The organism is Parabacteroides sp. CH2-D42-20, assembly GCF_003670185.1.
Classification (GTDB): domain Bacteria; phylum Bacteroidota; class Bacteroidia; order Bacteroidales; family Tannerellaceae; genus Parabacteroides; species Parabacteroides distasonis.
The window spans coordinates 57672-110578 of sequence record NZ_RAYG01000027.1 but is presented as its reverse complement, the minus strand read 5'-3'; the positions used below and the strand labels follow the sequence as shown (position 1 = coordinate 110578).

Sequence of the window (52907 nt, the reverse complement as noted above, 5' to 3'; positions counted from 1 at the left end):
GACAATGGCCAAACAGACGGCAGGCTGGCGCTACTTTCATCTTGCGAAGCCTGACCAGTTCCGTTACTATTTGGCCCTAGTTTTTTTTCTGATGGGAATGTTAAAATAAGTCTTACCTGATTTCCTTTCACATTTTTTTGTCTTCATCAGACGATTTGGTTTTCGAGGATATGGACCGGTTCATAGAAGCCACAGTGGTCATAAGCCATGGAAAAAATGAAGTATGTCTTTCAAACTTTGTAAGGAAAATGTACGGAATCGTCCGATATGTACCTTACAAAGGTGCAAAAAACGAATCCGGAGTCTTTTCGAACGAAATTGAACTTGAGGATAAGGGGTTGGATTATAGTTTTGTGGCAGGTAAAACTTTTAACGAAAAATAAATATATGGATAAGATGCAATTTCAACAAAGACTGGTCGGTTTACAGGGACACATGATGAACTTTGCCATCAAACTCACTGCCAACCGAGATGATGCCTTGGACTTGTTGCAAGATACGACTCTAAAGGTTTTGGATAATCAGGAAAAGTTCGTAGATAATGTCAATTTTGCTGGTTGGGTCATGACTATAATGCGTAATATCTTTATAAATAACTACCATAAAGTTGTTCGTATACAGAGTATCGTTGACCAAAATGAGGATTTATACAATTTGAACGTTACCAATGATTCTATTTCGGGTTCTCCGGATAAGATTTACCAGATTCAGGAAGTCACAAAAGCGGTTGCTGGACTCAATAGTGAATTTAAAATTCCGTTTTCATTGTATCTGAATGGTTATAAATACCATGAGATAGCAGAAAAACTGGATCTACCGTTGGGAACGGTAAAGAGCCGTATCTTTTTTGCGCGAAGGGAATTACAAAATGCACTGAAAGATTATCAATATGTCTGACTATGATCAAACACTTTTCCTGGGGAAATCATGAACCAAGAAAAGTGTTTTGTATAAGAATCTGTATTGTCTCGTGATAAATGAATTATGAATCTGAATAAACTTAGGGTATGGATTTTACTTTAATCAGAGGAAAACAAAATAGAAAATATTGTTGTTATTCTATAAAAAACAGTATAGTCTTTATTGCAATAATAGATTTATTTATGAGTAACTTTATAAAAAAGGAGGAAGATATTTGAAATAAAAATGTTGATAATTATTTGTAAATAATGAGCTGAATATGCTTGTGTTTTACGAGAGTAATGTTAGAAATGATATTGAAATGTGATTTTGATATTATTCTAAATGTTCAAAGAAGTGTGTAACTAAAAATTATTCAAATGAAAAAGATTCTTTTTATAGCATTTTTGCTGATAACATCCATTGGTGTATTTGCCCAGAAAGGAGATTTCTCGCTGTTGGGAAATTTTGGTTATCAGACAGATTTTAAGCGTGTGATGTTAGGTGTTCAAGGTCGGTACAATTTGACTGATCATGTACGTTTGGCACCGGATTTGATGTTTTTTTTCCCGAAAGATAAAACAACAGGTTTGGATGTAGATGTCAACGCGCATTATGTGTTTGATTTGAGTGAAGATCATTTGTCACTTTATCCTTTAGCAGGGTTTAACCTGCAAAATAATTTCCAAGGTAAACGGACCGTAAAAGGAGAAGAAGGAGAGGTTACGTTGGATTCGCACAGTTCTACAAATTTCGGTTTTAACGTGGGAGGAGGATTGACCTATAATCTCAACTTGCGTAATTTTCTTAATGTCGAATATAAATATGTCTTTGGTAAAGACAATTCTTCCGTAATTGCATTCGGCTGGGGGTATCGTTTCTGATCCTGGCTGTTATCATCACAAAAAAATTTCAATCATGAAGAAGTATTTGTTTATTATGGTGCTTTGTAGCATCATACAGACCTCTTTTGCCCAATCGAAAGAAGGTCAGAGTTCGGAACCTGCCCGTAAGGCAACATTTATCAATAATGGTTTCTGGGATCATTGGTTTATTGGAGCAGGTGCAGGCGCTAATATTTATTTTGGCGACAGAAATAGTGATGCCGACTTTTTCAATCGGTTTACCGTAGCGCCAGAAATCCAATTTGGTAAATGGATCAATCCTTATTTGGGGACTCGTATCAAGGGAGCGGGGTTGACGAACCTGCATACGTTCAATGATAATGCGTCCGTCATGTCACGTAATAGGTTTGCGACTGTGCAAGCGGATCTGATGTGGAGCATGACTGACTATTTCATGAAATATAGTTCTAACCGCGTATATAGCCTTGTGCCTTATGTCGGCTTCGGATGGGCTTTCGGATGGGACTATACGAACCAACCGATTTATGCGAGCGGGTATAGCCGTATGAATGGCATGACACTCAATGCTGGTATTATCAATAATTTCAAACTGTCCGACCGTGTTACTCTTTCTATCGAGTTTGCCGCAACGGCTGTTAGAAGCGAGTTCAATCAAGTCAAGAGCAGTGGTAATTATGACATTTTGGGAACCGCTTCGGCTGGCCTGATATTTAATATAGGCAAGACGGCTACATTTTCGGAAGCGGAGTTGAGAAATCCTCAGGAAATCGATGCGTTGAACAGTCGGATTAATGAATTATATGCTCAGAATCAGGAATTGGCACAACGTCCCGTGGATTGTCCGGACTGTCCGGAGCCTGAGGTGATAACCGAAAAGGTCGTTGAGTTTGAGGAAAATCCGTTGATCAACAATGTGGTCCTCTTTAAGATCAACCAGACGAAAGTTGATCCTTATCAAGGGGTTAACATTTACAATATTGCGCAATACCTGAAAGACAACCCGCAGTTCAAGGTGCGTGTGATAGGTTATACGGACCGCAAGACCGGAACAAGTCAGATCAACGAGAAGCTTTCTGCTGAAAGAGCACAAAATGTAGCTCGCATTTTAATCAGCGACTATGGTATCAGCCGTGACAGGGTAATTGTGGAATGGGTCGGCGACAAGGAACCTCCTTTTGATAAACCGGAGTGGAACCGCGCTGTAATTCTTTATGTAGAATAATAACAGAAAAGAAGAGACCATTTCTGGATTATTCCGGGATGGTCTCTCCGTTTTGTAAGAATATAAATTATTAATGATTAAAATGAATGTATTATGACACGTTTGGATAATTGGAATGAATTGAAAAAAAGAGTTTCTTGGGGTAGTGTTTTTGGCGGTGTTGTGACGGTACTGGCTGTCTCTATCTTGCTGTCGGTATTAGGTTCCAGCATCGGTCTGTTTATGTTTGACCCGTTTGCCGATAATCCCGTTTCCGGTATTGGGACGACGGTCGGTATAGGTACGGCACTTGCTTTGATTGTCAGTATGGTTGCCGGTGGTTTTGTTGCCGGAAAGTTGGCAGGAGTGGATGGTTTGATACATGGTTTTTTGGTTTGGGGCACGACACTTATTGTAGGGGCATTTTTCTGTGTTTTACTTACTGTCGGGGCTGCAAAACTTACGATGAATGCATTAGGTGCTGCATCGTCGGTGGCAGGAGGTGTTATTTCCGGAACCGGTTCGATTGTGGGTGGCGGAGTTTCCGCACTTTCGGATCAAGCGAAAGAATTGTTTGGTGGAATCGATTTTAAAGTGGACTTGAAAGACGGAGAGTTACCGAAGGATATTCGTGCGGTTCTTGTGAAAAGTAAAGTAAAAGAGTTGCAACCCGATTATTTGCAGAAGCAGTTAGAGGGCGTAAAGGCCGACTTTGGCAAATCGGTGAAGAAAGCTGTTGCGTCTCCGGAAGATGCAGATGAGATTTTTAAAGATTTTCTTGCTCATTTGAAAAAACAGGCGAATAATCTGGCAAAAAGCATAGACCGGAATGACCTTGCCAAAGCATTGTCAAATAACACTAATATGTCGAAAGCAGAAGCGGACAAGGCGATCAAGCAATATATGGAAATTATGCATAAGGCAACAGCAGAAGCTGATAAGCAAATCCGTAATCTGGAACAAAATCTAGATAAAGCGATCCAAGAATGGCAGGAAGTGAAGCAAAATGCATTGGAAACGGCCGATAAAGCAGCAGATACTGCGGCTCGTTCGGCTCTCATATCTTTCTTTGCGATCTTGATCGGTGCCGTCTTGTGTAGCTTGGCCGGTGCTTATGGCAGCCGAAAAACGCAGGAAAGAATAGATATATGATTGATATGAAATTTCTTGTTAAATAGATTCTTTCATTAGCATGGCGGGGATGCATTTTTAGATATGCATCCCCGTTCGTTATGTACTATATATCTTAACACTGTGGATGGAATAAAAAATCCCGGTGAAGAAAAATATCTTCACCGGGATAGAGGTTAATTACTTACAAGTGATGTCACGGTTACTTTTTAGCCGATTTCTTTTCAGAAGTTGAACACTTGCATTCTTTAGCTTGGGTTTCTTTTTTCGTACCCTTTGCTTCTACCTGTTTTTTTTCATTCTTCTTGTTCATAATACGGTAAATTTTAAAATGAATATATACGAGGCAACAGTTTACCTGTTACCTTTTTTATCTTGATAATTGCACCAGCTCATGACTCCGCCGGGTAAAGATGAAAGGACTTCTTTACTGCGCTCTTTGGCGAGTTCGTTGTCCATTTTATGTACCTCTTTCTCTGTGCGGTGCGTACCTGCCGGTTTACGGTCGACGAGTCCGTTTGTACTTCTTACTTCTTGCAGGGAGTCGTCGATGTATTGCCATTCTTCCTTCAAGCGTGTACTTTCGCCTTCATTCCACGATCCGCGGGCGTCTTTGCCTTTCGATAGATTGAAATATAGGTTGCTATATTTGGGGGAGGTTTGAAACACTCCGGGAGGAAAGTTGGGCTGGATTGTCTCCAATGCTGCTTCGAATTGTTGAAAATGGGTTACCTCGCGTGTCATGAGAAATGTGAGAGTCTCTTTCACGTATGGGTCGTCTGTCAGCGGAATGAGATTTTCATATCCGATTTTTGCCCGGCATTCTCCTGCCATATTTGAGCGAAGATCCACGGTCAAGTCCGCATTGGCAGATACATAGGTGGCACACCAGGGATTACCGTTACTGTCTGTCAGCATAGGACTTCCGGGAGAGGTTACCAGGAATTGCGGATTAGTGAACGCTTGGTGGATGAAATCTTCTTTGGCTGCTTTGCCATTCATCATCGTATTGATTTCCATGTTTTCCACCACGTCCTTCATTTTCCCGTTTACGGGTCCGAGGAGCATTTGGATGGTTGCCCCGACGATTTCGAGGTGTCCCAGTTCTTCTGTTGCGATATCCATCAGCATGTCATATTTGTCCGGATGGGGATTGTGGCAACTGAAAGCTTGTACGAAATATTGCAAAGCTGATTTTAACTCTCCGTTGGCACCGCCGAAAGCCTCAAGAAGGACACGTGCGAAACGTGGATCCGGGGCGGAAACGCGAGTGTTGTATTGCAAATCTTTTACATGATAAAACATAATTCAAAAGTTTTAATTAAACATTTAAATGGTGTGCATCCAATTATTTTTTTGCGTTATCGGCAAAATTGTGTACTTTGTTTTTTACGTCATCGGCTTTTTCTGCGATGTTGAAAGTCTCGTGGGCAACTTTGTCTGCCACTTTCGTTCCGGCGTCCACTACTTTATCTTTTGCAGAATCAATCATGTCTTCCGCTTTGCCACCCATCCGATGAAGGGCATGGCATGCTTTTTCTTTTAACATTTTGCCTTTAGAAGAACAGCTAAAACGATAAGCTACTACACCGATGATCGAGCCTAAACCCAGGCCCAGCCAAAATTTTGAACAACTTGTTTCCATAAATTCAACAGTTTTAAAAGATGAATAAATAATTGATTATATATCTGTTTTATGTGGAGTTTTGAACAGTGAAACGATCCACAATAACAAGATAGCCCCAATAACGGAGGTGACCAGACTACCCAGGATACCGGCAGTAGCAATGCCTAACAGACTGAAGACCCAGCCGCCCAACAGGCCGCCGATTATACCTACCAGCAAATTGATGAAGATACCGAATCCTCCTCCACGCATGATCTTACCGGCTACAAAACCAGACAAGATTCCGATAAGAATATACCATATAAAATACATGTGAATAAATTTTTTGTGTATTAATGTACAAAGATCGATAATGTGAAAATTAGGTGTTGGTACCATACCTTGTTCACGTTAAAAAAACAGTGATAAATAGAAATTGGTTCGTGGTAAAAAAAGATATTTAACATCTATTTTCGTGACACTATAATGAGTATGTATATGTGTTAAATTGAAAGATGGATTTCATCTTTTATTAAAACTATTTTCATTTATATGCTGTTTAATTTAAAAATAAGATCCTGTAAACAACTATTTTAAAGAACTATGAAATGGGAAGAAACTTTAAAAAACGAATTGCTGAATTCTCTTCAATTGGATTATGAGCATTTTTATCGTATTTGTCGGGATGCATATAAAGAAGGGTGCAGATATGAGAAATCTTTGGCTGTTGAAGCATACAGGCTTAGGTGCTCTCATTTATTCGGAAACAGATGTATGGTCGTCTCTGATACGATTCCCCGACATATAAAAGTCTGTGATGGGAATTGCAGTTATCTGCATAAATATGAATTCGAGTTGTATAAGCTGGAGGATTAAATCAATAATCAGGGAGGTTCTACCCCGCATCAAGTGCGGGAACAAGGCAGTTTTTTACAACGCTTTACGTATTTGTCCGAAACCGAATAATCTAAATAAAATGATCTTGATATGAGAAAGATATCGGTGTTTATATTTTGTTTGTTTATTTATTCTCACTTCTTAATAGGGCAAGAGGAGATACGGCAATATATGAGCAAGAGTTCCGCTCTGATCGGTCGAATGTTGCCGGTAGCGATTGCTTATATTGGGTGTATCCGACCAACTCTTTTCTGCAATAGGTACTAAATGTTCGAATATTTGCTTTTTATCCTCATCGGAATTCTGGATATTGGATTCTCGTATAATATGTTCTACATGAAAAGGAAGATCGAAAGCAATACTTCCCGGGGTATAATTCCACTTGAGATTGTGACCTTTTTGACTTGGGCGTATAAGATCATATTCTCTGTTCCTTGCTGTGATTTCGGGATGATGTTATAAAGCTCTTGCATAAAATGAAGCTTGTTTGTCTTGTATGACTATTTTCGGTGTGAATCCGGCTGCAAGATTAAACAAGCCTGTTAACTCACGGGCAATCATGGCCTGTTTCTCATTTTCTACACTGATGAGAGTCGTCTCGTTGAATATAAAATCACCTTTGTCTGATACACTCTGTTGAGGGAAAGGGATGATTTCTGATTTCGTGTTCGGCAAGATGTACTTTGTTAGTATCCCGACTAAAAAATAGAAAATATGCCAATTCTGAGTAACATATAATCGAATAACATCAGATTTTCGTATATTTATGACAAATATAGAAAATCATGGATACTAAGAAGATTTCAAGGGCATTCTTAGGCTTATGCTTCATCACATTTTTGATCTCATGTGAGGATTCGGATGTTGTTTCTTATCCAGAATATGATCTATCCTACGAAATGGATACTACCCGGTTTCTCAATACGGGTGAAGAACGTACGATTTCCCTCAAATTTGTAAGACGCAAGGCTATTGATAATATTAAGACTGATATCTGGGAAAAAGTGCCTTCTTCCACAATCTCGATATCCTCACTAAATGATTCTTTCCGCACTCAATTTTATCCCGAAGAACAAACCATCAAAGTCTCTATCGGAGAGAATCGAACGGACGAGGTACAAACCGGCTCTTTATCGATCACGATAAATGAAGATCAGTTCAATCAGACAATTGCTGTCCCTTTGAGACAGGACGCCGCCCAAATTATTTATGACTATAAGATTATCTCGGAACAAAATCCATTTATCATCCCGAAAACAGGCGGCGAATTCTTTATACCGTTCACTTGTATGTGCCAAAAGACAATTAACGGGGAAAAGGGCGATTGGAAATATTCGGATATGAAGAAACTTCGGTATCAGGTAGTTCATACCCGTATCAATGGTGAAGTACATATCGAGACCAACGGAGAAATAGGACATTACAAATTTCATATCACTGCCACCGATCCATTCGAGATCGTAGAAGGAAAGCAACCTTTATGGTACTATGTAATCCGGACCCAATTGTTTGAAGAAACACATGTGGAATATCTCAAGCAATTATTCGTTCCGGAGAATTTCAATCCCGAAGGGGATTATGACACGGGATTTATCATGGGAGGATCTGGGCCTATAGAAATCTAATTTTCTTTGCAAATCATATTAAAGATAAAGCCATGAGTATTACAAGAATTTTCAAACCTCTTATTTGTGCATGCATGGTAAGTTTAAGCTATTGTGTAACCACACAAGAGAGCCTGTACAAGTCATCACGAAGACTTCAAATATACTCATAGGACTCCGAGAAGCTCGACTGAGAGCTAAAAGAAGCCAATTCCTCAGAGACCAATTGAAGCAGATTGCCATTCTGATCATAGTACTTCGTGATCCTACGAAGCTCTATAGGTTTCTTCTCTGTCGGGAGAGAAGTATAAACCATGATCTCCATGTTCAATCCGTTCTCATTACGGTACTCGCTATATCGGAGAACCTCGGACGTTTCGGGATCACGAATCGTTTCTTTTGTCAACAACCCTGTCTCATCGTACTCATAGTCCGTATAAGTAAGCTTCCGGCCGAGTTCGTCGTACTCAACTTTCCGTTCCAGAAGATTATTCTTATAAGAAAAGACTGTCACCTTGCTCTTGCCAATAACCGGATATTCAGTAATCTCCTTTATTTTCCGGCCTTGTTCATCATACTTATAATGAAGCGTAGACAAATTATGATACGTCTGATCTAGGTTTCTGTTGAAGCAGACTTCTTTAGACAAGAATCCCCACTCGTCATAAACATATTCAACGTAGCCAATCAAGTATCCTTCTCCATCCTCCGTATTCAATGGATGTAATACCTTGGAGATACGTCCCGACTCATCGTACACATATTCCTTCGCCAGACTCTGAGGAGAGGAAATACCCGCACCGTACCAAACTCGTGCCAATTTAGCTCCCTCCGGATAAACAACACTAGGACAAATCACCGGCTTAGCCTCATCTTGAAATGAGTCCTCGCTACACCCCAGAGTGCCCAGCAAGACAAAAAGCAGGATGATCCCACCTATCGGATTGATGATTCTCATAATATCTTATTTATTTAAGTTTCTATAAGTTATAGATGATCAAACAATCTCAAAAGCTGCGTATCTATTAAAAAAAGACACCGAATATTCGTCAGATTCGTATCCTATGAGTGATTTGCCGTTAAAGCTTGAACTTATACCCAACCGTCAGACTCATCGTATTGTAATTGGCACCGACACTTCTTACCTCATACAGAGAGAAATTATCGCCATCGATCTTATAGTTACCGCCCTCATCACCTAGAGAGAGATCATACCCCAGATTCATCACCCAGTTATTCACCTCTATACCAAAAGAAGTTGTCAATCCCCAATCAAAAGAATTCACGTCTCGAAATGGATGATCGGCGTTTTCAGCCTCATCATATCCCGAATGGCCATAACCATAACTATACCCTAGGCCAGTAGATTTGACATATTTACCAAGCGCCTGCGGCTCCTTCGAATACCCCATCGTAAACGAAGATCCCCAATTCGTATCATTCTTGACAGATACACCGGCATACATACCGACCGCTAAATGCATACGTACCTCTTTCGACACTTTCCATGAGAAATCAGCCATCACGGGCAATTGCAAAAAATGTTGCGTGATACCACCGGTCATCATCTCTTTCAAGACATACGTAGCAGACTCCGTCGTTCTCGGATAATCTCCCAACGAATACCCTCTATTCGCATAATATAAACCGGATTTCAATCCAATCCATCCCGGTTCAAACTGGTAAGATACACCAACGCCTACCTTAACCCCCGCACGCCAGCTAGAGCCCATTCCAACACGATTAATCGCGGCGAATCCACCCTCCGGAATAATCCCCCAGCGTGATTGAGCGCTCACCATCAAGCCGCTCAAAGCGAATAACACAAATAAAATCAGCTTCTTCATATCATATTCTTTTATATGTAAATATCAATTGTTATTGATAAGACAAAAGATTCTGAAAAACCCCTACCGCCTAAATATTTATTTTATAAAATCTCTTTATTTAACGCAAACTCACTCTCGTAAAAGCCTCATTCTTATAAAAACTGCCGAATATTTGCTATATTTACACCCTGTTAGCAATTTGGCGTAATAGCGTTGTGTAGAAAGAACTGGATTTTATGAGACCGGAAGATAAAGAAGACGATTATATCGAGGATAAGGAAAACGAGGAAATTGAGGATATAAATAGTGATACCCAAGATAACGAGGCTACGGAGGAAGAGGCGAATACCCATTCCGACTATAAAGTCCCGGGGAAAGGGGATGCGCGTGTCACGACCTATCATTTGTCTGGGATGTACCAAAACTGGTTCCTAGACTATGCCTCTTATGTGATCTTGGAACGGGCCGTTCCACATATCAACGATGGACTGAAACCCGTACAACGACGTATCCTGCACTCCATGAGAAGGTTGGATGACGGGCGGTATAACAAGGTTGCGAATATCGTAGGTCATACGATGCAGTTCCACCCTCACGGAGACGCCTCTATCGGAGATGCCTTGGTGCAATTGGGACAAAAGGATCTGTTGATCGATTGCCAAGGAAACTGGGGTAATATCCTGACGGGAGACGGAGCCGCCGCTCCTCGTTATATAGAGGCTCGCCTTTCCAAGTTTGCCTTGGAGACCGTATTCAATCCCAAGACAACCCTTTGGCAGCTTTCTTACGACGGGCGTAATAAGGAACCGGTTACCTTACCGGTAAAATTCCCTTTATTGCTGGCACAGGGCGTGGAAGGTATCGCCGTAGGCCTGTCTTCCAAGATACTCCCTCATAATTTCAATGAGTTATTAGATGCTTCCATCGCCTATCTACGGGGAGAGGAATTTGCGTTATATCCGGATTTCCAGACAGGAGGCTCTATCGACATAGCCAAATATAATGATGGAGAACGGGGTGGATCGGTGAAAGTCCGTGCAAAAATCGGCAAGCTCGATAATAAGACATTGGTGATCTCGGAGATCCCGTATGGAAAAACAACCTCTACCGTGATCGAGTCCATCCTAAAAGCGAACGATAAAGGAAAGATCAAGATCAAGAAGGTAGACGATAATACCGCCAAGGATGTAGAGATCTTGGTGCATCTCGCTCCGGGGGTCTCTTCAGACAAGACCATCGATGCCTTATACGCCTTTACGGATTGTGAGATCAGTATCTCCCCGAACTGTTGCGTGATCAAGGAGGACAAGCCGCATTTCCTTACGGTCAGCGATGTGCTCCACCACTCTACGGATCGTACGCTGGAGCTGTTACGGGAAGAACTCAAGATTCAGAAACAAGAACAAGAGGAGGCCCTGTTCTTCGCCTCCCTTGAAAAGATATTTATCGAGGAGCGCATCTATAAAGATCCGGAGTTCGAGAACGCCAAGAACATGGACGAGGCGATATCCCATATCGACCTTCGTTTAGAGCCGTTCAAGCCCCGATTTATCCGTGAGGTTACCCGGGACGATATCCTGAAACTCATGGAGATCAAGATGGGACGTATCTTAAAGTTCAACTCCGACAAGAGTAACGAGTTCATCGCCCAGACCTTGGAACAAATCGCCAAGATCAACGATAAGCTGGAACATATCGTCGACTATACCATCGATTGGTTTACCATGCTGAAAGAGAAATACGGCAAGGCTTACCCCCGCCATACCGTGATACGCAATTTCGACACGATCGAGGCGACCAAGGTCGTAGAGGCGAACGAGAAATTGTATATCAACCGTCAAGAAGGTTTCATCGGCATGGGACTGAAAAAGGACGAGTTCATATGTAACTGCTCGGATATAGACGATGTCATTATCTTCTATCGCAACGGTACTTATAAGATCGTCAAGGTAGCGGATAAGATCTTTATCGGTAAGGATATTCTATATGTCAACGTATTTAAGCGTAACGACAACCGGACGATTTACAACGTCATATACCGGGACGGTAAGTTCGGATATAATTACATCAAACGCTTCGCCGTCACAGGCGCTACACGCGACCGGGAATACGACCTGACCAAAGGTACGGAAAACTCCCGTGTCCTTTACTTCAGCGCAAACCCGAACGGAGAGGCGGAGACCGTCAAGGTAATCCTGAAACCCAAACCCCGGCAGAAACTACTCGTCTTCGAGAAGAACTTCAGCGAGATAGCCATTAAGGGACGGGGCTCTCAAGGTAATATCCTGACGAAAGCGGAAGTGCACAAGATCAGCCTCAAGCAGAAAGGCTCTTCCACCTTGGGAGGCCGGGAAGTATGGTTCGACTGGGACGTACTCCGGTTAAATTACGATGGACGGGGAGAAGAGCTAGGCGAGTTCCATAGCAACGATCAGATATTGGTGATCCTGCCGAACGGCGATTTCTACGTCACGAATTTTGACCTTAGCAATCACTACGAGTCCAATATCATGGTCATCGAGAAATACCAGCCGAGCAAGATATGGACTGCCGTATTATACGACGCAGATCAGAAATATTATTATATCAAACGATTCCTGCTGGAGGTAAACACCCGGAAGCAGAATTTCCTAGGAGAGAATCCGAAGAACCGCTTGATGTTGCTTACGGATGAGGTCTATCCTCGTATCGAGGTGATCTTCGGAGGCCATGACGCCTTCCGGGAGGCTCTCGTCCTCGATGCCGACGAATTTATCGCGGTGAAAGGCTTCAAAGCCAAAGGTAAACGAATCTCTACATTTGAGGTCGAGACAATCAATGAGCTGGAACCGAATCGCTTCGTCCCTTCCGAAAACGCATCGGAATCAGACGATACCGAAGGCAATGAGGAGGGAAACGACACTGACGACGGGCAGAGTACCACGGATATTATCGATGAAATTACGGGACAGATGAAATTGTTTGACGAATAACCTATGAAAGCTATCACCTGTTTGATTGGTTTGTTCCTGCTGTTTCTCGCGTCATCGGCCAAGGCCCAGTCCGATGGAGACGAGATCCCTTGGTCTATCAACAGCGGGACCATGGTCGGTATAGGAAGCTACAACCTAATGGACACCTATTTATCTCCCAGCATGGAAGATAAGAAATATACAGGCCCCGGATTACGGGTAATGAATGAACGGATGAAGAGGGTCCGACTGGCAAACTATCGGGTATCCAGACAGCAAATCATAAGCGTCGATCTGGCTAGCACGGATAATGCTGCCTCTACCGCTACGGATTTCGCGGGCTTTATCGATTATACGTTGGGTTACTATTATCATTTGCCCACGCTATTGCCGGATCTAAAGCTTCTGGCGGGTGGTGCCGTGCATGGCATGGGTGGTTTTATATACAATACCCGTAACGGAAATAACCCGGCCTCGGCGAAAGCGGATATCGATTTGAACATCTCTGCCATGGCGATCTATAAGTTACGCATCAAGGAATATCCCATGACGCTACGCTACCAGTTCACGATCCCCTTCGCCGGTGTTTTATTCTCCCCCCATTACGGGCAATCGTATTACGAGATCTTCAACCTAGGGAATGCCTCGGGAGTGGTGCAATTCAATTCCTTCCATAATAAATTCGCCATGAAGAACTTTTTCACGGTAGATTTCCCGGTTTGTAATTTTACGATACGGGCAGGTTACCTAAACAGCTCTTACCGTACAGATGTCAATGGGATACAGTCTCATATAATCTCTCACTCTTTTATGATCGGCCTCGTGAAAGAATTTATCTCTTTCGGAGGAAAACGCCTAAAGAATACCCAGCGGTTCAGAAGCGCTTATTATTAAAAGGAAATCAAATGAAACGATACCTTATATATATATGTATATCTCTCGGATTCCTGTTTACCGGATGTGAGAAATCGGACGAATACGTGGCCTCCCCACAGGAGAACTTTGAGGCGCTTTGGAAAATATTGGATGAGAATTACTGCTTCTTCGAATACAAGGACATTGATTGGAACGAGGTTCACGACCGTTATAAGACGCAGATAAGCGATACGATGAACCAATACGTCCTATTTGACGTATTAGGCGATATGCTAAACGAGCTGAAAGACGGGCATACCAATTTGATATCCACCTTCAATATGTCCCGCTATTGGGATTGGTATCTCGATTATCCGGATAATTTCGACTCGGACATACAAGAGAATTATCTCGGAAGGAACTACTCGATCGCCGGAGGACTTAAATACACGACATTGAGTGACGGGCAGATCGGGTATATTTACTACGGTAGCTTTTCCAGTTCGGCCGGCGAAAGCGGTTTGGATCACATATTCTATCAATTCAAGGATTGCAAAGGTTTGATCTTCGATATCCGGGATAATGGCGGTGGCATGTTATCAAACGCCGATCGCATCGCTTCCCGTTTCTTGGAGGAAAAGATACTGACCGGCTATATCCAACATAAGACGGGTAAAGGGCACGATGACTTTTCCGAACCTTATCCCCTTTATCTCTCACCTTCCGAGCGTATCCGCTGGTTACGCCCTGTTGTGGTCTTAACGAATCGTCATTGCTACAGCGCCGCCAACGATTTCGTGCAGAAAGTACGCATGATGCCTTATGTAACGACGATGGGAGATCGCACCGGAGGCGGTAGTGGCTTCCCCTTTAACTCCGAGTTGCCCAACGGCTGGGGTGTCCGTTTCTCCGCGTCTCCCATGCTAGATGTAAACAAACAGCATACGGAATTCGGTATCGATCCTACATATAAGGTTTCTATGACCCAAGAAGATATCGAGAAAGGTAAAGATACGATTATCGAGGCGGCGATCACCCACCTCTTGTCCGAGACCGAGAAGAAATAAGGTTTCGCTAAAAAAACAACGCAAATATTTGCAAGTTTATAAAAAAGCATTACCTTTGCACACGATTCCAATGCGGCTGTGGTGTAATTGGTAGCCACGTCAGACTTAGGATCTGATGCTTCACGGCGTGGGGGTTCGAGTCCCTTCAGCCGCACAAATCCAGAAATCCTTGTAAGTTCGCTTACAAGGATTTTTTAGTATGGATAAACCTCCTCCATATATACAAGCACTGTGCAGATCAAGGATTACAAACAATATCCAAATTGTTAATTTTAGAAGATTTTGCGCATATTCTGTATAGTTTCAAATTCAAAAACATTTTTTACACCGGACTGGCATGTTGTTTAACACAAGTTATACTCAAAACCCTTGACAAAGGGGCTTTACAAGCTTATCTTTGCATTGTGGTTTTTTCATAATAGTATTAGATTTAAGGTTAACAAAGTTTGGTTAGGGCTTGTCGTGAGACAGGCTTTAATTATTTATAGGGGTTTCATTCGTTTATAGATGCTTCCCGGCATCGATTTTATCTTTCCATCCAATTCCAACTCAAAGAGCAGAGAAGATAATTGATGTATCGGAAGATTCAAGGCTACGGACAATTCATTGATATGAGATTCCTTTTGCGTCTCCAAGAACGACAAGATCCGTTCACTCTCCTCGTTCTCCGGAAACAATAATTGGGTTTGGACCGGTAACGCGTCTGTCTTTTGAGCGACATCCCAACGCATCGCCATGATTAAATCGTCAGCGCAAGTGATCAAGCCTCCTTTATTCTGCCGGATTAAGCTATTACATCCCTTAGAGTTGATATCCGTTACCCGGCCCGGAAAGGCATAGACATCCCGGCCATACGAGAAAGCGATATCCGCCGTGATCAAAGAGCCTCCTTTCTCCGCTGATTCAATAACGATCGTGGCATCCGCCAGACCGGCTACGATCCGGTTTCGCCGGATAAAGTTCTGCCGATCCGGATTCGTCCCGCTAGGAAAGTCGGTCAACAAACCTCCCCGATCCAACATTTCGATCGCCGTAGAGCGATGCACGGGAGGATAGATACGATCCAAACCATGCGCCAATACGCCCACCGTGGGCAATTGGTTCTTCAACGCATTCCGATGGGCACAAATATCGATGCCATACGCGAGTCCGCTAACGACCAATAGATCCGGGAAACTCACGGACAAATCCCGCAATAAACGCTCGGTCACTTCCTGCCCATAAGCGGAGGCCCTACGAGTACCCACAACGCTGATGATATGGGCGGCGTTTAAATCTGCGTTCCCCTTGAAATAAAATAAAACCGGAGCGTCCGGGCATTCCCGCAGACGTTCCGGATAATTCATATCTTTCAAGAAATAGATAGAGATACCGTTCTTTTGGGCAAAAGCCAATTCTTTCTCTGCCCGTAAGAGCACATCCGCCCGCTTAATCTCGGCGATAATCGAATCGCCGATACCCGGTATCTTCTCTAGCGACTGGCGCTTTTCCGTAAACACGGCCTCCGCATCCCCCAACGCTTCCAGAAGATGGCGGGCTAGGATATCTCCCACCCCATTAATCATAGTAAGGCCAATTTGGTAAATCTGTTTGTCTGTCATTTATGCTTGTTTTGATTCTATTCGCTTTAGCATCTCATCGAAATATTCTCCTCTGGTTAATTTGCCATTCTCTACGACAACGGATTCCACGACTCCTTTAGTAGCCAGCGCCCCATCGGATTCCCGGTAAATATCTTGCTCGAACACCAGTTTCACCCCTTTCTTATATACATTCAGGCAAGAAGTATACCGATCGCCGCTCCGCAAGGAGTTCTTGAACTGGATATCCACACGGGCCACAAAAGCATCGATGCCCTTCTCATGCATGGCGCCAAAGTTCTCACCCAACGACTCCAGAAACTCATGCCGGGTATGCTCCATATAATGTTGGTAATTGGAGTTATTCACCACGCCTTGCAAATCGCACTCATAATCGCGAACCTTGTCTGTCAGTTTAAAAATATATTCCTTCATTATCGTAGTTCTTTTTCGATTTGTACTTTCTCCATTTTATAAAGACGATCGGACGGGCGGATCTTCTCGGACATCTTTATCGAGAAGCGTTCCCCTTTCACGGTCTCCTCCACCGGTTTCAGGTCTACCCGGATCTCATCGACGGTCTGCATAACGGCTCCGGTCGTGGGACCTGTTACCAAGATCTCATCGCCTACTCTCAAGGAACCGGACTCCATCTCAAACTCGGCGACACCGATTCCGCTGAAGTATTTGATACCCCGTGCCACGTACACTTTCTTACGGGTAGCACCGGAGCCATATTTACTGCTCCATTCACCCAATCGTTGTCCCAGATAGTAGCCATCCCAGAAACCGCGATTAAAGACCCTGCGCAGACGCTCGTCCCAAACCGCTACCTTCTCCTCATCGAAGGTACCTTCGCAATAGGCCTTGACCGCCTCTTTATAACATTCGGTCACGAGACGCACATACTCCGGCCCGCGGGCACGCCCCTCCAGCTTGAACACACGTACGCCGGCATCCATCATCTTATTCATGAAATGAATCGTCTTCAAGTCCTTCGGCGACATGATATACTGATTCTCCACATCCAGCTCGATCTGGCTATCCTTGTCATGCACCGTATAGGCACGACGACAAATTTGCATGCAAGCCCCCCGGTTGGCGGAAGCGTTCATCTCATGCAAACTCAAATAGCATTTACCGGACACGGCCATGCACAAAGCCCCGTGAGCGAACATCTCTATGCGGATCAATTCCCCTTTCGGGCCTTTGATCTGCTGCTTCACGATCTCCTGATAAATCTCATGCACCTGCTTTAAGTTCAACTCGCGAGCCAATACGACCACATCGGCGAAGCGGGCGTAAAACTTCAACGCCTCCACGTTCGAGATATTCAACTGCGTGGATAAGTGCACCTCTTGCCCGATGCTATTCGCGTAACTCATAGCGGCCACATCGGCGGCGATAATGGCGGAGACACCCGCATCCTTAGCGGCGTCTATGATCTCCCTCATCAACGGAAGATCCTCACCATAAATAACCGTATTAACCGTGAGATAACTCTCGATACCATGTTCCCCGCAAATAGCGACGATCTTACGCAAATCCTCCGTCGTGAAATTATTCGACGAGCGAGAACGCATATTCAATCCCTCGATACCGAAATAAATGGAGTCGGCCCCTCCTTGTATAGCAGCCATCAACGATTCATAGGAACCGACAGGCGCCATTATTTCAAAATCCTTCTCTTTCAAGGTTATATATTTTAATATTACGGTAGCAAAGGTACGAATAATATTTGAGAAGATTTCTTATAAGCACAAACCCTCCATCCCATCATGAAAGAATAGTTCCAGTTGGAGAAGCACAAGATCCTAAATAAAGCGGGGCAATCCGAGCTCTATCAATATATCATAAATGATCCGGATTATTAAAAACACCTGTTCCATCCACCGATCATCTTACGAGATGTAAAAATTATTCCCCAAAAAGAAGTACTTTTGTAATCTCTATTTAGTTAGCAAACAGAAGGTATGAAGATTGGTTCAATAGATTTAGGGGAGCGTCCGGTATTCTTGGCGCCTATGGAGGACGTGACGGATATCTCGTTTCGTTTGATGTGCAAACGCTTCGGGGCGGACATGGTATATACGGAGTTCGTATCGAGCGACGCGTTGATCCGCAGTGTGAACAAAACACAGCAAAAACTAAATGTCTCCGATGATGAACGTCCGGTCGCTATCCAGATTTACGGCAAGGACGTAGCCTCGATGGTAGAGGCCGCACGTATTTGCGAGGAAGCTCGTCTGGATATTTTAGATATAAACTTTGGTTGCCCCGTAAAGAAAGTAGCGGGCAAGGGAGCCGGGGCCGGTATGCTACGCAATATCCCGTTGATGCTGGAAATCACGAAAGAAGTAGTGAAAGCCGTGAACATCCCCGTCACCGTGAAAACCCGTTTAGGATGGGATGCCGACAACCGTGTTATCGTGGATCTGGCCGAGCAACTACAGGATTGCGGTATCGCCGCCCTCTCCATCCACGGACGTACACGGGCGCAAATGTACACGGGCGAGGCGGATTGGACCTTGATCGGTGCCGTAAAAAATAACCCTCGCATGCAAATCCCTATCATCGGGAATGGCGACGTGACTTCCGCCGAGATATGCAAGCAGCGTTTCGAGGACTATGGCGTAGACGCCGTAATGATCGGTAGGGCTAGCATAGGCCGCCCTTGGATCTTCCGGGAGGTAAAACACTATCTTACGACCGGGGAATTATTGCCGCAAGAGCCTTTCTCTTGGTATCTGGATATCCTAAAAAAACAAGTGGAGCAAAGCGTGGAACGATTGGACGAACGTAGGGGAATCTTACATATTCGTCGTCATCTGGCAGCTACTCCGCTCTTCAAAGGTATTACCGATTTCAAGCAAACACGGATCGCCATGCTACGTGCGGAGACTGTTAACGAATTATTCGAAATTATGAATAATATTCCTAAAAAGTACGGAATTCTAGAATAACAAGCTTGATATATATCAAATTGAAACCTATTTGCGATATTTTTACAATAAAATGTTACAAATACTATTGACGCATATTATAAAACCCCTTATATTTGCATCGAGTTTTTTTCATAGTATTTTAGATCTAAGGTTAACAAGTCTTTGCAAGGGGGGAATCGTGAGATTGTTTCATTGAGGAGCAAAAAAAGCCGCATCCATATTGGGACTAGCGGCTTTTTTGTTTTTCCGGACTCTATATCCTAAATCAAGAAACTTATCGTATCTTTGTCAATAGGTCACATTAAATACTTGGCACTATGAACCAGACTATTTATCCCATCGGTATACAGAACTTCGAGAAGATTCGTAAGGACGGCTATCTCTACGTCGACAAGACCGCTTTGGTTTATCAATTGGCGAATACCGGAAGTTACTACTTCCTCAGCCGTCCCCGACGCTTCGGGAAAAGCCTGTTACTCTCTACTCTGGAAGCCTATTTCCAAGGGAAGAAAGAGCTATTCGAAGGATTGGCGATCGCGAATCTGGAGAAAGAGTGGATGGAGTATCCCATCCTGCATCTGGATTTGAATGCCGAGAAATACTCAGACGCAGGCGCCTTGGAAAGCATACTACGGCGTTTCTTGAATCTTTGGGAAGACCGGTGGGGGAAGGATGACAGGGAGACCACACCTTCCGATCGTTTCACCGGTGTGATACGCCGAGCTTATGAGAAAACAGGACGAAGAGTTGTCGTGCTGGTAGACGAGTACGACAAGCCTTTACTCCAAGCCCTAGAGAACGCAGAGCTTCAAGAGGCATATCGTGCGATATTAAAGGCGTTCTACGGTGTGTTGAAAACCATGGACGGATATATCCGGCTGGCATTTCTAACTGGTGTCACGAAGTTCGGGAAAGTGAGCGTATTCAGCGACCTAAATAACTTGGACGATATATCTATGCGAGAGCCATACGCCGCGATTTGCGGGATTACGGAAGCAGAGTTACTAACTTATTTCGACGGAGATATCCATAAACTGGCCTCCTCCCTCGAACTGACCTATGATGAAACACGCTCCTTGCTGAAAAAGCGTTACGACGGCTATCATTTCGTAGCCAACGTACCGGGTATCTATAACCCTTTCAGCCTGCTGAATACCTTTAAATATATGCGGCCTGAGGATTATTGGTTCGAGACCGGAACACCTTCTTATTTAGTAGAGTTACTCAAGCACACCCATTACGACCTCTATGAGCTGGCAAATACCGAAACCGATGCCGATGTGCTGAATAGTATCGACTCAACCTCTAGCAATCCTGTCCCTGTCATTTACCAAAGCGGCTACCTTACGATCAAGGATTATGATTCTCGCTTTGGTATCTATAAACTAGGATTTCCCAATTTAGAGGTAGAAGAAGGCTTTGTCAAATACCTGCTTCCTTTCTACACCAGTGTTAGCGCCCCAAAGACTCCTTTCGAAATCGGGCGTTTTGTCCGGGAGGTGGAGAATGGTGATTACGACGCTTTCTTCCGTCGCTTGCAAAGCTTCTTCGCCGACACCCCTTACGAGGTGATCGCCGGCCAAAAGCCGGAACGAGACACGGAGTTGCATTACCAAAATGTACTTTTCATTGTCTTCCGACTGATCGGGCTTTACGCCAAGGTGGAATACCACACCTCAAACGGTCGTATCGACCTCGTCGTACAGACCGATCGTTACATATACATCATGGAGTTTAAGTTGAATGGCTCCGCGGAAGATGCCCTGCGGCAAATCGACGAGAAACGATACGCCCTGCCTTTCGCCAACGATGGACGCAAGGTTTTCAAGATCGGTGTAAACTTTTCTTCCGAGACACGAAACATTGAGCGGTGGGTGGTGGAATAAAAAAGCCTATGTTTTCGCACACACGCTATACATTATTCGAAATAAACCCTTACATTTGCGAAAAACATAATACTATACCACCATGAATAAGAAAGTCATAACTTTCGGAGAGATCATGCTTAGGCTGGCTACTCCGGACTATTTACGCTTTTGCCAAGCCAATCAGTTCAACGCTACTTTTGGCGGAGGGGAAGCGAATGTCGCCGCCTCACTCGCCAACTATGGCATAGAGACTGAGTTTGTAACCCGTTTACCCAAAAATGACATCGCCCGTGCCTGCGTTATGGAATTACGCAAACAGGGTATCGGAACTTCCAAGATCATTTACGGAGGGGAACGGTTAGGCATTTATTTTCTGGAGACCGGAGCGGTCGCTCGTGCCAGCAAGGTGGTATATGATCGGGTTCATTCTTCCATCGCCGAGATCCAACCGGGGATGATCGATTGGGACGAGGTATTCAAGGATGCCTCTTGGTTTCACTGGACAGGTATCACGCCAGCCATATCCGAAGGTGCCGCCAACGTATGCTTGGAAGCGATACAGGCGGCAAACCGATTGGGCATCACGGTATCCTGCGACCTCAACTACCGGAAAAATCTCTGGAAATACGGTAAGACAGCCCATGAGGTCATGCCGGAACTAGTAGCCGGATGCGATATCATCCTAGGAAACGAGGAAGATGCCGAGAAAGTCTTCGGTATCAAGCCCGAAGGTTTCGACGCTGCCGCCACGGAAGGCGAGGTACACGCCGCTTCTTTCCAGTCGGTATGTACCCAATTAATGGCTCGCTTCCCACGTGCCCGGAAAGTTATCATCACGCTAAGAGGCTCCATCAATGCCAATCATAACACATGGGGCGGAGTGCTATACGCCGACAACCGGTTGTACGAATCCCGCCGGTATGACATCACCCATATCGTAGATCGTGTAGGTGGAGGCGATTCTTTTATGGGAGGTCTTATTTACGGTTTGCTCTCCTACCCCGGTGACGACCAGAAAGCCTTGGACTTCGCGGTAGCGGCTTCCTGCCTGAAACACACGATCTACGGAGACTTCAACCAAGTAACCGTAGAGGAAGTAGAAAAACTCATGTCCGGCGACACCTCCGGCCGTGTCTCCCGCTAATTTTCAATTCTCAACTTTCAATTTTTAATTCCCAATATGGCTCGATTCAATAAAATACAAACATTACAGGCTATCATCCAAACCGGAATGGTGCCCGTCTATTATAATAAAGAGGTAGAGATCGCAAAACAAGTTGTAAAAGCCTGTTACGAGGGAGGCGTCAGAGCCTTCGAGTTTACTAACCGGGGAGATTTCGCCCACGAGGTATTTGGCGAGCTGGTAAAATACGCCGCCAAGGAATGTCCGGAATTAGTATTGGGCGTAGGTTCTATCGTAGACCCGGCCACAGCCGCCTTATTCATACAGCTAGGGGCAAACTTCGTAGTCGGTCCGCTGTTTAACCCGGAGATAGCGAAGATATGTAACCGTCGCCTCATCCCTTATACGCCCGGCTGCGGTTCCGTATCCGAGATCGGCTTTGCCCAAGAAACAGGTTGCGACCTTTGCAAGATATTCCCCGCCGGAAATGTAGGAGGTCCCTCATTTGTCAAGAACATAAAGGCGCCCATGCCATGGACCCTAATCATGGCTACCGGTGCCGTGGAGCCGACAGAGGAGAATCTATCCGCTTGGTTCAAGGCCGGCGTGACCTGCGTAGGAATGGGATCCAAACTCTTTCCCAAAGAAGCGATAGCGGGAAACGATTGGCAATCCATTACCGATTTATGCCGCGACGCCTTATCTATCATTCAAAAGTATCGTCAAGTATGAAAAGCTTTTTAGATCAAGATTTCTTGCTCCAGACCGACACGGCCCGTGAGTTATATCACGAGCATGCGGCGAAGATGCCCATCATTGATTACCATTGCCATCTGGATCCCCGGCAAATAGCGGAGAATCACCAATTCGAGGATCTTACGGAGATATGGCTGGGCGGAGACCATTACAAATGGCGGGCGATGAGAGCGAACGGTATTCCCGAGGAATATATCACCGGAGATAAATCTCCTTACGAGAAATTCCTTAAATGGGCCGAGACGATGCCTTACACGATGCGAAATCCGCTTTATCATTGGACGCATCTGGAGCTTAGCCGTATATTCGGAATCCATAAAGTCTTGAATCCGGCTTCCGCCAAGGAAATCTACACAACTTGTACGGATAAACTACGTACCCCCGAGTATCGTGCGCAAGCCATCATGAAACGGATGAACGTAGAGATCGTTTGTACGACCGACGATCCTATAGATTCCTTGGAATACCATCAAAAAATACGTTCAAACGGATGCCACACTCGTGTATATCCGGCATGGCGACCGGACAAGGTACTCGCTATCGATAATTTCAAGGCGCTTAATGACTATTTGTCCAAGCTGGAGGAGGCTGCCGATAAGACCATCCTCACCTACAAGCATTTATTGGAGGCTTTACAAAAACGACATGATTTCTTCGCCGCCCAAGGGTGCCGGTTATCGGACCACGGGTTGGATACATTCTATGCCGAACCTTATACCGAGCAGGAGATTGAGGTGATCTTCCTCAAGGCTCGTATGGGCAAATCGCTCACGGAGCAGGAAGTTCGCAAATACCGTTCGGCATTGCTATACGAATTGGCGGTGATGGATGCCCGGAGTGGATGGGTACAACAATTCCATATCGGCGCTAACCGAAATAATAACAAACGGATGTTCAAGTTATTAGGACCGGACACGGGTTTCGACGCTATCGACGATCAGCCGATCTCCGTATCCATGAACCGCTTTTTCAGCCGTTTAGATCAAGAAGGGCTGTTAGCGAAAACGATCGTTTACAACCTGAATCCCCGCGACACCGAGTTGATGGTAGCCAATGCCTACAATTTCAACGACGGCAGTGTACCCGGGAAGATGCAATATGGAGCGGCTTGGTGGTTCCTCGATCAGATCAAAGGCATGGAAGATCAATTAAATGCGCTTTCCAGCCTCGGTCTTTTAAGCCGTTTCGTCGGTATGCTGACAGATTCCCGTAGCTTCCTGTCATATCCCCGTCATGAGTATTTCCGCCGGATCCTTTGTAATATGCTAGGCAATGAGATAGAGAAAGGCTTATTGCCCGCCTCCGAGCTTTCCTTCATTGGACAGATGGTGGAGGACATCAGTTACAACAACGCTAAACGATACTTTGATTTCTGATTACTGCAACCCGCATTGCAATGTTACTGCACGCCTGTCGCAGTAACACTGCACGTGCGTTGCAGTAAGGCTGCAACAGCTTTGCAACATTTTATTCACAAACACTTCATAAGACCTTCCACTATACTCGCACATATTACGCCTACTTTTGCGGCAGATTTAGATAAACACTAAAATACGCAAACATGAAACAACGGCTTTATGATTTCATCCCTGTCAAGCATCTATGCGTAGGGATGTCTTTATGTGGCATAGTGGCAGGTACCCAAACCGCTCAAGCTTCTCCCGTCTTCGGGCAATCATCGGGCTTAGAACTTCCGAGTCCCAGCATCTACCAACAAAGTACGAAACAGATTTCCGGTATCGTCAAAGACCAGGCGGGGATTCCTGTAATTGGTGCGAACGTGATCGTAAAAGGGACGACAAACGGAGTAATCACCGGGCTCGATGGAGATTTCCTACTGGAAGTTCCGGAAAACGCTACCTTAGAGATCAGTTATATCGGTTATATGACGCAAAGTATCCCGATAAACGGGAAAACGACCTTTAACATCATCCTAGAAGAAGATACGCAGAAATTGGATGAGGTAGTCGTACTCGGTTATGGAGCGGGGCAACGCAAACAAGATCTCTCCGCTTCCGTGGGCGTGCTGAACAACACGGAAGACTTGGTGGCCCGTCCGGTTACCTCTACCGAAAGTATGTTGCAAGGGCAGTTAGCGGGTGTTACCGTACAAGCGAACGGTGGAGACCCGACGGCTACACCCTCGATCGTGATTCGTGGACAGGGCTCACAGAATGGCGATAACGTATTATGGGTTGTTGACGGTGTTCCCGGCGCACCCATCGCCTCTATGAATGATATCGAGACGATTGTCGTCTTAAAAGATGCTGCCTCTGCCGCTATCTATGGAGCGCAATCCGGAGCCGGCGGTGTTATCTTGGTAACCACCAAGAAGGCGAAAGAGGGCAAGACCTCGTTGAGCTATGACGCGACTTTCGGTGTTCGTAAAGCTAGCAACGTAATCGAGCCGTTAAATGCGGAAGAGCAACTCGAGATGCGAAAACTGTCTTACGCAAATGCGGGGCTTACATTGCCAACCGGTTGGGATTTGACCAAGAACCCATGGGTAGGTACCACACGTACCAACTGGATGGACGAGATCTTCCGCACCGCTTTCTACCAACGCCATAACGTAGCCTTGAATGTTGGTTCCGAGAATGCCTCCAACCGTGTTTCATTTGCTTACGATAACGATGAAGGTGTATTGATCAATACTTTCAACAAGAACCTTTCACTTCGTTACAACGGTAAATTCAAACTGAACAAATGGGTGACTATCACCGAAGACGTGGTTTGGAAAAACAACGAAAGCCGTTCAAAAGATACCGACAGTGGTTATACGGGAGTTGTCGCGGCGGCTATGTATATGCCTGCCAGCGCTACGGTTTACAATCCGCTGGATGGTACTTACGGTGGAACAACGACCGAAGACCCGGATTACATCGCCAAATATGGCTCCAACTTCGCGGATATCCACGGAGACGCTGTCAATCCGGTTCGCTTGCTGGAAGCGGAAAACCGCTATGACCGAACCAGCGACATCTGGAGTACGACCAGTCTGGAACTAGCTAATATCGTTACCGGCTTGAAGTTCACGAGCCGTTTCACTTACAACCTGAAGAATAATCTATATAAGAACTTCAGCCCGATCCGTGACGAGGTGGGAAAACCCTCCTTGACAAATAATCTGGATGAAACGACTTACCGTGCAGACGCATGGAAAACGGAAAACACATTGACTTACGACAATACGTTTAATGACATGCACACCGTGGGTGTCTTACTATCCACTACGGCCGATCATTACAGCAAGCGAGGGCTAGAGGTCAATGGAAAAGATTTATCTGACGAATCCGCTTATTTACAATATCTATCCTATGCGAATTCCGTTTCCGCTACCGATTATTTGACCGGTCCTGACGCAAACGTATCCTTGATCGCCCGTCTGGCTTATTCCTTCAACGATCGTTACTTCGTTACAGCCTCTTGGCGTCGTGATTACGCAGGCCGTCTACCTAAAGATAATAACTATGGCGACTTCCCTGCCGTAACAGCCGGATGGAAAATCTCTAATGAATCTTTCTTCCCGAAGAGCGAGACACTGAATTTATTGAAGATCCGTGCTTCTTGGGGACGTGTCGGTAATCTGGGATCTATCGGTTACAATTACAAATCAGCTTTATTAGGTAAGAATTATTGGTCGGAGCAGGCACAGTACGGCGTAGAATCGAACAAGATTTGGGGAAACTTCGTCTATAACTCTACCGCATTAAATCCCAACTTAACATGGGAAACTTCCGAGCAATGGGACTTAGGTCTAGATGTGAACATGTTCGACAATCGCTTGAGCATGGCATTCGACTATTTCGACAAACGCACGTTCAACTTGATCCAGTCGCAAACGATGAACTGGCCGGGAACGATCGGTATCGATGCCATGTTAGTCAATCAAGGTGAAGTCCGCAACCGAGGTTTCGAGGCACAAATCAATTGGAACCAACAAGTAAATAAAGATTGGTCGTACTTCGTTTCCGGAAACTTCTCTTATCTAAAGAACTGGGTTTCTGATATTGGGGTAAAGAACGCAGACGGAATCCCGGGCGTTTGGACAGGTATCACCAAAAATGATGCATATTTCGATGGAAGTTATCGTAACCTTCCATATATGTATCAAACAGCCGAAGGAGAACCGCTGGCCTCTTTCTATCTGATCAAGACTGACGGCATTTTTCAAAGCGACGCAGAGGCAGCCGCTTATGTAAACAAAGACGGAAAACGAATCCAACCGGACGCTGTAGCCGGCGATTTGAAATTCGTCGATGCCAATGGTGATGGAGTTATCAATGATGAAGACCGTCAATACTGCGGTAGCGCTACACCTAAAACTACATTCTCATTCTCCGGAGGATTCACTTGGAAGAAGCTTTCCGTAAGCGCTATGTTCCAAGGCGTAGGTGGAGCACAAGCTTTATATGTAGGTAAATATATGGCCTTAAGCGATGTAGAAGGAAACTTCAACCGCTCAAAAGAGATCATGAACGCTTGGAGTCCGTCGAATACAGGGTCGAATATTCCACGCTTATCGAAAAACGACCCAAATAGCAACTTTAGCACACCGTCTGATTGGTATCTGGAGAATGCTTCTTACTTACGTTTGAAGAACTTCACCGTATCCTATGACTTGAGTGATGTTATCAGGAAATGCGCTCACCTGCAAGAACGCAACAGCATGATGTCTGTTTACCTTAGCGGTGAGAACCTCTTCACGATCACGAACTACTCAGGAATGGACCCGGAAACCGGCGGTTGGGATGCCTTGAAGTATCCGGTTTCACGCGTATTCTCTGTCGGAGTCAAATTGACATACTAATCGGGTATTTTAAAAGATATTCATATTAACAAAGGATCAAAATGAAAAGATATATTACAGTATTAGCATTATCCGCATTGGTTTGTAGTTCTTGTAGCGATTTCCTCGACGTTCAGCCGGAAGGAAACGCAACTACAACCTCCTATTTCTTGAATGATCAACAGGCCATTGATGCCATTGACGGATTATATGAAAGATTCCATCAAGAGGGTTGTTACGGCCGTGAATTATTCTGGGAACAGGGAGCCGCATGCGACATTGTTTGGGGACGTACACGCGGTTATAACTCTTTGGCGACCTTAGCCTATACCGGTGATGAATCTCCTCTAAGAGATGTATTCAGCCGTATGTATTCTACTATGTCCCGTGCGAATTGGATCATCCAAGAATTAGTGAAGAAAGAAAAGGGAACGACGCTGACCGCCGTCGAGAAACGCAGCTTGGGCGAAGCTTACTTCAGTCGCGGCTGGGCACATTATCTGATCGCTTATCGGTACGGTACGGATAAACAAGGAGTACCTTTCGTACGTTACGAGGACTTCCCCGACGATTACGACAACTCCATACCGCCTCAGCAAGCTACCGTTATGGACAATTATAAACTGATCATCGAAGATATGGACAAGGCAATCGCCTACCTTCCAAACTTCGAATCCTATGACGCCGACAACCGGGGCCGGGCACATCAGGCTGCTGCCGTGGCGTTCAAAGCGAAAACTTATGCTTACTGGGCTACTTGGGATGCTACCCAATGGAACAACGTCATCGAGATGGTCAATCAATTGGAGAACAACTACAATCGAGATCTAGCTCCTACATTCGCAGAACTATTCTCGTCTGACTTGAAAGATTATTGGAACGCCGAATATCTCTGGACTATTCCGAGTATCGGCGGCGCACTACCGGGCGGTACCGAATTCCCGGGCATTATCCTTGAGAACAAAGGATGGGGCAAATATAATGGTTGGGGACAGATGAAGCCCTCTTACGACATCTACGAAGAAATGGCGAAAGATGGTAAAGGCAATGACCGTTTAGTACGCTCAATCTTGGAATACAACCAAGAGTTCCCGTTCTTCGGCGAGACACGCAAATTCTGGTCTACCTCCGACCTTGAAGCTGGTTTCATGATCAATAAATACATGGACGCTTTCAAATACTCAGACCCTGTAGGTGAAGGAGCCGTGAGTGCTAACGGAGACTGGCCTACCGTCCGTGTCAATTTCCCGATCATCCGTTTCGCAGAAATGTTATTGTTCCGTGCCGAGGCATATTTAATGACAGGTCAAGCCGATAAAGCAACCGCAGACATCAACCGTATCCGCCTACGCTCCAACTTGACACCGCTTACCGGTACCGCCACGATGAAGGATCTATATCACGAACGCCGTTGTGAATTAGCCTTTGAGTTTACAGACCATCTATTCGACTTAAAGCGTTGGAGCCGTTCTTCCAATGCCGACATAAAGACATTGGCCGATAAAGAGTTGAACGCACATCCACGTATCCGCAGATATGAAGACCGGGCGAATCCGGAATCTGCGTTCACGATTATTGGTTACGAAGATTACACCAACAAAAACGCCTATCAAGCGCATATGATGGTATTCCCGTATCCAAGTGAAGAGATTACTAAATCGAATGGTCAATTGAAGCAGAACGAGGGATATTAACCGGCTCCTTTAAACCGATCAAGGTACGAATAAGATTCAATTACGGGCTGTCTCAGAAAATGAAACAGCCCGTGTTATTTTCTACCGGGTAAAAACGCATATCTCAAATAGGTAGCTTACCTTTGCCTATTGTATACTATATATTAAACAAAAAATATACCATGAGATTAATTCAAACGCTTTCTTCTTGCTTGTGTACAGGGATAATAGCCTTATTCACGGCCTGTAGCCAAGCACCACAATCCCCCATCGATTCCGTGAATCCGTTTATCGGCACGGGATTTCACGGACACACGTATCCCGGGGCCACGGCTCCTTACGGAGCGGTCCAACTAAGCCCGGACACCCGGAAAGGTAACTGGGACGCTTGTTCCGGTTATCATTACAGCGATTCTACCTTAATGGGTTTCTCCCATACCCATTTAAGCGGTACGGGATGTATCGACCTAGGCGATATCCTATTCCGCCCGTCTCTCCAGACACCTTTAGCGTTCTCGCACTCGGACGAGAAGGCTTCCCCGGGCTACTACTCGGTGAATCTCAAGGAGGCAGGTGTATTAGCGGAACTTACCACGACCCCGCATGTCGGGATACACCGATATACCTATAAAAAAGAGACAGAGGCTACGTTGGTGGTCGATATGGACCATTTATTGGATAACGAATATATATACGAAGGCTGGGTTAAGCAAACTGGGGAGAATGAGCTTACCGGTATGCGGCGTACCCGGGGCTGGGTAGACAATCAATATGTCTTCTTTGTAGCGCAGTTCTCGCAACCCTTCTCTTCCATGGAACAGCCTTCCGAACGGCAAGCCGTACTTACCTTCGATACGACTACCGGAAAGCCCATCGTCTGCAAAGTCGGGGTATCGATCGTAAATGAGGAGAACGCCCGTCTGAACCTTGAGCAAGAGACGGATTCCTATGGCTTTGATTTCGATGCCATCCATCAAGCGACACGTTCCGATTGGGAAAAAGAGCTGGACGTTATCACGGTAGAAGGAGGCACCGAAGCCGAGCGCACGAATTTCTACACGGCGCTATACCATAGCAAGATCATTCCGAATATAGCGAGCGACGTGAACGGACAATACCGCCGTCACGACATGAGCGTAGCGACGATCCCGGCAGGTCGCCGCCAATTCTCCACCTTCTCCACTTGGGACACCTTCCGGGCCTGGCATCCGATGATGACTCTGTTGGATACTACCTTGGTGAATGATATGGTACAGTCTCTCTTGGATATGTACGACGCCAGCGGCGAGCTTCCGTTATGGCCCTTATCGGCAGGCGAGACCGGAACCATGATCGGTTATCACTCCACATCGATTATAGCGGACGCTTATTTAAAAGGTATTCGCGGATATGACGCGGAACACGCTCTCGAAGCGATGAAGATCTCCGCTGAGAAGAATAAGAAAGGAGCGGATTATTATATAAAGGAAGGCTTCATCCCGACGAATATCAAGAAAGAATCGGTTTCCTGCCTATTGGAATTCGCCTACGATGATTGGTGTATCGCACAAATGGCGAAAGCTTTAGGACATATGGATGATTATGAGACGTTCATCAAGCGCTCCCAGAATTTTATCAACGTATTCGACGGTAGTACCCGGTTCTTCCGGGGCAAACGGCAGGATGGGAATTGGGAGACTCCTTTCGATCCATTCGCCATCGGACGTTCCTATACGGAGGCTACGGCCTGGCAATATCGTTTCTTTACCCCGCATGACGTATATGGATTGACCCAGTTGTTCGGAGGCCGGGAGGCGTTCATCGCTGATCTGGATAGCTTATTTATGGTTACCTCCGAGGTAGTCGGCGATCTGGTAGACGTTACCGGATTGGTCGGTCAATACGCGCATGGCAACGAGCCTAGCCACCACATGGCTTACCTATATAGCTATGTGGGCCAGCCCTGGAAGACACAGGAATGGACCCGTCGCTTGCTGGACGAGATGTACCAGCCCACGCCGGAAGGCATCATCGGCAATGAGGATTGCGGCCAGATGTCCGCTTGGTATATCTTGAGCAGCCTCGGCTTCTACTCCGTATGTCCGGGTAGCAACCAGTTTATCCTAACGACCCCGTTGTTCGATAAGGCGAACATGAAGCTGGGCAATGGCAAGACATTGGTCATTACCGCCAACCAGCCGGATAAGAACAAGTATATCACGAAGGTTACCTTAAACGGCGAGGAGATATCGCATTGCTACATCACCTACGACCAGTTGATGCAAGGGGGGACGCTGGACTTTACGCTCTCGGCGACACCGGACAAGCGTTGGGGAACCGCTCCCGAGTACGCTCCCTATTCCTATACGGAGCAACCTACCGTCTCTATCCCTTACATAGCGAATGATCTGGATTTATTTGAAGGTGAGATTACGGCGGAACTAAAATCCACGACACCCGAGGCGGTTATCCATTACACGCTTGACGGATCGGAACCGGATGAGAACGCTCCGGTATACAGCGAGCCATTCGTCTTAAAAGAGACCACGATTATCAAGGTCAAAGGATATAAAAAGGGATTCGTACCCAGCCGTACGTACTCGATCCAAGCGACAAAAGCCGTATTACGCCCCGCGTTATCCATACAGCCTACGAAGCATGGGGTAGCTTATACTTATTACGAAGGAGAGTTCCAATGGGTAGCCGATCTGCAAAAGGCGAAGGTGGTCGAGACCGGAACAATACCTGAGCCTTCTATCCTGAACGCTAAATTGCCGGATCATTTCGGTTATATCTTCACCGGATATATATACGCCCCGGAAGATGGAGTCTATGAGTTCAGTACCCGCTCGGATGACGGTAGCGTCCTCTATATCGGCAAAGAAAAGGTAGTGGACAATGATGCCTCCCACGCCGCCATCGACGCGACGGGACGCATCCCCTTACAAAAAGGCTACCACCCCTTCGCCTTGCATTATTTCGAGGATTACGAGGGTGAGTACCTAGGCTGGAGCTGGCGTACGCCAAGCATGTCCAAACTAGACGCGATCCCAACAGAGAACCTTTATATAAATTGATAATATTAAATACTGAATCATATGAGAAGAACAACTCTATCCGTGCTATCCGCCTTAGCCATCCTGCTATCCGGCATGATCGTTCCGGAGGCCGCGGCACAAAGTCGCCGAGACAAAGAACAAACGTATGTACTAGAGAAACCTTACGAGGTCAAGAAACTAGTCCCCCCTACCGGAAAGAAAATAAAGAACGTGATCCTCATGATCGGCGACGGCATGAGCCTTATGCACATGTATTCCGCTTGGACCGCCAACCGGGGCAAGCTCTGGCTAGACAACTCCCAATACACCGGCCTCTCGAAAACCTATTGCGCCAACCGCCTCATCACCGACTCCGGAGCCGGAGGTACCGCACTGGCCACCGGCCATAAAACGAACTACCATATGGTAGGCGTAGACCCGGAAGGCAAGCCCTTGGAATCTTTGGCTACCTTGGCGAATAAGAAAGGCCTGTCAAGCGGCATCGCCGTTACCTGTCGCCTATGGGACGCTACGCCCGCCGACTTCTGCTGCCACAATACGGATCGCGACGCCGAGGCCGAGATCGTAGCGGATTACGTGAACTGTGGCGTCGATTACGTATTCGGCGGCGGCTCCAAGCTATTCGAGAACCGTGCAGACGGACGTGATTTGTTCAAGGAATTAAGGGAGAAAGGTTACCAGACTCCCCGTAGCTGGGAGGAACTGGCGAAGATTCAAAAAGGCAAGGTATTCTGCGTTACCGATACCGTAGATACCCCGCTTCCCGCCGAGCGAGGCGATCTCTTGGCTCGTGCCTCGATGAAAGCGATCGATCTGCTGGGACAAAACCCGGAAGGTTTCTTCCTGATGGTAGAGGGCTCCCAATTGGATGATTACGGACATTTCAACGATATCGACCTGTTGATGCAAGAGACACATGATTTCGACCGTACGATCGGACGTATCTTCGAATGGGCCGCCCAAGACGGTGAGACATTGGTTGTCGTAACCGCCGATCACGAGACCGGTGGCCTTACCTTGGTGGACGGGGATCTGAACGAGGGCCGTATCGTTTGTAAATTCTCCACCGGAGGGCATAGCGGCGTGATGGTTCCCGTTTATGCTTTCGGCCCGGGCGCCGAGAACTTCACGGGTATCTTCGAGAATACGGATATCTTCTGGAAGATCAAAAAGCTCCTGAACCTATAATCAAACAGTATTCATCCGATGGAGAGTATAACAGGGCTATCCCGCTAGTCAAGTACCGCAGTACTTTGGCTGAGAGGACAGCGGTACTTGACTAGCAGGACAGCAGTACTTGACTAGCAGTACTACGGTACCCGACCGGGAGGACCGTGTTCACCGACTGAGGCACACCTTCTCCCTCTCTCCCCCAATAAAAATATCATAAGGAATGACAACAAGACGAAACTTCTTAAAGCAATCCCTTCTCGCAGCAGGTGCGGCCTCCGTTCCCGCCGGGAACCTTTTAGCGCAAGAGAAAATGGAAGAGAAACGCCCCAAGTACAATCTTCCTTACAAGAACACCTACCTGAAGGAACCCTTCGTGACCGAGAACGAGTTCCGGACGGCGAAACCGGAGACCATCACGCCCGGAACCTTCGAGGAGGCCAAGCAAATCCTCCCGGACCCGACTTGGAGCGGACACGAGAAGGAAATCGAGATGTACTGGAAGGCTTGGCAAATCGGCATCGGCAACATCAAGGCCCCGGAACCGGATTCCGGTTTCGTATGCAGCTACCTCGATGTCGCCTACAACGGCAATATCTTCATGTGGGACTCCGCCTTCATGATGATGTTCGCCCGTTTCGGTACCCGCTTCTTCCCCTTCCAACGTACGTTAGATAATTTCTACGCCAAACAACATCCGGACGGTTTCATCTGCCGGGAGATCAAGGCGGACGGAGCGGACTGTTTCGAGCGTTACGATCCGACCAGCACCGGACCGAATATCCTCCCTTGGAGTGAGATCGTCTATTATAAGCAGTTCGGCGATATAGACCGCCTACACAAGATATTCCCCGCCCTTTGCGCTTATTATAAATGGTTGAAGCTAAACCATACGTGGCGCAACGGTACGTATTGGACCAGCGGTTGGGGTACCGGCATGGACAACATGCCCCGGGTGGAACCGAAATACAACCCGATATACAGCCACGGCCATATGATCTGGCTGGACGTTTGCTTGCAACAATACTTCACCGCCGGGCATCTGCTTGAGATGGGTTTCTATCTGGAGCGTTGGCAGGAGATCGAGGAGTTCGAGGACGAGCAGAAGATGCTAAAGAAGTATATCAACGAGAACCTATGGGACGAGAAGGAGCATTTCCTTTTCGATCAATACGCCGACGGAAGCCTTTCCTCCACCAAGGGAATCTACGCATACTGGGCCTTATTGACCGATGTCCTGTCCAAGGAACGCATGGATGCTTTCGTGGCCGAGCTGGATAACAAGGAGACATTCAACCGCCTGCACCGCGTCCCTTCCCTTGCCGCCAACCATCCTAAATACAAGGATAACGGCCGCTACTGGCAGGGTGGCGTATGGCCGGGAGCGAACTATATGGTGATTACCGGCCTATTGCAACAAGGCTATCGTAAATTGGCTTACGAGATCGCACGCAACCATTATGATAACGTCCTGAAGGTGTATAAGAATACCGGTACGTTCTGGGAATACTACGCTCCGGAACATGAGGAGCCGGGCTTCATGGCTCGCCCGAATTTCGTGGGCTGGGGCGGACTGGCACCGATCTCCGGCTTGATCGAGCAAATCTTCGGCATCCGCTCCAATGTGTACGAGAAGAAATTGACCGTAGACGTGAACTTGACCGAGGCTTATGGCATCGACCGTTATCCTTTCGGCCTCGACGGGCTGGTAGCGATCAAAGTCAAGGCCCGCTCTTCCGCTACCCAAGAGCCGCAGGTAGAAATTACCAGCGACGTCCCCTTGGAACTAACCGTCCTTTGGGGCGACAAACAGAAGACGGCTAACGTAAAACCCGGCACGCAAACCATATAAAACAGTAAATCTACAACTAGACTCAAAAAACAATTAGTATATGAAACAGATTCTATCCTTATTTATCACCTCCCTCGCCCTCTGTACGGCTTGCTCCTCCCCGAAGGGATCGGACACAGTTCAAGTGGCGGAGACAACCACGGAGCAGACGATTCAGAAAGCCTCCTCCGCAATTCATTACAACGCCTTCTCGCACAATGATTACTGGCGGGAGAGACCTCTGCTGGACGCCTTGTCCTTCCGCTTCAACTGCGTGGAGGCCGATCTGTGGCTGATCGATGACGAGCTATACGTTTCCCATGACCGCCCGGAACCCAATCCGGCCATTACCTTCGAGAACCTATACCTCAAGCCGCTCGTGGCCCGCATACAAGCGAATGGAGGTAAGGTCTATCCCGATAGCGATCGTCCTTTCTACCTGATGGTGGATTGCAAGGCACAAGGCGAAAAGATGTACAAGCTATTAAAGAAACAGATGGAACCTTACAAGGAATATTTCTGTTCCGTCGATAACGGCGAATATAAAGAAGGTGCCGTCCTCTTCTTCCTTTCCGGTGACCGTCCGAAGAGCAGCCTGCCGAAAGAGAACAGCCGCTTCACCTTCCTCGACGGACAAATAAAGGATCTGGGACAGGGCATCCCTGCTTCCCTCGCTCCGGTCATAAGCGATAATTACTCCGATTTCTTCACTTGGAAAGGTGAAGGCGAGATGCCCGCCGACCAACTACAGAAGATGCGTGAGATCATCCGGAAAGTCCACGATGAGGGAAAACTATTCCGTTGGTGGGGCGCCCCGGATACCGAGCAGTTCAAACGCTTCTTCATCAAGGAAGGCGTAGACTTGGTGGGTGCCGATGATCTGAATGGGTTATACAACGTATTGAACGAGCGTTAAACGAGAAAATTACAATAGGCATTATAAGGTTGTTACAATGGGCATTCTAGCATCCTTACAACAGGCATCGTAACAGCCTTATAATGCCCATCATAGTTTTAACATATCACAACCGCTTTTATTCCAACCAAGGCTGCGGATTCAGCTTCGTCTTTTCCTTCCACAATTGGAAATGGAGGATCGTGGAATTACCGTCCTCCGGATCCGAATAGATCCTTCCGATCGCTTGACGGGTAGAGACCCGGTCGCCTGCTTTTACATATACCTGACTCAAATTGCTATAAACCGTCAAGTAGTTACCATGACGAACGATTACGGAATTATTATACCCCGGCACCACGAACACACGCGTTACCTCCCCATTGAATACCGCACGGGCATCCGCCCCGGGTGAGGTCTGGATATCGATACCACTATTACTGGTACGAACATATTTCAACTCCTGATGCTGTTGCTCGCCGAATGTAGAGACGATCGTATGTCTTCCGGCCACCGGATACGGCAAACGTCCCCGGTTATTGGCGAAGTTATCGGACAATTGCTTCTCCGCCTTTGTCATCGCATAGCCCCCTTTCGTATCCGCCACACGTTCCTCACGGATCGGCTCGTTTTTACTCTCCGGTACGGGTTTACCCTTAGCGGCAGCTTGTTCACGGGCACGACGCTCACGTTCCGCACGTTCACGGGCGGCTTTCGCCTCGGCCTCGGCACGGGCGATCTCCTCGGCGATCTGCTTCTCTATCTGTCGGTTTAAAGCCTCGGCTTGACGACGCTTCTTTTGGAGATCCGCCTTCAAATCCTTTTGTCTCTTATTCAATAGCTGGACTTCCTCTTTCTGAGAAGCTTCCTCACTTTCTAGCTTCTTACTCTCTTCTTGACGAGTTCCTAAAAGGACACGCTTCTCGGCACGGGTCTTCTCCATCTCAGCTTGCTTGCGGCTGATCTCGGCCTGCTTTTCAACGATGTCATTCGCTTGCCGCTTCTGCCAATCCGCATATTCCCGCAAATACCGCATACGCCGCATGGATTGAGAGAAACTTTCGGCGGATAGGATAAACAACAATTTATCTTGCGAGCTATGGCGTTTATAAAGCCCTCGCATCGATTTACCGTAATTCGTCTGCTTATCGCCCAGTTCCCGTTTTAAGGTGCGCAACTGGCCTTGGATATTCAAGATATCTTTCTCGATCTCATCCAGCTCTTGATTCAATAAACTGATGACTTTCTTACGCGAAAGAATTTGTTTGGAAAGTAGATTCAAACGGTTCAGGGAAGTTTTAGCAGTCTGGGCCGTCTCTTGTAATAATTTATTCGTCTCCTCGATATCGGCCAACGCCTCCTTGCGCTGCTGCTCCAACTGACGGACAGCAGCGGATTTCTGACCGTAAACCACGGTAGATAAAGACAATGCCAATAGAACGATCCAGACGTACCTCATGATAGATTATTGATTCAGATTCGTAATCGTTTTCAATACTTGCGCAAAGGTAATACGCTTATATTTAGAAGGAACCGAAAAATCCAACTTGAGCGGCTCGTCCAGTTGGATACGGGAGTAATGGATCTTCACCCCACCCTCGGGATTCCCGTTCTTCAACACCTGCACATCCATCAACATCGGGAACGGCTGCCGATCCACCAAGCGAAAATCCTCGTACAGCCATTGCAAGGCATAACGATCGGAAGGGTCCGCTACATAGGTAGAGAGAAGTTTCTCCTCGCCGTCCGCCTTAAAGGTATAGAATAGCCCCATGGCATCCTTCGTCTTGATCTCGGCGACCGGACCTTCTTGATTCAGCTTAAACCGATTATAATGCTTACGGGAAACGCCTTGTTCCCCCGGGATAAACAGATGATTCGTGAAAAGAGCCTGCAAATTATAGAAGTTGAACTCGATCGGAGTCTGTCCTTGCAAATTGGAATAATTCTCGATCATATAGCGTTTATTCATGCGGTCTACCACCTTGATCGTATCCCGGCTCAACTCGATACGGAAGATCTCGATCCCGAGAAATGGCTGTACCGACAGCTGGAAAGCGCTATCCTTGACCATCTTCATATCCACCCGAGAGCTCATTTGCTTACCGGGGATATCCAGATCCACGTTCAGCCGAGCCGTCAAGGTACGGAACTGGAAGGATTGATCCTCCACCGACTGGAAGAACTCATTATGAGCCTTCACGCTAGCGGATTCCACCGTCCCGACTTTCTTGGACGATTTACAGCCTGTCAACATCGAAAGTAAAAGACCTCCACATAACAGGAAGGTCAAGAAATAGTCTCTTTTCATTTCGCGTTCTCGTCTTCTATATATTGTTGCTCGGCGATCTTACGGTTCAAGATCTCGGAATCCTTCCCCATCTCTTTCGCCTTTTTCCATTGCTCCACCGCTTTTTCCTTATCACCGTTCATGAAAAGGATGTCCCCATAATGATCCACGAGTTCGGCGCTCTTTGTCTTATCTTTCTCCAAAGCGCTCTCGATATAGATTTTCGCCAAGGTATAGTTTCCTTGTACGAAGAAGATCCAAGCGTAGGTATCCAGATACGTGGCGTTGTCCGGTTCCAGCTTGATACATTGGGCGCTCATACGCTCCGCCTTCTTCAAGTCTTTCTTCTCCAAGGAAAGGAAGTAACTGTAGTTGTTCAGTACGACCACGTTCTTGTCATTGTACTTCAATGCCTCATCGTACGCTTTATACGCTTGATCCAATTGCCCCATCTGGTAATAAATATCACCGATCTGGCCGTAGAAATCCGATTTCAGCGGCAGGTTCTCCTTCGGAATGATATTCAAGCCCGCATAATAGGTATTCAAGGCTTCTTGATATTTCTGTTGTTGGTAGTAAGCGATACCCAGATAGAAGTAATATTCCGGCGACTCGGGGAAAAGCTCCATACAAGCCGTACAGATACGGATGACCTCCGGGATATCCTCCCCTTTCAAAGCCAGATTCAGCAATTGCTGCCAAGCCCCGGCGTTACCCGGTTCCATCTCTGTTACCAACTGGAACTGGAATTTCGCCTCCTCTGTCTTTCCTTGGGCCATCAAGAGACCGCCATACATCAGTTTTAAGTCGATATCCTCCGGATGTTGCTCCAAAAGAGTTTGGAATAAATGGTTCGCGTTCTCAGTTCCTTGCTTCGTTTGTTGCAGTTTCAAGATATACCGGGAAAGGATGTTCACTTTCGTCTCCACGTCCAGCTTCTCGTTTACCAAAGCGCTGCGGATTTGTTGCTCGGCGGCCTCCTTATCCCCTTTCGCCTCGTAGTAATTGGCCATAGAGACGATATAATAAGGGTCGGTCGGATCAATCTCATTCGCTTTTTGATAGCAAGCCAAAGCCTTGTCCATCTCCCCGTTTTCCAAATGAAGATCGCCCAATACGATCTGGTAACGGGCCTCCATAGGATATTTAGCCGCTAGCTTCTCGATCTCCTTGAAAGCCTCTTCCGGTTTCTCCAACTGGACGTACAGTTTGTATTTCTGCATGGAGATCGCCTCGTTCATACCCATAACCGACTCCAATGCGTCATAAGCCTCGATCGCCTTCCCGATCTCGCCGGCTTGCGTCAAGGCATCGGCCAGATAATAATTCAACTCCTCCTTCTCCGGATAATCACGAACCAATTCCTCGTACTCCTCGGCGGCTTCGCCATACATACCCAGATTCCGGATGATAGACGCCAATGCCATTTTATACGTGAAATTATCCTTGCTGTTGGCTACGGCTCTTTTCAACATCTCGACCGCTTTCTCTGGACGGTTCAGCTGCACATAAAAAGAAGAAAGCTCATACAAGACCGGAGCCGCCGTCGAGTCAATCGCCAAGCAATGGTTGAAGGCATCATAAGCGGCGTCGAATTTCCCGGCGTTCTTCAAGTTCAAGCCCTCATAAAAGAAGTAATCGAATTTACGTTGATCCTTCTCCGTTTCTGTAGCACCAGCCGGGAGCACAGCGACCAACGAGAGGAAAGAGATGAGATATATCAGTTGCTTAAACATCCTATTATTCTTGTTAACCTTATTATTCTTATTCTTTTCCGGTATGACCGAATCCCCCGGCTCCCCGCTCGGTATCATCCAACGTCTCCACGGGCTCCCAATCCACATGGCTATGAGCGGCTATAACCATTTGGCAGATACGCTCACCATCATTCACCGTAAAAGGCTCGGAAGATAGATTCACGAGAATGATACCGATCTCCCCCCGATAATCGGCGTCGATCGTACCCGGCGTATTCAGCAGGGTTATCCCATGCTTTAAAGCCAGCCCGCTACGAGGACGCATCTGGGCCTCATAGCCTTCCGGCAGCGAGATATAAAGTCCGGTCGGGATTAATTTACGTTCCAACGGTTTCAACACAACCGATTCCGACAAATTCGCCCGGATATCCATCCCGGCAGATAAAGGAGTCGCATAACCCGGCAGCGGGTGATGCGATTTATTGATAATTCTTACTTTCATACTTGCAAAGATAAACAAATTGTCAATAGTCAATCAATTAACCCAATCCCCGTTCTCTTTTATTAACTGAACTAAACGTTCTACAGCGTCTTCCTCGGGGATATTCTTGAGGACACATTCCTTACCTTTATACAGGCTGATTTGTCCACGTCCGGCACCCACATAACCATAGTCGGCATCGGCCATCTCGCCGGGGCCGTTTACGATACAGCCCATGATACCGATCTTCAAGCCTTTTAAATGGGAAGTAGCCTCCTTGATACGGGCGATCGTTGTTTGCAGGTCGTACAAGGTACGTCCGCAACTCGGACAAGAGATATATTCCGTCTTACTGATACGGGTTCTTGTAGCCTGCAAGATCCCGAACATACAGCGATCCGAGACAACCGCCTCGCATCCCTCATTGTGCAGCATCAAGCCATCCCCGAAACCATCCAGCAAAAGCGTACCGAAATCGGCGGCGGATTTCAGTTGCAACAACTCCACATCCGTCTCCCAGAAATCACGATGCAAGACAACCGGCACGTCACAACCCGCCATCAGCAATTTATGCATAGCCGCACGTTGCGAGCCAACCCCATTCCGATGATGTGTACTTAATAAAACCACCACGGTCTTATCCGCTTTCAAGATCTCCAACATACGATCCGTAAGATCCATATACGTCAGACGGATAAACTTAAGCGGACAATCGTAATCCTTTAACTCCTCCGCCTCCGAGGCGATGAAGCAAGGAAAAGCATTCGGACGCTCTTTCCAAAAATGAGCGTCTACCAATAAACGGAAATTATCCGGCAAATTATCCGGATCTTCCTTTCCTATATATATATAGTCCGGCAAGGACAAATGATCAAACTCAAAATCCCCGCTACTACGATCGGAGATCACGACTGGCGGGAAAGTACCTCCGATACCCTCCACCACACGGCTTATACGACGGCATGTCGCCACCGTATCGAAACCGGGAGCCATCGAAGCCTCGATAGGACGATGATTTTCCCGTTCCCTAATATAATCCACCAATTTACGCGCTACCGGCATTTCCGCCTCGGGGTCCTCACTCAAGGAAACCCGGATCGTATCACCGATACCGTCACATAGAAGCGTACCGATTCCGACAGCGCTCTTGATACGCCCGTCCTCACCGTCACCCGCCTCCGTTACCCCAAGGTGCAAGGGGTAATGCATATTCTCGGCCTCCATCGTACGAATTAACAGCCGCACGGTCCTTACCATGACAACGGTATTGGAAGCCTTAATCGAAATAACCACATCCGGGAAATTCTCCTCCCGGCAAATGCGAAGAAACTCCATACAACTCGCTACCATCCCCTCGGGCGTATCACCATAACGGCTCATGATACGATCGGAGAGCGAGCCATGATTCACACCGATACGAATAGCGGTGCCATGTGCCTTACAAATATTCAAGAAAGGGGCGAACCGCTCACGGATCTTCTCGATCTCGGCGGCATATTCCTCATCCGTATATTCAAGATGGCTGAATGTCTTTACCTTATCTACATAGTTTCCCGGATTGATACGTACCTTTTCCACCTCACCGGCGGCGGCATCAGCCGCTCTAGGATTAAAATGGATATCAGCGACCAAAGGAGTCGTATACCCTTGCTCATTCAATTGTTTACGAATCTCGCCCAAGTTTCGGGCTTCCCGTTCCCCCTGTGCCGTAAAACGCACATACTCAGCTCCCGCCTCGATCATACGGATCGCTTGAGCTACCGCCGCCTCCGTATCCATCGTTGATACATTAGCCATGGATTGAATACGGATAGGATTCTCACCTCCCATGGGTGTGTCACCGATTTGGGCAACGGATGATTTACGGCGGTTGTAATTAAAGTAAGCCATTGTTAATTGAAAATTGAGAATTGAAAATTGAGAATGAGTGTTGAGAACTGAAAACCTAAAGAGAGACTTTCTCCTTAATTTTCAATTCTCAACTTTCAACTTTCAATTAATTAGTTTTGTATTTAAAAGAAACCTTAGCCAACTCCTCGTTAGCCTTCACGATTTTCTTCTTCAAATCCTCCTTATAAGCGGATAGCTTCTCCTGAAGTTGCTCGTCGCCGACGGCAAGCATCTGCACCGCAAGGATACCAGCGTTCAAAGCGCCATTGATGCCGACAGTAGCCACAGGGATTCCCGGAGGCATCTGTACGATAGCCAACAAGGCATCCATACCGTCCAGCGTAGAGTTGATAGGCACGCCGATCACGGGAACCGTCGTCATGGAAGCGATCACACCGCAAAGATGAGCGGCCATTCCGGCAGCGGCGATGATAACCTTGATTCCACGTCCTTTAGCTCCTTTGGCGAAAGCCTCCACCTCAGCGGGAGTACGGTGCGCGGATAGAGCATGCATTTCGAACGGGATCTCCATCTCATCCAAGAACTTAGCCGCCTTCTCCATAACGGGTAGATCCGAGGTACTACCCATGATAATACTTACAACAGGTGTCATTCTTATTTAGCGATTAATTTTTGATAGTCTTCAGGGGATAATAGTTCCTCCAACTCAGAAGCGTCCGTAAGAGAAATCTTGATTAACCAACCTTTACCATAAGCGTCTTCATTAACCAATTCAGGAGCGTCTTCCAATTCAGCGTTTACTTCCAAAACCTCTCCGCTAACCGGCATGAAAAGATCGGAAACAGTCTTAACAGCTTCAATCGTACCGAACACCTCTTCTTTAGCGACGGTCTCCCCCTCTGTCGTAATGTCTACATAAACGATCTCACCTAGCTCGCCTTGAGCGTAATCAGTAATACCAACATAAGCTACGTCACCTTCTACACGAATCCACTCATGGTCTTTTGTGTACTTTAAATCTGCAGGAAAATTCATAATTTTAGTGTTTTTATTAGATGAATAAATAGATATAACTCATTAATGAGGCTACAAAGGTACATATAAATCCCAGACAAAACCCCGCATATACCTGCATTGGTGTATGCCTTTTTAAAAAGATACGCGAGGTACCTAATAAACCAGCCACGATCAACACGACTATAAAAGCCCAGTAGGGATTTATCATATGGATACGCGCCACTCCCATAATACCGCCCAGTAACCCGCCGATACCAATGGCATGCGCGCTAATCTTCCAAGCAAAATTGATGCATAAGGCGATTACCAAGGCTACGCAAGCCCCGATCAGCATCGCTAACAACCAAAACGGCATCAGCATCTTATACAGGAAAAAGATACATACCAAGATGGAAGTGATAAAAATCAGATAAGGAACCACTCGCTCCTTCCGGTCGGAAAGCTCTATATCGCCGGCCGCGCCATTTTTCACCAATAAGAAGATGAAAAGCCCGGGAACTATCGCTGTCGAAATAAAGGTACCTCCGGCAATCAGCAGCTTCACAGGTAACGGGTAAATGGCGAGAAATGTAAACATCAACGCCAACACGATCCCATAGGTCACCATAAGCAACGGATGGAACACGAAGGATATTATATTCGAGAATAGTTTCATACGCTTTTATATTTCTTTTCTCAGACGAGCTACCGGAATCCCCAGTTGCTCCCTGTATTTCGCTACCGTACGCCGGGCGATGACATACCCTTTTTCTTTCAGGATCGTAGCCAACTCCTCATCGGTCAACGGTTTTCGTTTATCTTCGGCATCTACATGTTCTTTCATGATCTTTTTCACCTCACGGGTCGAGATCTCCTCACCGGTATCGGTCTGCATAGACTCGGAGAAAAAGTATTTCAACGGATAAATACCGAAATTCGTTTGCACATATTTACTGTTACTTACCCGGGAAATAGTGGAGATATCATATCCCGCACGCTCCGCTACGTCTTTCAAGATCATGGGATGGAGGGTAGCCTCATCGCCTGTCAGGAAAAAGTCCCGTTGTAAATAGATAATCGCCTCCATGGTACGCTGCAAGGTCTCATTACGTTGCTTGATAGCGTCGATGAACCACTGGGCGGAATCCAACTTTTGTTTCACGAACTGTACGGCATCCCGCCTCTCAGCGGTTTGGTTCGCCTTATTCGCCGTATAATCCTGAAACATCTCGGCATACTCCCGGTTGATACGCATATCCGGTACCCCCCGGTTATTCATGCTCAAGATAAGCTCTCCATTATGCGCTTCCACCACGAAATCCGGGATGATCTGGCTCATCGCCACTTCCATAGAACCACCCCAACTACTTCCGGGTTTCGGATTTAACATAGTAATCTCGTGAATGACCTTCTTTAACGTTTCCTCATCGATATCGAGACCTCGTAAGATCTTATCGTAATGTTTGCGGGTGAACTCCTCGAAATATTCGGTCAAAACACGAATCGCCAAATTTGTAACCGGAGTATTCTCCTTCTTATCCAGCTGGATCAACAGACATTCTTTCAAGTCACGGGCACCTACCCCGGCAGGCTCAAAATCTTGGATGATATTCAAGATAGACTCGATCTCCTTCTCATCTACCTCTTGTCCGGCTTGGAAGATCAAATCGTCCGCTATCGCCGAAAGGTCCCGGCGCAAATAACCGTCATCATCGATATTTCCAATGATATACTCCGCTATTTTCATTTGCTTATCCGGTAAATCCCTTAACCCGAGCTGCTGTAACAGAAACTCATTCAAGGATTGGCTTACGGAGAAGGGGACATCCTCTTTCCGTTCCGCACGCTCGGTCATTTCCCGTAGCTTATAATCAGGTATATCGTCTTCCGTTAAATAATCTCCCAAAGAAAGGTCGGTCTCAGTATCAACAGAAGGGATCTCTTCTCCCCCCTCCTCGCTTTCAGTTCGTTCAAAATCATCAACAGGCTCTTTTCCTTCCTCCAAGGCTGGGTTATCTTCCAGCTCATGCCTCACACGTTCTTCCAACTCGATCGCGGGAAGCTCCAGAAGCCGTATCAACTGTATCTGCTGAGGGGATAGCTTTTGCTGTAACTTTTGTTGTAACTGTTGCTTTAACATAATCTAACTCATTGCACTGTAAGGGCAGGACAATCACCCGCCCTCTTATTTATCAACATGCAAATATAAGTTTTTAGTTTTAACAGTACAGCTATTAAACTATAATAGTTCTAAACAAGGTGCATGATCTTTTGCCCGACGGATCATTGCCCGGCCTCCAAATAACAAACAGCTTAAATCCGGGCCCCGAAACATTTTGTCAAAAAGGGGTAACATAAAAACACGTACGTGTTTTCAAAAAAAGACGTACATGTTTTCGGAAAAACACGTACGTCTTTTTTTAAAGGCTTTATAGAGTCTGATTCTACCTAGTACTTGAAGCTTCCTCCCCCCAAGAATTCACGGAGCAAAGAAGTTCCCGGCAACTCTTCCGTAGGGATATAATTAAAGTAGCGAAGGAAACGAAGCAAACGATATGCCTCGGCATTCGCTTTATTGCTCTCGGGTACTTGCGCTAGGATCGGTTCCGCATATTTCCGCAAAGCGGCCAACTCATACAACATGGCGCTATTAAACATAGCGTCCGCATTCTCCTGATACGGAAAGATCCATTTGTCCTCACCCCGGCGAACACTCGGCCAACGGTTGATCGTATCTTCCGCCGAATATCCCCTAAAGCGATAATCCCGGATGATACGGCGCAGCAGGCGATTGTCCGTCGTGGGTATCCAGTTGTGGTTATCCAAGGAGATAGAGGTCAAGACCGAGACATACACCCGATACTTATATTTATCGTCGATAAACTCCGTCAGCTCCGGATTCAAGGCATGGATACCTTCTATCACCAAGATCGAGTTCTCACGAAGCTTAAGCTTCTTCCCTTTGAAAACCCGTTGGCCGGTCTCGAAATTAAAAGTCGGCAAATCGATCTCTTCCCCGGATAACAACTTCTTCAAATCCTTATTAAAATAAGGTAAATCCAGCGCATACAAAGATTCAAAATCATACTCGCCATGCTCATCTTTCGGTGTATCTTCCCGATTCAAGAAATAATCATCCAAGGAAATTCCTACCGGATGAAGCAGGTTAGTCGTCAATTGTACTTGCAAACGCTTGCAAAACGTAGTCTTTCCCGAAGAAGAAGGGCCGGAGATCAAGACGATACGGATGCCCTCTTTATATCCATCGGCGATCTTTTCGGCGATCTTGGCAACCTGTTTTTCCTGCATCGCCTCAGAGACAAGGATTATATCCTGAGAGCGGCCTTTCTCTATCGCTAAATTCAAATCCCCCACATTATCTAAGCCGACAGTCCGCTGCAATGTAAGGTGTTCCTTATAAGCCTCGAACATCTTATCCTGCTTGATGACAGGCTGCAATTCCATCGGATCGGTCTGCTTCGGGATACGGAGCAAAACGCCATCCATATACGGTTCCAAGTCAAACAATTGGATATAGCCGGTCGAAGGGGTTAAACAGCCATAAAAGAAGTTGATATAACCTTCCAACTCATAATAAGAGGTATAAGGCAATCCCGCCGTCTCTATTAAGCGAGCCTTATCATTCATACCCCGCTCCCTGAACAATACGGCGGCATCCACCGTACGGACACTCTTATGGAGGAAAGGAAGATCCGCGTCAATCAACTCCCACATACGTTTCTTGATCTTCTCGATCGTCTCCAGATCGATGTTCTTGCCGTTATGGATCACGCAATAGTAACCTTTCGACACCGGATGTTCCAGATTTAAGGTCGCCGTCGGCCAAATATCATACACCGCCTTGGAAAATATATGGCAAAGCGAGCGGACATAGGTTCTCAATCCGGATAATTGAGTATAGTCGATAAATTCGATATCCTTCGGTTGCCAGCAACGGAAGTTCAAGCTTTCCGTCTTATTATTCACTTGCGCGTTCATCGGCCTGTACCGAAGCGGAGCGCCAACCGCCGTATAAATGTCCAACAACGAAGAACCAATGGGTACATCCTTGTAGGTATTATTATTTTTGCAGTAAATTGTTATTGTCTCAGACATACTATCTCAGTTATTATTTGTAAATTCGCCCCCTAAAGTTAGGAATATTAATCGGATATACAATCCACTTAAACGTAATTTAAATGGACTATTCTTTTTTTGATTTTCTCCGGCTGATCGGCTCCTTGGCGCTGTTCTTGTACGGAATGAAGATCATGAGTGAAGGGTTACAAAAATTTGCGGGTGACAGTTTACGACGAATACTAACCGCAATGACCACGAACAGAGTAACCGGTATGCTCACCGGGGTGTTAATAACGGCTCTTATCCAATCATCATCGGCTACGACGGTTATGGTCGTGAGTTTCGTGAATGCCGGACTCTTGACATTGACCCAATCCATCGGAGTCATTATGGGTGCCAACATCGGAACCACGGTAACGGCATGGCTTATCTCCGCCCTCGGTTTCAAGGTCGATATCGCCGCATTCGCCCTTCCCCTTTTAGCTTTCGCTCTCCCACTCTTCTTCTCAGGAAAAAGCTCTCGTAAATCAATTGGTGAATTTGTTTTTGGTTTCGCGTTCCTGTTCATGGGTCTTCAAAGTTTAAAGGCAAACGCCCCGGACCTCGGAGCGAATCCGGAAATGCTGGCTTTCGTGCAGAATTATACGGATATGGGATTTTTCTCCATCATCTTGTTCTTATTTATCGGAGCGATCTTAACCATGATCGTACAAGCCTCCGCCGCCACGATGGCTATTACATTGATTATGTGTGCCAACGGCTGGATCGATTACCATTTGGGAGTCGCTTTGGTATTAGGCGAGAATATCGGAACTACGATTACGGCCAACTTAGCCGCATTAACCGGAAACACACAAGCACGACGAGCCGCGTTAGCGCACCTTGTTTTCAACGTTTTCGGTGTCATGTGGGTTTTGGTGCTCTTCTACCCTTTCACGAATGCCGTCTCATGGTTTGTTACCCATGTAATGAAGGTCAGTGATCCGGCTGTGGCGGTATCCTTTAAACTGGCAGCGTTCCACACTGCATTCAATATCAGTAATACTTTCATTATGATCTGGTTCGTAAGCTTGATCGAAAAGACCGTATGTACGCTTATCAAGCCCAAGGTGGAAGACGAGGAATACCGCCTTCGCTATATCACGGGAGGTATGTTATCCACCGCCGAGCTTTCCATCCTACAAGCTCATAAAGAAATCTCATTATTCGCCGAGCGTACGGCTAGGATGTTTAATATGGTGAAAGAATTATTCTACGAGAAGAATGAGGAGACCTTCCTCAAGACTTATAGCCGCATCGAGAAATACGAGAATATCAGCGACCGCATGGAGATCGAGATCGCAAATTACTTGACTGAAGTATCGGAAGGCCGTTTGAGTTCTGAAAGTAAGGAAGAAATCCGTATCATGCTACGTGCCGTCTCGGAAATCGAGAGTATAGCAGATTCTTGTAATAACCTTGCCCGAAGTATCAAACGCAGAAACGAGTTCAAATCCGAATTCACGGAGGAGCAAAACAAGCACTTGGATCATATGTTCGAGCTGGTATCCGGGGCGTTAAATCGCATGAACCTAATTTTGCATAAACCGGAACTCGTACATGATGATATCAATCCTTCTTATAACATAGAGAACGAGATCAACAACTATCGTAACCAGTTGAAGAGCCGGAATATCGAAGATATCAACAATAAGCTGTACCAATATCAAGATGGCGTTTATTACATGGACATGGTTAGTGAAAGTGAAAAGCTGGGCGATTATGTATTAAATGTTGTTCAAGCGGTTATCGAGAAGAAAATATAGCGTATATTTGTCCTTAACAATATCAACAGCCCTTTTCCGTTATTGAGAGAAGGGCTGTTTTTAATATATATCCACTATGAATTATAAGTATTATACGATCGTTATCCTTGGCCTTTTAGCATTCTCCGCTTGCGAGAAAGATGATATTGACATTCCGGCAACCGACAATGAAGTAAATCAATGGATCGAGCAAACGATGCGAGAGAATTATCTTTGGTATTCCGAGTTCCCGGATAAAAGTTCCTTGGACTTTAGTCTTGATCCGGAGACCTTCTTCAAGGGCCTGTTATCCGATAAAGACGGGAAAGATCTTCCTGAAGGTCATCATTACTTTTCCCAATTAGAGAAAGCGACCGTAACAAAGAGCATTTACGACGCGAACAACTCATATGGATTCGATTTCGCGACTTCCAACCTTAAAGACGGAGGCAGTACCTATAAAATAGCCATTGTCCTTTATGTATTAAAGGATTCACCCGCCGAAGAAGCCGGATTGAAACGGGGAGACTGGATACTTGGTGTAAACGGCTCCTTGGGTTCTATCCAAGACTATGATGTGTTGAGAAGCGGAGGCAGCGTATCCCTCCAACTAGGAAAAGAAATAGGAAACACCAAGGGATTCGTCTCCACCCGAAGAGTTACCTTGAACGCATCCCGAACGGTAGAAGACACCCCATTCCTAAAAGATTCCGTATACACATATGGCAATAAGCGAATCGGCTATTTGATGTACAACCATTTCGCCTCCAGACCAGATGAATACGATTATAGCGACACTAGTTATAATCTTTATTTGCAACAACTCTTCGAAAAATTCAAAAGCCGCAACGTCAATGAGTTCGTACTTGATTTACGCTATAATGGGGGTGGGCTTGTCAATTGCGCCCAATTACTGGCTTCGCTATTAGTCCGTGAAAACGTTTTAGGAGAACCTTTATGTATCATGGAGTATAACGATAAAAACTCCAATAAAAATGAGACCTTGCCTTTACTCAAAACGACCGAGGTCATGGCGGGAAACTTAAACCTACAACGGCTATTTGTTTTGACAGGTTCAACTACGGCTTCTGCCTCCGAACTTATCATTAACTCGCTACGATCTTATCTAGACGTTCGGGTTATCGGTAAGCAGACTTTTGGCAAGACCGTCGGTATGACGATCTACAATGAATCTAAAAAATATGGCTGGATACTTTCTCCCGTCACTTTCCATATTTATAATAAGGATCGGGAAGCTGATTATGAAGACGGATTTCATCCCGATATAGCTATTGATGAATTCAAGAGTGATCTAGCTGAATTCGGAGATTTGAAGGATCCTTTATTAGGACAAGCTATTTACGAGATAACCGGCCAGTCACCACTCTTACGATCCGCTACCCCGAGGGGCAACCGGGAAATCCAATATAATCCCCCGTTGTCCTATAAGGATAACTTATTACTGATTCCAAAAGACTAAAAACAAAATATATGGAAAGCGCATTTCTTAAAATCATAAACGCAAAAGTATTAACTCCTTCGGGCCTCCTACCAAACGGGCAAATCATCATCTCAGATGGGAAAATAGTGGATATCACCGGGCAAAACCGGGAGATTCCTCATGCGGAGATCATCGACGCAAAAGGATATTATGTGGCTCCCGGCTGTATCGACACGCATGTACACGGCGGCAACGGACATGATTTCACGGAAGCTACCCCGAAAGCGTTCTATGCGATCACAAGAGCACATGCTTTACAGGGAACAACAGCTTTATATCCTACATTGGCAGCGGCCCCTATCGAGACCTTCCGGGAAGCGATCAAGACCTGCGAGCACATCATGAACCACCCGGAACAGGGGGCCCGTATCATGGGATTACATCTCGAAGGCAACTATTTGAATATGGCTATGAAAGGCGGACAAGACCCTAATTATATTTACCCGCCCGATCCCCAAGAATATAAGGAATTACTAAACAGTACCCAATGTATTAAACGCTGGAGCGCCGCCCCCGAGCTTGACGGGGCCTTGGAATTCGGTAAATATGCGTCAGCTCATGGTGTGTTGGTTTCACTAGCCCACACCACAGCCGATTATCTCCAAGTGAAAAAAGCATACGAAGCCGGATTCACCCATGCTACCCACTTCTACAATGCCATGACTTCCGTCCATAAAGACCGTGAGTATAAACATGAAGGAACGGTAGAAGGTATTTATCTCATGAAAGATATGACCGTTGAAGTTGTAGCCGATGGTATCCACGTACCACCAGCAATCTTAAAGTTGGTATATCAAATCAAAGGGGTAGAACGTACGTCCTTAATCACGGACGCAATGGCCGCCGCCGCTTGCGATAACGGTACGGAACATTTTCCGGACTCCCGGGTAATTATCGAGGAAGGCGTATGTAAATTAGCCGATCGCTCAGCTATCGCAGGAAGTATAGCTACCGGAATCCGCTTGATCCGTACCTTAGTCGAGAAAGCGGAAATTCCATTGCACGACGCTGTTCGTATGGCTTCCGAAAGCCCAGCCCGCCTAATGGGTATTTTAGACCGTAAAGGAACATTGGAGAAAGGAAAGGATGCCGATATCATCATTTTCAACAACGATATAGAGATTCAAGAGACCTTCATCGAAGGTAAACGGCTCTCCAAAGAATAAGAAATCCAATAAACAATGACTTCTCCTATCTTGTTTTTAGATAAATAAGGGCATGAATGTATATGGAAAACGTAAAAGAACATTACTGGAGATACTCATTGATCACCATTATATTAGGACTAGGGGTAATTCTATTTTTTAAGATTACCCCGTTTCTTGGAGGTATACTTGGAGCATTCACCATCTATATATTGCTGCGTGGACAGATGTTCCATCTGACAGAAAAGCTAAATATGAGACCGGCTTTTGCAGCTTTACTGTTACTGGGGGAAACAATCTTATGTTTCTTAATCCCAATCACATTGGCGATCTGGTTGGTAATCAACAAAACTCAAAATATTAATTTAGACCCGACTGTACTGCTAAATACAGGCCAACATATAGCGGATCTAGTTCAGGAAAAGACCGGGTTTGATGTACTGGATAGAGGAAACTTATTAAAAGCGGCCTCTATACTCCCACAAATCGGACAGTTTTTAGTGGGTA

42 protein-coding genes and 1 tRNA gene (1 of these 43 only partly in view) are annotated in these 52907 nt (G+C 46.1%); 24 read left to right on the top strand and 19 right to left on the bottom strand.

Going from position 1 to position 52907, the window contains the following annotated elements; all coding sequences use genetic code 11:
* The first annotated feature begins 387 nt into the window (after positions 1–387).
* From D7V92_RS16160 to D7V92_RS16145, 4 genes are all read left to right on the top strand, one after another.
* Complete coding sequence (locus tag D7V92_RS16160; protein ID WP_008773020.1) at positions 388–897, top strand: RNA polymerase sigma factor; 510 nt, start codon at positions 388–390, stop codon at positions 895–897.
* Between the two features lie 383 nt (positions 898–1280).
* Complete coding sequence (locus D7V92_RS16155) at positions 1281–1784, top strand: outer membrane protein (RefSeq protein WP_008773021.1); 504 nt, start codon at positions 1281–1283, stop codon at positions 1782–1784.
* A gap of 34 nt (positions 1785–1818) precedes the next feature.
* Complete coding sequence (locus D7V92_RS16150) at positions 1819–2988, top strand: OmpA family protein (RefSeq protein ID WP_121773304.1); 1170 nt, start codon at positions 1819–1821, stop codon at positions 2986–2988.
* Positions 2989–3081: 93 nt separating this feature from the next.
* Complete coding sequence (locus D7V92_RS16145; protein WP_008773023.1) at positions 3082–4119, top strand: TIGR04086 family membrane protein; 1038 nt, start codon at positions 3082–3084, stop codon at positions 4117–4119.
* A 333-nt stretch (positions 4120–4452) separates the two neighbouring features.
* Here the strand turns inward: D7V92_RS16145 and D7V92_RS16140 are convergent, their stop codons facing one another.
* From D7V92_RS16140 to D7V92_RS16120, 4 genes are all read right to left on the bottom strand, one after another.
* Complete coding sequence (locus tag D7V92_RS16140) at positions 4453–5403, bottom strand: manganese catalase family protein (protein WP_087344695.1); 951 nt, start codon at positions 5401–5403, stop codon at positions 4453–4455.
* Between the two features lie 43 nt (positions 5404–5446).
* Positions 5447–5743 carry a YtxH domain-containing protein gene (locus tag D7V92_RS16135; protein WP_008773025.1) on the bottom strand — a complete coding sequence of 99 codons (297 nt, stop codon included), beginning with the start codon at positions 5741–5743 and terminating at the stop codon, positions 5447–5449.
* 36 nt (positions 5744–5779) lie between these two features.
* Positions 5780–6037, bottom strand: coding sequence for a GlsB/YeaQ/YmgE family stress response membrane protein (locus D7V92_RS16130; protein WP_036616690.1), 258 nt, complete (start codon positions 6035–6037; stop codon positions 5780–5782).
* A 1020-nt stretch (positions 6038–7057) separates the two neighbouring features.
* The gene (locus D7V92_RS16120) at positions 7058–7276 is read right to left on the bottom strand and encodes a beta-hexosaminidase (protein WP_008773029.1); all 219 of its coding nucleotides are present in this window, start codon (positions 7274–7276) and stop codon (positions 7058–7060) included.
* Positions 7277–7386: 110 nt separating this feature from the next.
* Between D7V92_RS16120 and D7V92_RS16115 the strand changes: the two genes are divergently transcribed.
* Entirely contained in the window at positions 7387–8226 is an 840-nt protein-coding gene (locus D7V92_RS16115) for a hypothetical protein (RefSeq protein ID WP_008773030.1), read from the top strand.
* Positions 8227–8362: 136 nt separating this feature from the next.
* Here the strand turns inward: D7V92_RS16115 and D7V92_RS22520 are convergent, their stop codons facing one another.
* Together D7V92_RS22520 and D7V92_RS16105 are read right to left on the bottom strand one after the other, a co-directional pair.
* Positions 8363–9163, bottom strand: coding sequence for a hypothetical protein (locus D7V92_RS22520; protein ID WP_233572866.1), 801 nt, complete (start codon positions 9161–9163; stop codon positions 8363–8365).
* A gap of 121 nt (positions 9164–9284) precedes the next feature.
* Positions 9285–10052, bottom strand: coding sequence for a porin family protein (locus D7V92_RS16105; RefSeq protein ID WP_087344692.1), 768 nt, complete (start codon positions 10050–10052; stop codon positions 9285–9287).
* A gap of 218 nt (positions 10053–10270) precedes the next feature.
* Between D7V92_RS16105 and D7V92_RS16100 the strand changes: the two genes are divergently transcribed.
* The 4 genes from D7V92_RS16100 (at position 10271) to D7V92_RS16085 (ending at position 15061) form a co-directional block, all read left to right on the top strand.
* The gene (locus tag D7V92_RS16100; protein WP_036616698.1) at positions 10271–13006 is read left to right on the top strand and encodes a DNA gyrase/topoisomerase IV subunit A; all 2736 of its coding nucleotides are present in this window, start codon (positions 10271–10273) and stop codon (positions 13004–13006) included.
* 3 nt (positions 13007–13009) lie between these two features.
* Positions 13010–13879, top strand: a complete 870-nt coding sequence (locus D7V92_RS16095) for a DUF3316 domain-containing protein (RefSeq protein WP_121773303.1) — start codon at positions 13010–13012, stop codon at positions 13877–13879.
* Between the two features lie 11 nt (positions 13880–13890).
* Positions 13891–14907 carry a S41 family peptidase gene (locus D7V92_RS16090; RefSeq protein WP_005860005.1) on the top strand — a complete coding sequence of 339 codons (1017 nt, stop codon included), beginning with the start codon at positions 13891–13893 and terminating at the stop codon, positions 14905–14907.
* Positions 14908–14979: 72 nt separating this feature from the next.
* Positions 14980–15061 (top strand) — tRNA-Leu (locus tag D7V92_RS16085).
* A 328-nt stretch (positions 15062–15389) separates the two neighbouring features.
* On the opposite strand, the gene dprA is transcribed toward D7V92_RS16085, so the two are convergent.
* Genes dprA through D7V92_RS16070 form a run of 3 tightly spaced genes read right to left on the bottom strand, consistent with a single transcriptional unit; the run spans position 15390 to position 18181 of the window.
* Complete coding sequence (gene dprA / locus D7V92_RS16080) at positions 15390–16508, bottom strand: DNA-processing protein DprA (RefSeq protein ID WP_121773302.1); 1119 nt, start codon at positions 16506–16508, stop codon at positions 15390–15392.
* Entirely contained in the window at positions 16509–16922 is a 414-nt protein-coding gene (locus tag D7V92_RS16075) for a thioesterase family protein (protein ID WP_005860009.1), read from the bottom strand.
* The gene (locus tag D7V92_RS16070; protein ID WP_199718913.1) at positions 16922–18181 is read right to left on the bottom strand and encodes a peptidase U32 family protein; all 1260 of its coding nucleotides are present in this window, start codon (positions 18179–18181) and stop codon (positions 16922–16924) included. Before D7V92_RS16070 ends, D7V92_RS16075 begins: the two co-directional genes overlap by 1 nt.
* 279 nt (positions 18182–18460) lie before the next feature.
* Here D7V92_RS16070 and dusB point away from each other — a divergent pair, with 279 nt between their 5' ends.
* The 11 genes from dusB to D7V92_RS16010 all read left to right on the top strand — a co-directional run bounded on the left by dusB (position 18461) and on the right by D7V92_RS16010 (position 36596).
* Complete coding sequence (gene dusB / locus D7V92_RS16060; RefSeq protein ID WP_121773300.1) at positions 18461–19450, top strand: tRNA dihydrouridine synthase DusB; 990 nt, start codon at positions 18461–18463, stop codon at positions 19448–19450.
* A 299-nt stretch (positions 19451–19749) separates the two neighbouring features.
* Positions 19750–21318, top strand: a complete 1569-nt coding sequence (locus D7V92_RS16055) for an ATP-binding protein (RefSeq protein ID WP_022192377.1) — start codon at positions 19750–19752, stop codon at positions 21316–21318.
* 82 nt (positions 21319–21400) lie between these two features.
* Positions 21401–22444, top strand: a complete 1044-nt coding sequence (locus D7V92_RS16050) for a sugar kinase (protein ID WP_121773299.1) — start codon at positions 21401–21403, stop codon at positions 22442–22444.
* Positions 22445–22480: 36 nt separating this feature from the next.
* Positions 22481–23155 (top strand): bifunctional 4-hydroxy-2-oxoglutarate aldolase/2-dehydro-3-deoxy-phosphogluconate aldolase, encoded by a 675-nt coding sequence (locus tag D7V92_RS16045; protein ID WP_005860016.1) that lies wholly within the window; start codon positions 22481–22483, stop codon positions 23153–23155.
* On the top strand, positions 23152–24555 hold the full coding sequence (uxaC, locus tag D7V92_RS16040; RefSeq protein ID WP_036618707.1) for a glucuronate isomerase: 1404 nt from the start codon (positions 23152–23154) through the stop codon (positions 24553–24555). Before D7V92_RS16045 ends, uxaC begins: the two co-directional genes overlap by 4 nt.
* Positions 24556–24740: 185 nt before the next feature.
* Entirely contained in the window at positions 24741–27989 is a 3249-nt protein-coding gene (locus D7V92_RS16035; RefSeq protein ID WP_199718912.1) for a TonB-dependent receptor, read from the top strand.
* Positions 27990–28030: 41 nt separating this feature from the next.
* On the top strand, positions 28031–29662 hold the full coding sequence (locus tag D7V92_RS16030; protein WP_121773298.1) for a RagB/SusD family nutrient uptake outer membrane protein: 1632 nt from the start codon (positions 28031–28033) through the stop codon (positions 29660–29662).
* A 161-nt stretch (positions 29663–29823) separates the two neighbouring features.
* The gene (locus D7V92_RS16025; RefSeq protein WP_121773297.1) at positions 29824–32697 is read left to right on the top strand and encodes a GH92 family glycosyl hydrolase; all 2874 of its coding nucleotides are present in this window, start codon (positions 29824–29826) and stop codon (positions 32695–32697) included.
* A gap of 21 nt (positions 32698–32718) precedes the next feature.
* A complete protein-coding gene (locus tag D7V92_RS16020) occupies positions 32719–33867 on the top strand; it encodes an alkaline phosphatase (protein ID WP_005860025.1) in 1149 nt (382 codons plus the stop codon).
* Between the two features lie 205 nt (positions 33868–34072).
* Positions 34073–35701, top strand: a complete 1629-nt coding sequence (locus tag D7V92_RS16015; RefSeq protein ID WP_121773296.1) for a trehalase family glycosidase — start codon at positions 34073–34075, stop codon at positions 35699–35701.
* A 40-nt stretch (positions 35702–35741) separates the two neighbouring features.
* Entirely contained in the window at positions 35742–36596 is an 855-nt protein-coding gene (locus tag D7V92_RS16010) for a phosphatidylinositol-specific phospholipase C/glycerophosphodiester phosphodiesterase family protein (RefSeq protein WP_121773295.1), read from the top strand.
* 118 nt (positions 36597–36714) lie between these two features.
* Here the strand turns inward: D7V92_RS16010 and D7V92_RS16005 are convergent, their stop codons facing one another.
* The 10 genes from D7V92_RS16005 to D7V92_RS15960 form a co-directional block, all read right to left on the bottom strand.
* Positions 36715–38034 carry a murein hydrolase activator EnvC gene (locus D7V92_RS16005; RefSeq protein WP_044545170.1) on the bottom strand — a complete coding sequence of 440 codons (1320 nt, stop codon included), beginning with the start codon at positions 38032–38034 and terminating at the stop codon, positions 36715–36717.
* Between the two features lie 6 nt (positions 38035–38040).
* A complete protein-coding gene (locus D7V92_RS16000) occupies positions 38041–38886 on the bottom strand; it encodes a DUF4292 domain-containing protein (RefSeq protein WP_005860032.1) in 846 nt (281 codons plus the stop codon).
* The gene (locus D7V92_RS15995) at positions 38883–40601 is read right to left on the bottom strand and encodes a tetratricopeptide repeat protein (RefSeq protein WP_121773294.1); all 1719 of its coding nucleotides are present in this window, start codon (positions 40599–40601) and stop codon (positions 38883–38885) included. Before D7V92_RS15995 ends, D7V92_RS16000 begins: the two co-directional genes overlap by 4 nt.
* Before the next feature lie 28 nt (positions 40602–40629).
* The gene (dut, locus tag D7V92_RS15990) at positions 40630–41064 is read right to left on the bottom strand and encodes a dUTP diphosphatase (protein WP_005860037.1); all 435 of its coding nucleotides are present in this window, start codon (positions 41062–41064) and stop codon (positions 40630–40632) included.
* 33 nt (positions 41065–41097) lie between these two features.
* Positions 41098–42933: a 4-hydroxy-3-methylbut-2-en-1-yl diphosphate synthase gene (locus tag D7V92_RS15985; protein WP_121773293.1), complete on the bottom strand. Its 1836-nt coding sequence runs from the start codon at positions 42931–42933 to the stop codon at positions 41098–41100.
* 106 nt (positions 42934–43039) lie between these two features.
* Positions 43040–43546, bottom strand: coding sequence for a 5-(carboxyamino)imidazole ribonucleotide mutase (gene purE, locus D7V92_RS15980; protein ID WP_005860041.1), 507 nt, complete (start codon positions 43544–43546; stop codon positions 43040–43042).
* Positions 43547–43548: 2 nt separating this feature from the next.
* Positions 43549–43929: a glycine cleavage system protein GcvH gene (gcvH, locus tag D7V92_RS15975; protein WP_036618680.1), complete on the bottom strand. Its 381-nt coding sequence runs from the start codon at positions 43927–43929 to the stop codon at positions 43549–43551.
* Between the two features lie 16 nt (positions 43930–43945).
* Positions 43946–44566, bottom strand: a complete 621-nt coding sequence (locus D7V92_RS15970; protein WP_036618678.1) for a hypothetical protein — start codon at positions 44564–44566, stop codon at positions 43946–43948.
* A gap of 6 nt (positions 44567–44572) precedes the next feature.
* Complete coding sequence (gene rpoN / locus D7V92_RS15965) at positions 44573–46030, bottom strand: RNA polymerase factor sigma-54 (protein ID WP_057328462.1); 1458 nt, start codon at positions 46028–46030, stop codon at positions 44573–44575.
* A gap of 308 nt (positions 46031–46338) precedes the next feature.
* Positions 46339–48006, bottom strand: a complete 1668-nt coding sequence (locus D7V92_RS15960) for a nucleoside kinase (RefSeq protein ID WP_057328463.1) — start codon at positions 48004–48006, stop codon at positions 46339–46341.
* Positions 48007–48089: 83 nt separating this feature from the next.
* Here D7V92_RS15960 and D7V92_RS15955 point away from each other — a divergent pair, with 83 nt between their 5' ends.
* From D7V92_RS15955 to D7V92_RS15940, 4 genes are all read left to right on the top strand, one after another.
* A complete protein-coding gene (locus D7V92_RS15955; protein ID WP_009016699.1) occupies positions 48090–49775 on the top strand; it encodes a Na/Pi cotransporter family protein in 1686 nt (561 codons plus the stop codon).
* A gap of 76 nt (positions 49776–49851) precedes the next feature.
* On the top strand, positions 49852–51234 hold the full coding sequence (locus tag D7V92_RS15950) for a S41 family peptidase (RefSeq protein WP_121773292.1): 1383 nt from the start codon (positions 49852–49854) through the stop codon (positions 51232–51234).
* An 11-nt stretch (positions 51235–51245) separates the two neighbouring features.
* Positions 51246–52421, top strand: coding sequence for an N-acetylglucosamine-6-phosphate deacetylase (gene nagA / locus D7V92_RS15945; protein ID WP_121773291.1), 1176 nt, complete (start codon positions 51246–51248; stop codon positions 52419–52421).
* Positions 52422–52477: 56 nt separating this feature from the next.
* On the top strand, positions 52478–52907 hold the start of the coding sequence (locus tag D7V92_RS15940; RefSeq protein WP_005863489.1) for an AI-2E family transporter. The gene runs 584 nt beyond the window's last position; 430 of the gene's 1014 nt are visible here — the first part of the coding sequence; its start codon is at positions 52478–52480; its stop codon lies beyond the right edge, outside the window.

What these genes read in the sequence shown, in the direction of transcription:
- D7V92_RS16160 (WP_008773020.1), top strand. Translation starts at nt 388, where the DNA reads ATGGATAAGATGCAATTTCAACAAAGACTGGTCGGTTTACAGGGACAC.
- D7V92_RS16155 (WP_008773021.1), top strand. Translation starts at nt 1,281, where the DNA reads ATGAAAAAGATTCTTTTTATAGCATTTTTGCTGATAACATCCATTGGT.
- D7V92_RS16150 (WP_121773304.1), top strand. Translation starts at nt 1,819, where the DNA reads ATGAAGAAGTATTTGTTTATTATGGTGCTTTGTAGCATCATACAGACC.
- D7V92_RS16145 (WP_008773023.1), top strand. Translation starts at nt 3,082, where the DNA reads ATGACACGTTTGGATAATTGGAATGAATTGAAAAAAAGAGTTTCTTGG.
- D7V92_RS16140 (WP_087344695.1), bottom strand. Translation starts at nt 5,403, where the DNA reads ATGTTTTATCATGTAAAAGATTTGCAATACAACACTCGCGTTTCCGCC.
- D7V92_RS16135 (WP_008773025.1), bottom strand. Translation starts at nt 5,743, where the DNA reads ATGGAAACAAGTTGTTCAAAATTTTGGCTGGGCCTGGGTTTAGGCTCG.
- D7V92_RS16130 (WP_036616690.1), bottom strand. Translation starts at nt 6,037, where the DNA reads ATGTATTTTATATGGTATATTCTTATCGGAATCTTGTCTGGTTTTGTA.
- D7V92_RS16115 (WP_008773030.1), top strand. Translation starts at nt 7,387, where the DNA reads ATGGATACTAAGAAGATTTCAAGGGCATTCTTAGGCTTATGCTTCATC.
- D7V92_RS22520 (WP_233572866.1), bottom strand. Translation starts at nt 9,163, where the DNA reads ATGAGAATCATCAATCCGATAGGTGGGATCATCCTGCTTTTTGTCTTG.
- D7V92_RS16105 (WP_087344692.1), bottom strand. Translation starts at nt 10,052, where the DNA reads ATGAAGAAGCTGATTTTATTTGTGTTATTCGCTTTGAGCGGCTTGATG.
- D7V92_RS16100 (WP_036616698.1), top strand. Translation starts at nt 10,271, where the DNA reads ATGAGACCGGAAGATAAAGAAGACGATTATATCGAGGATAAGGAAAAC.
- D7V92_RS16095 (WP_121773303.1), top strand. Translation starts at nt 13,010, where the DNA reads ATGAAAGCTATCACCTGTTTGATTGGTTTGTTCCTGCTGTTTCTCGCG.
- D7V92_RS16090 (WP_005860005.1), top strand. Translation starts at nt 13,891, where the DNA reads ATGAAACGATACCTTATATATATATGTATATCTCTCGGATTCCTGTTT.
- dprA (WP_121773302.1), bottom strand. Translation starts at nt 16,508, where the DNA reads ATGACAGACAAACAGATTTACCAAATTGGCCTTACTATGATTAATGGG.
- D7V92_RS16075 (WP_005860009.1), bottom strand. Translation starts at nt 16,922, where the DNA reads ATGAAGGAATATATTTTTAAACTGACAGACAAGGTTCGCGATTATGAG.
- dusB (WP_121773300.1), top strand. Translation starts at nt 18,461, where the DNA reads ATGAAGATTGGTTCAATAGATTTAGGGGAGCGTCCGGTATTCTTGGCG.
- D7V92_RS16055 (WP_022192377.1), top strand. Translation starts at nt 19,750, where the DNA reads ATGAACCAGACTATTTATCCCATCGGTATACAGAACTTCGAGAAGATT.
- D7V92_RS16050 (WP_121773299.1), top strand. Translation starts at nt 21,401, where the DNA reads ATGAATAAGAAAGTCATAACTTTCGGAGAGATCATGCTTAGGCTGGCT.
- D7V92_RS16045 (WP_005860016.1), top strand. Translation starts at nt 22,481, where the DNA reads ATGGCTCGATTCAATAAAATACAAACATTACAGGCTATCATCCAAACC.
- uxaC (WP_036618707.1), top strand. Translation starts at nt 23,152, where the DNA reads ATGAAAAGCTTTTTAGATCAAGATTTCTTGCTCCAGACCGACACGGCC.
- D7V92_RS16035 (WP_199718912.1), top strand. Translation starts at nt 24,741, where the DNA reads ATGAAACAACGGCTTTATGATTTCATCCCTGTCAAGCATCTATGCGTA.
- D7V92_RS16030 (WP_121773298.1), top strand. Translation starts at nt 28,031, where the DNA reads ATGAAAAGATATATTACAGTATTAGCATTATCCGCATTGGTTTGTAGT.
- D7V92_RS16025 (WP_121773297.1), top strand. Translation starts at nt 29,824, where the DNA reads ATGAGATTAATTCAAACGCTTTCTTCTTGCTTGTGTACAGGGATAATA.
- D7V92_RS16020 (WP_005860025.1), top strand. Translation starts at nt 32,719, where the DNA reads ATGAGAAGAACAACTCTATCCGTGCTATCCGCCTTAGCCATCCTGCTA.
- D7V92_RS16015 (WP_121773296.1), top strand. Translation starts at nt 34,073, where the DNA reads ATGACAACAAGACGAAACTTCTTAAAGCAATCCCTTCTCGCAGCAGGT.
- D7V92_RS16010 (WP_121773295.1), top strand. Translation starts at nt 35,742, where the DNA reads ATGAAACAGATTCTATCCTTATTTATCACCTCCCTCGCCCTCTGTACG.
- D7V92_RS16005 (WP_044545170.1), bottom strand. Translation starts at nt 38,034, where the DNA reads ATGAGGTACGTCTGGATCGTTCTATTGGCATTGTCTTTATCTACCGTG.
- D7V92_RS16000 (WP_005860032.1), bottom strand. Translation starts at nt 38,886, where the DNA reads ATGAAAAGAGACTATTTCTTGACCTTCCTGTTATGTGGAGGTCTTTTA.
- D7V92_RS15995 (WP_121773294.1), bottom strand. Translation starts at nt 40,601, where the DNA reads ATGTTTAAGCAACTGATATATCTCATCTCTTTCCTCTCGTTGGTCGCT.
- dut (WP_005860037.1), bottom strand. Translation starts at nt 41,064, where the DNA reads ATGAAAGTAAGAATTATCAATAAATCGCATCACCCGCTGCCGGGTTAT.
- D7V92_RS15985 (WP_121773293.1), bottom strand. Translation starts at nt 42,933, where the DNA reads ATGGCTTACTTTAATTACAACCGCCGTAAATCATCCGTTGCCCAAATC.
- purE (WP_005860041.1), bottom strand. Translation starts at nt 43,546, where the DNA reads ATGACACCTGTTGTAAGTATTATCATGGGTAGTACCTCGGATCTACCC.
- gcvH (WP_036618680.1), bottom strand. Translation starts at nt 43,929, where the DNA reads ATGAATTTTCCTGCAGATTTAAAGTACACAAAAGACCATGAGTGGATT.
- D7V92_RS15970 (WP_036618678.1), bottom strand. Translation starts at nt 44,566, where the DNA reads ATGAAACTATTCTCGAATATAATATCCTTCGTGTTCCATCCGTTGCTT.
- rpoN (WP_057328462.1), bottom strand. Translation starts at nt 46,030, where the DNA reads ATGTTAAAGCAACAGTTACAACAAAAGTTACAGCAAAAGCTATCCCCT.
- D7V92_RS15960 (WP_057328463.1), bottom strand. Translation starts at nt 48,006, where the DNA reads ATGTCTGAGACAATAACAATTTACTGCAAAAATAATAATACCTACAAG.
- D7V92_RS15955 (WP_009016699.1), top strand. Translation starts at nt 48,090, where the DNA reads ATGGACTATTCTTTTTTTGATTTTCTCCGGCTGATCGGCTCCTTGGCG.
- D7V92_RS15950 (WP_121773292.1), top strand. Translation starts at nt 49,852, where the DNA reads ATGAATTATAAGTATTATACGATCGTTATCCTTGGCCTTTTAGCATTC.
- nagA (WP_121773291.1), top strand. Translation starts at nt 51,246, where the DNA reads ATGGAAAGCGCATTTCTTAAAATCATAAACGCAAAAGTATTAACTCCT.